The sequence below is a fragment of the Clostridium aestuarii genome, assembly GCF_026735135.1.
In the GTDB taxonomy this organism is placed as follows: domain Bacteria; phylum Bacillota; class Clostridia; order Clostridiales; family Clostridiaceae; genus Clostridium_H; species Clostridium_H aestuarii.
The window spans coordinates 57,672-115,342 of sequence record NZ_JAPQER010000006.1; the positions used below are offsets into that span (position 1 = coordinate 57,672).

Sequence of the window (57,671 nt, forward strand, 5' to 3'; positions counted from 1 at the left end):
GTTTTAAATTTTGGAGTAATAAAGGCCCTTCAGCCAAAGAAGCAATACTAGAAGAGTATGTTGATTGCCTTCATTTTATTTTAAGCTTAGGCTTAGAAAAAAACTATCAGGATATAGAAGTCTGTGTATCTAATGATTATACTGATTTGACAGAAAAATTTGTAAATATGTATATAGATATTAATGATTTTGTGGTCTGTACTTCTAAAGACAATTATAAAACTTTATTTGAAGATTTCTTATCATTAGGTGTAAACTTAAGATTTAGTTCAGAAGATATAGAAAATGCTTATTATAAAAAGAATACTATTAATCACAAAAGACAAGCTTCTGGATATTAAACACTTAATATGTAATATAAATACATTTTCCAAATGTAATATAACATTACATTATAGGTTATACTACTATGGGAAGGTGATTTTTATGCTAGGACTAATTTTTTCTATTATTGCTGGTATTTCTATGAGTCTTCAAGGTGTTTTTAATACTAGAATGAGTCAAAAAATTGGGCTTTGGGAAACAAACACCTTAGTTCAAGGAATTGGATTTATACTCACATTGTTAATAACGTTATTTTTGGGTAATGGAAATTGGAAAAACCTTGGTTCCTCAAATAAATTATACTTACTTGGAGGACCTTTAGGTGTTATAATTATTTTCACTGTAATGGTTGGTATATCAAACCTTAATCCTGCATATGCTACAGCTATTATATTGATTTCCCAACTTATTGCGTCTGGAATTATAGAAGCTTTGGGCTTATTTGAAACTAAAAAGCTTCAATTTGGAATAAGTCAATTTTTAGGAATTATAATCATGATAATAGGAATAGTAATTTTTAAATGGAAATCATAAATAACCAGTAAAATATACTGGTTATTTTCTCGTTTGTAAAATTTTATTTTCTATATCTAGTATTTTTAACGATTCTTTAGAAGAAATTTTTGAAAATACTAAATTTCTATATTTTTGACCCAATAAATTTCTTGCTTTAATTTCTCCTTGTTCAATATCTGTCCAACCTATTTTTCTTCTATTATAATATAAATCATAATCAACTATTCTTGTACCAGCTTCTGAATATTCTAATGCAAGTAATATCTTTTTTATATACTCTGGTTCAAGAAGTGTAAAAAGCCTAAGCCTATATATTTCTACTTTCATAAGAAATCTAGGACTATCTATACCCCAAGACTCTCCCATTACCACTCCTAATTCTAAGTTATCAATTACTCTTATTAACTTATCATATTGGAGTTTATATGCTTCAAATCTATCATATATTTTTATATCCAAATCATACCAGTCTCTCTCTCCAAGTCCTTGATTTAAATACCTCAACCCATGTTTTCTAAGACTTTTTAATAAATAATAGTACTCTTGTTCTACATATATAGCTTTTTCATAAATATCCAAAAGACTAATTTTATTACTAAGAGGCTTTTTAGAAAAAAGTATTATATTTCCTTTATTATTATGCTCATTTAAAATACTATGTAATTTACCATTATTTCCCATATAATCTTTTTGTATCTCATCTATAATTTTTTCAAAATCTCCAAAAGCTCTCATAACAATTATTCTAGGTGCTAATCTTGATCCACTTATAAGATTAATTTTATTATCATTCAGAACATCACAAAATAGTTTATCAGGCTGGTATTTTATTAAAAAGATATGTTTTATATGTTTTTCTTTAACTACCTCTTGCAGTTTATCTGTTAAACACAAAATAGTGTAGTCTTCTTCTGAATTTTCATAGGCAAAATTAAAATTACATTCTTTAGCATCAAATTTTTGTTTTACGTATAATACTAGTTCATCAATTTTTTTGCTTTCTATCAATAATATTTTAGGTCCCTCTCTTACTAATGAAAACATAACTAACCCTCCTTAATTAAAAGCCTGCTCTTCCTCTTCCTAATCTTTTATCATCTATCCAATACGGATATGGTAAATTAAATACCTTACCCGTTTTCAAAGTTATAATATTAATATTTATAATTCCATTCAAATACGTATTGTCATAATCCACCTTATTTCTTATACTTAAATCATGCCCAAACAAATTGTATTTTGAAGGCTCATTTAAAACTTTTTCCGAAAAATGACTTATTGTAAAATCTATATTCTGTATAATAATTTTTTCTACATTTCTTACTATAGAACTCTTTTTAATAAATTTTCTAACTATATTCTCATTATCGTGATTTCCCATACACAAGTATATATCTTTTGCATGAGAATTTTCTAAAATATCAATTAATATCTTAATTTTCTTTTCATACCTATTAATAGATTGAGGATAATTTTCTAATTTTATATCATCTACTAAATCTCCAGTATGAATTATATAATCAGGTTTTAAAATCTTTATTATTTTTTTTAAACATTGAAAAAAATCCTGTGGAGTATCTGAAATATGAAGAACTAAAGGTTCATTTATATTCCTTATATAATTAGGAATATAAATACTTCCTATTAACCTATAAAAAATACACTTAAATTTTTCATTCATATTATAAATTTTTTTCAAAACTCAACCCACCTAACATATAAAATTTAAAATCATAAGTATATATTAACATTTCTTTACCATTACTACTATATTATATAATAGAGCATTGTATTAGGAGGATATCAATGTTTTCTTTAAAATCCAAACTAGATATTAATTTAAAAAACTGTATAAAAAACAAATTATATAAAAATTATAGAGTAATAGTTCACTGTAAGTCTCTTCAAAATAAAATAGAAAAAAAATTAAACTCTTACGGATGCCAAATTATACGTTCAATACCATCTATAGGTTGTATATCATCTAATCTTTCACCAAATATAATAGAAAGAATAATAGAATATCCAGAAGTAGATTATATTACCTTTGATAACTATGCCTTATTATGTGGAAAGAGTATAGAAAAAGCTAATGGAATAACCTTTAGTAGTAAATATAAATTAACTGGTAAAGGTATATGTATTGGTATCGTAGATACAGGTGTATATCCTCATCCTGATTTAAAAAAACCTTTTAACAAAATTTCTAATTTTCTAGATATTGTAAATAACTTATCTTATTCCTATGACGATAATGGTCATGGTACATTTATAAGTGGACTTATCTGTTCAAGCGGATATTGTTCTGAAGGATTATATAAAGGTATAGCTGAGAATAGTAATATTTATATGATTAAAGCTTTCAACCACTTAGGTAGAGGATATATATCTGATATTTTATCAGCTATAGAAATTTTAATAAATGAAAGTAAAAAATATAATATTAAGATACTTTGTCTTCCCTTTGAAACCGTTGACTATGATGAACATACATTAACTTTATTCTCAAATTTATTTGAAAAAGCTATAGAAAAAAACATGATTATATTAGTACCTAGTGGACATAATAGTAATGTAGAAAATTCTATGCGTGGAATTTCATTATTGAAAAACTGTATAACAATAGGAGGAATAGATACAACATCTAATAAAAAGGCCTATACAGGTTCTTCTTTTGGACCTTGTGGAAAACTAAAAAAACCAAATTTATCGGCTGCTTGTGTAGATATTTGTTCTCTAAATTCTGATTTATCTTATATATCGGAAAGAAATGGTCATAAATTATATCCTCATCCTATTGAAACACCTTATACATGTTATAGTGGAACATCTTGCGCAACTGCTTATATAAGTGGTCTTTGCGCTTTGCTGTATGAAAACAATCCAGATTTAACATATAAAGATATACTTTCATTATTAAATATATCTTGTGATATTTTACAAATCCCTAGAGGAATTCAAGGTTCAGGAATGATAAATTTTAATAAATTACTTCCTTAAATTCTAAAATCAACCTATAACATCTTTTTAATAAAATAACATAAGTAACAGGAGGATAACAATGATAAGTCAAAAACTTTTTGAAGAATTAAATAAACAGATAAACTATGAATTATATTCTGCACATCTTTACCTTGCCATGGCAGCATACTGTGCTTCACAAGATTTAGATGGATTTACTAATTTTTTTAAAGTTCAAGCAGAAGAGGAAAAATTTCATGCAATGAAACTCTTTGATTACGTAAATGAAATGGATGGTACTGTAAAACTCGATGGTCTAGATATACCTCAAAATGAATACCCTACTATTTTAGATGTTTTTAAGTCAGCATATGAACATGAAAAATTTGTTACTAGCAGAATATATTTTTTATCAGATATAGCTATGGAAGAAAGAGAACATGCAACTATAAGTATGTTAAAATGGTATATTGATGAACAAGTTGAAGAAGAATCTACATTTAGTTCCATTATTAAAAAATTAGAAAGAATTAAGGATGATAGTAATGTCCTTTATATGTTAGATAAAGAATTTGCTCAAAGATCCTTCACTCCGCCTAATGAGGTATAAAAAATGATGCTGCAATTAATTTGCAGCATCATTTTTTAGTTCAAAATTTAAAATACTGTTATTGTAACTATATTTAATAATAAATTGTAACTGTTTTGTTACTTTATTAAAAGTTATAAACTGTAAAATATATTATAGAAATAGTTTCCTTTAAGGGGTGGTAATATGCTTATAAAAGATATTAACATTGGAAGAAAAAATTTATCATATGATATGCAAAGCTTAAAAAATAAATTAAATTTATTTGAAGCACTAACTATACTATTTTTATTAATTACTGTTTTAGTATAATACTTAGAAAACTTATTTAAGAGTTATTGTAACCTTAAACTCCTTATGTTTTTTACATAAGGTTTTTTTAAAACTAAAAACCATATATGATTGAATATAATCATATATGGTTTTATTCACATTATTAAAAAGTTGTTTTAGGAAATTCTTTTACTACCTGAGCTTCTTGAACAATTTTACGCTTCTTTGAAATTACATTCATTATTATTGCTATAGCTCCATCTCCTGTTACATTTGTCGCTGTTCCAAAACTATCTTGTGCTGCATGTAGTGCTATCATTAGTCCCTGCTGTGCTGGATTAAATAATAGCATATCTTGAAGAAGTCCGAGCGATGCCATTATGCCGCCACCCGGTATTCCCGGTGCAGCTACCATAGTTACTCCCAACATAAGTATAAATGGAAACATAGCTCCAAATGTAGGAGTTTGTCCACTTATCAACATAACTCCCATAGATGCTAGTACTATAGTAATTGTATCTCCAGCAAGATGTATTGTTGCACATAATGGAATAACAAAATCAACAATATCATCATCTACTTCATTTTTTCTAGCACATTGTAATGTTACTGGAATAGTTGCGGCTGACGATTGTGTCCCAAGTGCTGTGAAATATGCTGGAATCATATTTCTTATAGACTTAATTGGATTCTTACCACTCACAATCCATGATATTCCATATTGAACTACTAAATAACCGATATGAAGCACTAAAATAATAGCATATACAGATGAGAATGCCTTTAATGTTTTAAATATCTCTCCTGCAACTGTTAATTTTACAAATATACCTGTTATATGTATTGGCACACAAGGTATAATTACATTTTTTACTACAAGTGTTACAATTCTTTGAAAATCCTTCATTGCACCTAATAAAGTCTTTCCTTTAATATGAGCCATTCCAAGTCCTAACATAAATGCTGCAACAAGAGCTGTCATAACACCCATAATTGGCGGTATAGTAATTGTAAAATATGGTTCTAAATTAACCGCAGATTTTTCAGCTAATTCTCCAGCTTTTATTACTTTAGGAAGTATTGATGCTCCAAACATATATGCTAAAGTACCTGCTGCTACCGCAGATACATATGCAAATGCTGCTGTTATCCCCAATAATTTACCCGATCCTTTTCCTAAATCAGCTATTCCTGGTGCAACAAATCCTACTATTATACATGGAATAATAAAACTTAACAAATTTCCAAATATACTAGAAAAAGTAATAAATATTCTAGAAACAAAATATATTTCTGTAGATTTTGATACCATTCCAATTATAATACCTAAAACTATACCTATAATCAATCTAGGTAAAAGTCCAACCTTTTTCATTATTTTAAAGCCCCCTTTTTATTTGGTAAAAACAAAATAGTATAACTAAAAATTTTTACATAATTTCACTTCACATTATTCGCCCCATCTGTTTCTATGTGGTATACATTTGTTTTTATTGTAAACACAGTAATCATACTACCATCTTTTGTATACACTGTCAACAGCAAAATATATTCTTTTCTTTGATACAAATTTGATGATTGTTCAAAATAAAAAAGGTTTAGTAATAATCTTTAATTATTATTACTAAACCTTTTTAACATCCATTATAGTCTATACGCTAACTACATTACTCTTTCTTTACCAATGAAGCATAATGAAAGCATTCCTACTCCAGTATGAGATGCAATTACAGGTCCTACATGATTAATTATAATTTCTTTAACCTTAAATCTTTCCTGTACCATTTCTTTTAAATATAATGCATCTTTAATACAATCTCCATGACTTATTCCAATAACCTGATTTTCATCATCTATCATATTTTCTTCAAATTTATCTATAAGGGATTTAAGGGCTTTTTTTCTGCCTCTTATATTATTTACATTTTTAAGTCCACCCTCTTTATCAATATATATCACAGGTTTAATTTTAAGTAATGTCCCTATGTTAGCTTTTACAGCTGAAAGTCTTCCTCCTTTTTTTAAATGAATTAAATCTTCTACAATAAACCAATGATGTACATTAAACTTATTTTCTTCTACCCAATTAACTATTTCTTCTTTTGATGCTCCATTTTTTAACATATTATATACATTATAAACAATAAGACCTTCTCCTATACATGCACTTTTAGTATCTATTACCGTTATATCCGCATTCTGAAATTCTTCTTCAACTAACTGTTTCGCTATATTAGCACTGCTAAAGCATCCACTCATTTTTGAAGACATAGCTAAATAAATTATAGCTTTTTCTTGTTTTACATATTTCTCAAACAACTCCTGAAATCTGTATACATTTATTTGTGATGTAGTAGGCATAGAACCTTCTCTTATCTTTTTATAGAAATATTCATAAGTTAATGTTTTACCAAAATCATCTATGTATTCTTCTTCATCTAAATGACATATAAGCCCTAATGACGGTATATCGTTATTTTCAATAAATTCTAATGGTAAATCACAACTTGAATCTACAATAATTACAGTATTCATATTTTAAATCCCCTTTATTATTACTAATATATCTTATACAAATTTTGCCAACCATTCTATCTAAAATCAACTCTTTACGCTTATGAATATCCATAATAATTTTTAGATATATTATAAATTTCTGCACTTTTAGGCAGAGAAAGATTTGTTTTTTGAAGCATATTTTCCATAGCTTTATCAAAAATATATACTTACTTAGTATAAAATATTTTTTTATACTATTCCTTTAGAACTCCTTTTAGTATTTCTCTTCTAAGCCATTCTAATACTCTAATTACAGTGCTATTTCTTACTCTCTGTCTGTCTCCTACCAAGCGTAATTCTTTTGTTTTCATTTTTCCTTTTATATATAATCCTACATATACAAGCCCAATTGGTTTTTCACTACTTCCACCACCTGGTCCTGCAATCCCTGTTGTTGAAATTCCAATATCAGTATTTGCTGTTTTTGCAATTCCTTCTGCCATTTCCGCAGCTGTTTGACTGCTTACAGCTCCATATTTATCAAGAGTCTCTTTTTTTACATTTAATCTTTTCATTTTTGCTTCATTTGAATATGTAATAATACCTTCTTTAAAAACCTCTGAAATTCCTGGATAATTTATTATTTTTCCTGCTAAAAGACCACCTGTGCATGATTCAGCCGTAGCTATAGTTAATTTATTGTTTACAAGAATATTTCCAATTACTTCTTCAATAGAGGTTTCTCCTTCCCCATATACTGCAATACCAATTTTTTCCCTTATTTGATTTTCAACAGGTACAATTAAATCTTCTGCTTCTTTTTGTGTTTTTGCTTTTGCTGTAATTCTAAATATAACTTCGTTTTCCTTTGCATAAGGTGCTACTGTTGGATTATATGAATTATCTATAATATCTCCTATTTGCTCTGAAGCAGCACTTTCTCCTATTCCAATAACTCTAAGTATCTTAGAAAATAATATACCATCTTGATATTTACTTAAATATGGGATAACGCTTTTTTCAAACATAGGTTTCATTTCCTTTGGTGGCCCTGGCAACACTATTAAAATCTTGTTATCCTTTTCTATTATGCACCCTGGCGCGGTTCCTTTATCGTTAGGTAATATATGTGCTTCTTTGGGAAAATAGGCTTGCTTTTTATTACTTTGAACCATTTTTCTATTCATCTTATTAAAATATTCTTCAATTTTTTCTAGTATATCTTCATATAAAACAGATTCCATCTGAAAATACTCAAAAGCTATTTCTTTTGTTAAATCATCTTTTGTAGGTCCAAGCCCTCCAGTTGTAATTACCAAATCTGCTCTATTAAAAGCAAGCTTATAAGCTTCCTTTAATCTTTCAGGATTATCACCAATCACTGATTGATGATATACATCTATTCCTAAATCAGCTAGCCGTTTTGCTATATACTGTGCATTTGTATTAACTATATTTCCTAATAATATTTCTGTGCCCACTGCTAATATTTCCGCTTTCATATTTACCCCTCTTTCAATACTTACTTACATACATTATTATAACAAAAAATAGCAGCACAAACTAAGAATATTGTTTTACAATATTCTTAGTTTGTATAATTTGAATTTTTTCATCTAAAATAATAAGCTCATATTTATACGATCTGTTTTTGACAAATATATTATTCTCAGCAATTAAATTTGCTTCTTTTAAATCCTTTGCTTTAAAAATGAAAGATCCTCCATTTTTATTAAAGTATCCTCCACCTATTAAATACTTAGCTTTTCCCTTGTTATCCGTCTTTCTTATGTAAGCTTTATTAGTTGATTTTTCTTTTAGATTATTTCTATCAATAAAATAATTAACCCTTATAAATAAATTACTATTATTATTCATCAAATATACCTCCACTTAGAAAAACTATATTTCTAATTTATGTTTTAATTATATCGAACAAATGTTCGCTCGTCAATATATATCATTTTTGTATATTATTCATAATTTATTAGAAAATATTTCTTAAAAGTAATACACCAAGCATATAAAATGTTATATACTTAATATTAAGTAATTATTTTGTCATTAAATGTAGAGGAGTATATAATATGAGAATTGTACCAATTGAATGTGCTAAAGAAGGTTGTTTCCTGGCTAAAACAATTTTTGATAGCGATGGAAGAATTTTATTAAGAGAAGGTGTACAACTTAATAAAACTATTTTAAATAGAATTAAGAGTATTGGCATTTTTAGTATATATATACACGATGAATATAGTACTATTGAACTTGAAGATATAATTAAACCTGAAATACGTCAAAAATCTATTAAAGTTTTAAAAGAAAGCTTCTCTAATACCGATAAATATATGTTTAACCTTAATACAACTAGCTATAGCAATAAGATGTTAAAGGAAAGACAAGACTATTTTAATTCTATAAATAAAATAGCAGAAGAAATACTTGAACAAATACTTTTTCAAGAAAATATAATGATAAATTTAGTTGACATAAAAAGTATGGATAATTATACATATCAGCACTGCGTAAATGTTGCTGTACTCTCTCTTATACTTGGAATTCAGCTTCAGTTAAAAAAATCAGAATTACTCAATTTATCTATAGGCGCTTTACTACATGATATTGGTAAAGTTATGGTACCTAAAGAGATTTTAAATAAAGAAGGTCCTTTAAATTCTGAAGAATTTGAACTAATAAAACAACATACTTCAAAAGGTTACAAGTACTTAACCGGAAATATAAATATACCTGCTCCAGCCAGAGTTATAGTGCTTCAGCATCACGAAAAGGTAGATGGAAGTGGTTATCCTGAAGGTAGAAAAGGTAATCGTATAAGTAAACTCTCCAAGGTAGTTGCTGTAGCCGATGTATATGATGCTCTAACTTCAGATAGATGCTATAGAAGAGCTCTAAGTCCTAATGAAGCTGTTGAATATATCTTAGGTAGCGCTCAAACTCAGTTTGATTACGAAATAGTTAAGGCTTTTGCTTCTGCGGTAATTCCTTATCCTAAAGGAAGTTTAGTAGAATTAAGTACTGGAGATATTGCTTTAGTTGAAGATATATATCCTAATTTTCCATTACGTCCTAAACTTAAAATAATAAAGAGTACGGATAAAAATAAAATAAATACTATTTTGGAACTGACAGAAGAATTAGATGTGGTAATTAAAGATATAGCGTATGAAGTTTAAAAAGTTTAAAGTATAGCGCAGAACATCGCTCTATACTCTAAACTTTTCCCAAAAATTATTTATACTCTGTCGTATATGCTTTGTATTAATAATCTTTATAACTGAATTCCATTCCTTTGGAAACAACTTTTTATAAGAAAAATATGTGAACCTCTCATCTATAAGTAACACCACTCCTTTATCCTCCTCTGTACGAATAACTCTACCTGCTGATTGCATTACTTTATTCATACCTGGATACGTATAGGCATATTCAAATCCTTTATTATTTTTTTCTTTAAAATAATTCATTATAATATTTCTTTCTAAACATATTTGTGGTAACCCTACCCCTACAATTATAGTTCCTATTAATCTATCTCCTGTTAAATCAATACCTTCTGAAAAAATTCCTCCCATAACAGCAAACCCTACTAAAATTTCAGTATTACATTCCGAAAACTTATGTAAAAAATTCTCTCTTTCTTCTTCTTTCATAGCAACTTCCTGACACATTGTATTTATTTCTGGGTTTTTATCACAAAATCTCATATAAACTTCATTCATATATTTATAAGATGGGAAAAACACAATATAGTTTCCTGTTTTCTCTTTAACCACAATCTCTATATCTTCTACTACTTTATCATAAGTAAATTCTCTCATCTTATATTTTGTAGAAATTTTATCATCTACCATCAAACATAAATTTTTTCTGTCAAAAGGTGAATTTAATCTAACTCTATAAGAATTTTCATCTCCTCCTAAAATATCAACAAAATAATTCATAGGCATTAGAGTGGCAGAAAACAAGATTGCTGCTTTACCTCTCTTCATAGCTTCTTTCAAAAGATAAGAAGGATCTAAACAAAATAACTTCAATCTTACATCATCATAAGTTTTTTCTGCATAAGTTATGTACCTTTCATCATACCCCTCTGATGTTCTTATAAAATCTAAAGCTTTAAAATAAAACTCCATAAGCTGGTCTTTAAAACTGAATTCATTATTTTTATTTTCTAACATCCATTTTTCTGCATAGTATATAAATTCTATAATAACAGGAAATATTTCATGTGGTGGTTCTTTATCTAAATATTGATTATTACCTATTTCACATTTTTTACGGGTTTTAATCATATATGAATTAATTTTATTTAATTTACTTGAGAGTTCTTTTGCTTGGTTTTTTGTCTCCTTTTTCAATTTTAACACTTCTGTTTTATTAATTTCTGCTGAAAACATCTCCCTGGCTCTATCCACAAGATTATGTGCCTCATCAACTAATAAAACAGAATTTGTATTGTTCTCTGCAAAAAATCTTTTCAAATGCACTCTAGGATCAAAAGCATAGTTATAATCACAAATTATACAATCGGCATAATTTGCAAGTTCCAATGAAAACTCAAAAGGGCATATTTTATGTTTTTGTGCATACTTTTCTATAATTCCTCTAGAAAATTCTTCTTCTTTAAAAATATCCTTAATAGCTTCATTTATTCTATCAAAATATCCTTTTGCAAATTTGCACTCTTCTGCATTACACCCTTTTTCTGAGTTAAAACATATTTTATCTTTAGCTGTAATTGTAACATTTTTTAATTTTAATCCCTTTAAACGCATATTTTTCAAAGTTTTTTCAGCAGCAGTCCTCGTTATAGTTTTAGCTGTTAAATAAAATATTTTTGATACATGACCTTCTCTCATTGCTTTTATGCTTGGAAAAAGTACAGCAGCAGTTTTTCCAATCCCTGTTGGTGCCTGTGCAAATATTTTTTTACTCTCTTCTATTGTTTTATATACTGCAACAGCTAATTTTCTCTGTCCTTCTCTATAACTTGAAAAAGGAAATGATAGCTCTTTAATAGATTCATCTCTCAGTTTATATATATTATTTAACATTCTTGCCCACTCTAAGTATTTTTCTGCTACATTATCAAAAAAAATCTCCAATTCGTTTAAATTAAAGGTTTTAACAAATCTTTTTATACCTTTTGTATCCATTTGATAATAAGTAAGTTGAACATCTATATTTTCAATTTTATTCTGTATAGAATAAATATAAGCATAACATTTAGCCTGCGCCCAATGGAGCTCATTATAGTCTTCTTCAAGCAATTCTAAAGGAATTGTAGTAGTTTTTATTTCGTCTATTGTAATTTTATCTTCATTTTCTATTATTCCATCTGCACGACCACTTATTTCTAATTTTATCCCTTTCTTTTCTACAGAATGCGAAAGCGTCACTTCACTCTTATATTCCTTAGGCGAAGATTTTTGTATTTTCTGATGAGCTTTTATTGCATCTACATTTCTAGTACTTCCCATAAACTCAGATACTAAATCCCCTGAGCGTAGTACAAACTCTACTAAACCTCTAACAGAAATTTTAATAGTTTCTATATCCTTCATAATAATCCCCTTATGCACTTTATTAATTTAGTTATACTATCCGCTAAATATAATCTTAACATTGTTCTTAGATTATATTTTAACATTTAAAAGTATAAAATTTAAATTATATATTATAAACTGATGCAGTTGAGTATTATCAATTTTATGTGTTAATATATTTAATATAATCTATTATTTTCCTAAAAGGAGGTAAACAAGTTGCATTTATTACGAAATAAGTTAACCAAAACATTTATTACAACTTTTATGTTTGTATTCATATTTTTTTTAATTCAATGTTTTAATACTATTCTTACCAAAGCTGTTACTAAAGAATCAAATAATACTATAAGTACTGCAAATATTATTAATATAAACAAACAATATACTGACAGCCTAAAAGATAAAAATGATATTAACTATTATAAATTCACTTTATCTTTTGACGGAGAAATAGGCTTCAAATTCACTCATAAAGAATTAAATAATACTTCTACATGTTGGAAAGTAGACATTATTAATGAAGATGGAAAAGAATATTCAAATTTAAGTTCTGAGGGCATAGACATTAAAAATTATATGTCTATAGGTCTTCCTAAAGGCTCTTATTATATACGGATAAAACCTGTTAATTTTATTAGTATTCCTTATAATTTTATACTAAAATTCACACAAAGTGACTTTTTCGAAAAAGAATTTAATAACACCTTAAGCACATCAAACCTTATTAACATAAACAAACAAATTACTGGAACTTTACAAAATATAAGTGACATAGATTACTATAAATTTAATTTACCCTTTGATGGTAATATAAATCTAGAATTTTCTCATGAAGAATTAGAAAATAGTTATAATGGTATATATTGGCGAGTAAGTATCGTTGATGAAAACAAAAAAACATACACTTCTTTAGTCTCTAAAGGAACTGATATAAAAAACTCCTTATCTGTAGGTCTTCCTAAAGGTACTTATTACATTAGTATAAAACCTTTTAAATTCATTAACATACCTTATAACTTCACATTACACTTTAAGAAAACTAATTTTTGTGAACAGGAATTTAATAACAGTATAAGCACTTCAAATACTATAGTAGCAAACAAAGAATATACAGGTACTTTACAATCAGTTAATGATTTAGATTATTATAAGTTTATACTAACTGATAATAGACAACTAACAGTTTGTTTTACTCATGAAGAATTAAGTATAAATTCTTCCTCTACTTATTGGACAATAAGTATTATTAGTAAAGAAGGAACCGAGCGTAAATCTATGGTATCTTTTAGTGACGATATTAGTGATTCTTTATCTATAGGTCTAGCTAGAGGAACTTATTATATACGTATAAAGAGTTCTAACTCTAGATTAACTAATATTCCTTACAAAGTGATACTCTATGGAGATTTTTCTAAAGATACTTTTACTATAAAAGATAAGCAAACAGGTATTCCTTCTAATAAGATATGGGATATTACTGCATCAAAAGCAATCAATATAAATACAATAATACAAAAGAATATTTATGTTACTGATAAATATGGTGAAATAGTTCCAATGCTTTATTATACTGACCCTAAAACACCTAATACAATATCTCTTCTTCCTATAGATAATTATGATAAAGGAAAAACCTATACACTTTGGATTAAAGATTTGATTTTAGAAGGTGGTTCATTTCTAAAAAAACGTACTAAAATGGATTTTCAAATTTCAAAATGAAGTTTAAGATATGTTACTAAATTATAGCTTAGTTATAATCTGGATTATTCAAAAACCTCATGCATTTGCATGAGGTTTTATATCTTTTATTTATAATTAAATTCTAATTAATCATCTTTTATTTTATAAATATATATATAGGTTGTATCTTTATTGTTAAATTTGCTTAAATACCCATATAATGATACATATAAGCTATTTGAAGTATGCTGAGCCATAAATATATCGTATCTATATATCATCCAATTAAATCCTTTATCATGTATAATCTGTGTATGATATGGTAAATTATTATTCGGATCTCCATATTGAATTATATCTCCTTCTTTTAGGAATACATATAATCTATTAAAATTATTTAAAGCTTGCTGTACTGTGATTTTAACTGTTATAGCAGCTCTATTTACACCTATACCGTTTTCATTTGCCCAATGCTTTCTAAAATACCTAGCAACTCTCCATGTTATTGAAATTTGAGTTAAATCATCACAATTTTTAGTATTACAAAACCATTCTTCAAACGCATCCCATTTTTTCCCTAATTCTTGCATGCCACCTGCTTTTAATACCTGAGACACAAAATTAGTACAATCATCCTGTTCAAAATAAGGATATTCTTTTGTATTTGGAATTAATGCATATTTCTCTGCATATCTTTTAGCTGCTTGTCTATTATAGTGTAAATTCAAATCTCTTGTAAAATTTTCAGTATCAAAACTTACCATACTATCCTCTAAAATAATTGATGTTACTATATAATATAAAATTTATACATATTTTATGTCAGAGGACAAACCTTTTAAGTATATAAATTTTTTAAATAAAGCTATTATATAAATTAAAGTATAGATTATAAAAATCTATACTTTATAAAAACATTATTATCTTTTAACTTTAAATGTTTGATTTATAAATAAAACATACTCTTTTGAGCTATATTATAAAATTTTCCCTAAAAAATCTTTAGTTCTTTCATTTTTAGGAGAGCCAAATACCTCTTCTGGAATTCCTTCTTCTAAAATAACTCCTTCATCCATAAAGAAAACTCTATCCGCAACTTCTTTTGCAAATCCCATTTCATGCGTTACAATAACCATAGTCATTCCTTCTTTTGCAAGCTCCTTCATAACCTCTAAAACTTCTCCAACCATTTCTGGATCTAATGCAGAAGTAGGTTCATCAAAAAGCATAACATCTGGTGACATAGCAAGAGCTCTTGCTATTGCTATTCTCTGTTTTTGTCCACCTGAAAGCTGTTTTGGATATGAATTAGCTTTATCCTTTAAACCTACTCTATCTAATAAATTCAATGCAATCTTATCTGCTTCTTCTTTTGAAATTTTCTTTAATCTCATAGGTGCTAAAGTTATATTTTGCATTACACTTAGATGTGGAAAAAGATTAAATTGCTGGAAAACCATACCCATCTTTTCTCTTAATTTATTTATATCATTTGCTTTAGACATTATTGATTGTTCTTCAAATATTATTTCTCCATCGGTTGGTTCTTCTAAACGATTAAGACATCTTAAAAATGTACTTTTGCCTGAGCCTGAAGGCCCTATAACAACCACAACTTCACCTTTTTTAATATGAGCATTTACTCCTTTTAACACATGTATATCTCCAAATTTTTTATGTAAATTTGTTACTTTAATCACTAGCTTTCATCCTCCTCTCAGCAACACCTAATAATTTTGAAAGTCCAAATGTCAATACGAAATACATTGCTGCTGCAACAAGATATGGTGTAAATATTTTGTATGTAGCTCCTGCTGATACTCTAGCATTAAACATAAGCTCTTGTATTCCAACAACAGAAACAATTGCTGATTCCTTAATTACTGTAATGAATTCATTCCCTAATGCTGGTAATATATTTTTCAATGCTTGCGGAATAACTATCTCTTTCATAGATACACCATGAGGCAATCCAAGAGATCTAGCTGCTTCCATTTGACCTTTATCTATTGATTCAATACCACCTCTTATAATTTCTGCTACATAAGCTGTACTATTGATGCTTAACGATAATATAACCGATACAAATGCTATAAAATCTATCCCAAGTATACTTATATTTGGTAATTCCATTCCATAATTTAATAAAACAGTCGGCAATCCATAAAAAATTATGTATACCTGAACTAATAAAGGTGTTCCTCTTATTAATTCTATATATGCTGTAGCTAATCCTTTTAATATTTTGTTTTTAGACAATTTCATTAACGCTAAAAGTATCCCAAATACTACACCTAAAATAACTGTAAAAAATGATATAAGAACAGTTATACCTGCTCCCTTTAAAAAGAAATTAAAATATGTAGATAAGAAATCTGAAAAACCCATCTAATTTTCCTCCTATTAATATATATCCCTTCAAATAACCTAACAAAAGATAATGGCAAAATGCTCATTATCTTTTATACTAAACTAATTATATTATTCTGCTAATTCATTTGCTTTTGCTACAAATTCATTTATTTTATTTTCTGATACTAATCTATCTATAGTCTTATTTACTACTTCAACTAAATCTTCATTTCCCTTTTGAATAGCTATTGCTGAACCATCAGCTGGATTTCCAACAGGCATATCTGATACCATTATATCATCATTTTTTTCTGCATAAGCTTGTGCAACTGGTCCTTCAACAACTATAGCATCAACTTTTTTAGTTTTTAAAGAAAGTACTAATTCTGTAACTTTTCCTAATGAAGTAACGTTAGAATCTTTTATTTGTTCTTTAGCAATTTTTTCTTGAATTGAAGATGTTTGTGCTCCTAATTTCTTACCAGTTAAATCTTCTAAACTCTTATATGCCTCTTTATCTTCATTCCTAATCATTACATTTTGAACAGCCTTATAATATATTTTTGAAAAATCAACTTCTTTTGCTCTTTCTGGAGTAGGCGTCATTCCTGATATTATTATGTCCACTTTTGCTGTTTTTAATGATGGTATAAGTCCATCAAAGTCCATATCTTTAATTTCAAGTTCAACACCAAGATCCTTTGCCATTTCTTTCGCTATTTCAATATCAAACCCTATTATTTCATCTTTTCCATCATTCATTTTATGAAATTCATATGGCGGATAATCAGCACAAGTTCCTAATACTAATTTACCATCCTTTTTTATTTTATCAATTTTTGATAAATTTTCTTTTGCATTATCAGATTTTTGACCACATCCTACAAATGCAACACTCATACATAAAACCACTGCACATATAACCGCTTTTATTTTTTTACTTTTAAACATGTATATTCCCCCTTAATTACGCTCATGTATTATTATACATTCAACTTTATATTTATACATTTCTTTTATAATTATTATACAGCTTAATTTATATTTATGCAATACTTTTTTATAACTATTTATTTCAAATTTTTTATATAATTGTTTTCAAATTTCTAATATGGTATAATATGTTATTAACGTTGTGTTATAAATCATATTATGCTTTTTTAATATCATACATTTAAGGGGGAACTTTCATCATGTCTTCAGCTCATTTTTTATTGGATTTAGCAATAATTTTACTAAGCACAAAATTATTAGGATTATTCGCTAGTAAACTTAAAATGCCTCAAGTTGTTGGAGCACTTCTTGCTGGCATTATAATTGGACCATCTGTTCTTAATATAGTTCATGGAACAGCTTTTATTAAACAAATGGCTGAACTTGGAGTAATTATTCTAATGTTTGGTGCCGGTCTAGAAACTGACTTAAAAGAATTAAAAAAATGTGGAAAAGCCTCTTTTGTTATTGCACTTATTGGAGTTATCTTACCTTTAATAGGCGGATTCATAATAGCAAGCTTTTTCAATAAAGGTAATACGTCTTTAAATATTACTAATAAAAGCTTTCTTGAAAATATATTTATTGGAGTAATTTTAACAGCTACTTCTGTAAGTATTACTGTAGAAACTCTTCAAGAGCTTGGTAAATTAAAAACTAATTCAGGAACTGCTATATTAGGTGCAGCAATTCTTGATGATATCCTAGGAATTATAATTTTGACAATTATAACTAGTTCAACTGATCCATCTGTACATATAAGTACAGTACTATTAAAAATAGCAGTTTTCTTTTTATTGGCTATAATCATGGGTATTGGATTTAAATATTTATTTAATATTATTAGTAAAGAATATGGTGAAAAAAAAAGACTTGCAATATTCGCATTTAGTTTTTGCTTAATTTTAGCTTTTATAGCAGAAGAGTATTTTGGTGTAGCTGATATAACAGGTGCTTATATAGCAGGAGTTTTTGTTTCAAATACAACTCATTCACATTACATTGAAGAAAAATTCCACAATATATCTTTTCTATTATTATCTCCAATATTTTTTGCAAGTATCGGACTAGAAATGACTTTACAAAATAGTGGTTTGAGTATGCTTATATTTACTTTATTATTGATATTTGTATCTATATTAACTAAAATAATAGGTTGTGGTCTAGGGGCTAGAATATGCGGCTATACTAAAGAAGAGTCTCTTCAGATTGGTGTGGGTATGGTTTCAAGAGGTGAAGTTGCACTTATTGTTGCAAATAAAGGTGCTTCTATAGGTCTTTTATCCCCTAACTTATTTCCTCCAATAATACTTGTAGTTATTGTTACTACTCTTATAACACCCATACTACTAAAATTAGTCTACAGCGAAAGATATGTTCATACACACGCTGCTGCATAAAAATCTTATGACTTTCTAATACAATAAAAAAAGTGCAATAAAATGGTACCTATAGAATGGACACTTTGAAAAAAGTGTTTAGACTATAGGTACTTTTTTATTCTATAAATTCTCCAATGTTTCTAAACTTTTGATATCTGTTTTCAATAGTTTGATCTATATTATCTAATAATTTATTAAAATCTATTTTTAATAATTCCGTTTTTATATTGCTTGCCATCTGTTCTATATCTTTATGTGCTCCACCTTCAGGTTCTTTTACAATTTTATCTATTATTTTATAACCTTTTAAATCCTGAGCTGTAATTTTCATAGCATCAGCTGCTTTTTTAACTTGAGAGGCATCTTTCCATAAAATACTTGCACAACCTTCTGGTGAAACAACTGAGTATACAGAATTCTCAAGCATCCATATTTCATCACTTACAGATAGTGCAAGAGCACCTCCACTTCCGCCTTCACCTATAACAATAGATATCACAGGCGTTCTTAAATTAGACATTTCCATAAGATTTTTTGCAATAGCTTCTCCTTGACCTCTTTCTTCTCCACCTATTCCTGGAAAAGCTCCTGGAGTATCTACAAAACAAATTACAGGTCTCTTAAATTTTTCTGCCTGTTTCATTAACCTTAATGCCTTTCTATATCCTTCTGGACTAGGCATTCCAAAGTTTCTTTTTATGTTTTCTTTTATATTTCTTCCTTTTTGTTGTCCTATAACAGTAACAGGCATTCCATTAAACTTAGCAATTCCCCCTATAATAGAAGGATCATCTTTAAAATATCTATCTCCATGGAGTTCTATAAATGAATCAAAAATTCTTTCAATATAATCAAAAGACGTTGGACGTTCTAACATTCTTGCTATTGTAAGTTTATCTACAGATGACAAGTTTGCATAAGCCTTTTTCTTAAATTCTTTAAGTTTTTTTTCTAGTCTATTTATTTCAAATGATAAATCAACTTCTTTTTCTTTAGAAAAGGTCTTTAAGTCTTCTATTTTTTTTGTAAGTTCACTAATCTTTTTTTCAAACTCTAGCATTTAAACACCTCTCTTATTCAGTTTAAAATTAACGTAAGAAATAATTCTCAATTTATTCTAAACTCCATACTCTAAACTATTATTAGTGCATTTCTAAAATTTTATATAATGTTTTTTTTAGTTTTTTTCTATTCACTATCTTATCTAAAAATCCATGTTCTAGTAAGAATTCTGCTCTTTGGAATCCTTCTGGAAGTTTTTGCTTTATAGTTTGTTCTATAACTCTTTGTCCTGCAAATCCTATAAGTGCTTGTGGTTCAGATAATATTAAATCTCCAAGCATTGCAAAGCTTGCAGTAACTCCTCCAGTCGTTGGATCTGTAAGTATTGGTATATATAAAAGCCCAGCTTCATTATGTCTTGCAATCGCAGCACTAGTTTTTGCCATTTGCATAAGTGAAATAACACCTTCTTGCATTCTCGCTCCACCAGATGCAGTAAACAAGATTACAGGAAGATTTTTTTTAGTAGCTTTTTCTATAGCACGAGTTATCTTTTCACCTACTACTGATCCCATACTTCCCATCATAAAATTGCCATCCATAACACCTATAACAATATCTTTTCCATACAATTTACCAATTCCTGTAACCACAGCTTCTTCAAGTTTTGATACACTCTTAGCTTTATTTACTTTTTCCTCATATCCTTCAAAAACTAAAGGATTTATTGTTTTAATCTCCGTATCAATTTCTCTAAATGTTCCTGTATCTATAATTAAATCTATTCTCTCTTTTGCACTCATTCTATAGTGTTTTCCACAATGATTACATATTTTAAAATTTGCGTCTAAATCTTTTTTATATAAAATCTTGCCACATTTATCACATTTAATCCACATACCATCTGGAATATTAGGCTTTTTCTCTTCTTCCTTCGGTAAATTTTCTATAGTATTTTTAACTGTTATATATTTTGTTTTCTTAAAAACTGGCTTAAATTTAAACATAAAATTCACCTACCTTAAAACAACGTATTTTCGTTGCTTTGAATAAATGCAGTATCATAGCTTCCTTCTTGAAAAGTCCCATTTTGTAATACCTTAAGCTGAAAGTCTATATTAGTATCTATACCTTCTATAACAAATTCCTCGAGCGCTCTCTTCATCTTCTCCACAGCCTCTGCTCTATTTTTTCCATGAACTATAAGCTTTGCTACCATAGAATCATATGTAGGAGGCAATTTATATTCTTGATAAATAGCACTATCAATTCTTATTCCATTTCCACCTGGTAAATGAACCATAGTAATTTTTCCAGGTGATGGCATAAATCCTTTTGCAGGATTTTCAGCATTTACTCTACACTCTATTGAATGACCTTCTATTTTAATATCTTCTTGAGATAATTCTAGTTTTTCATCTGCTGCTATTTTTATTTGTTCTTTTACTAAATCTACACCTGTTATCATCTCTGTAATTGGATGTTCTACTTGAATTCTTGTATTCATTTCCATGAAATAAAAATTAAACTTATTATCCACCAAAAATTCTATAGTTCCTGCTCCTTTATAATTAACAGCTTTAGCCGCTTTAACCGCTGTTTCTCCCATTTTTATTCTTAATTCTTCATTCATAATAGGACAAGGTGCTTCTTCTAATACTTTTTGGTTTCTTCTTTGAATAGAACAGTCCCTTTCATTAAGATGAATTATATTTCCGTAATTATCTCCTAAAATTTGAAATTCTATATGACGAGGCTTTTCAATAAATTTTTCTATATACATAGTATCGTCTCCAAAAGCACCTTTAGCCTCTGCCTTTGCTGTTTCAAATGCAGTTTTCAATTCATCTTTTGCTCTTACAATTCTTATTCCTCTTCCACCACCACCAGCAGAAGCCTTAACCATCACTGGATAACCAATTTCATCTGCTTCTTGTAAGGCTTCTTGTACAGTATCTACACTACCTTCTGTTCCTGGTATTACAGGTACTTTTGATTCCATCATTATTTCTCTTGCTTTTGATTTATTCCCCATCTTTTCGATGGTCTCAAAATCTGGTCCAATAAAAGTAATGTTGCATTCCTTACACATTTGTGCAAACTTACTATTTTCAGATAAAAATCCAAAACCAGGATGTATTGCTTCTGCACCAGTCAAAACCGTTGCACTAATTATATTTTCCATATTTAAATAACTACCACTAGCCTTAGCAGGTCCTATACAAACAGCCTCATCTGCAAGTTGTACATGCAATGCATTTTTATCTATATCTGAATATACAGCTACTGTCTGTATTCCCATTTCTCTACAAGCTCTAATTACTCTAACTGCAATCTCCCCACGATTAGCAATTAGTATCTTATTAAACATTCCTTCACCCTCTTTCTAGCAATTCACTAATATAATATCATCGCCACACATATAAAATTGCTATTATACCTATTTATTCTGCATCTCCTACCATAAACATTAACTCTGCTTCAGCTGCTTTTTTTCCGTCCACTGTAGCAATTGCTTTTGCAAATCCTGCTGGACCTCTCATTTTTGTCATTTCTACTTCTAATCTAATCACATCTCCTGGAACAACCTTACGTCTAAACTTAGCTTTATTTATTCCCCCAAAGTAAGCGATTTTCCCTTTATATTCTTCCATGCTTAAAAGAGCTACTGCCCCAACCTGCGCAAGTGCTTCTATTATTAAAACACCTGGCATAACAGGCTCTTGTGGAAAATGGCCCTGAAAAAAGTATTCATTTATAGTTACATTTTTATATCCAACCGCTCTTTTTCCTTCTTCAATTTCCTCTATTCTATCTACAAGCAAAAAGGGATATCTATGAGGTATAATTTCTTGTATTTCCTTTATTCCTAATGCCATTATCCGTTCCTCCTTAATTAATTCTTCTGAATTAACTTATTGTTTTAACCTTTACCCCTGACGGTCTAAAGCCATCCAAGCAGTAAAATACTGCATATGGATGGATATTTTATTATTTAATACATCAATTATATCTTTCTTGCTTTAAATAATGGTTGACCATACTCTACCATTTCTTCATTTTCAACTAACATTTCTACTATTTCATAATTTTCTTCAGCTTCTATTTCATTCATTAATTTCATTGCTTCTACTATACAAAGCACCTCTCCTTTTTTTACTTTGCTTCCTATCTTTACAAAAGGTTCTGCATCAGGTGCAGACGCATAGTAAAAAGTTCCTACTATAGGTGAACTTATAGTTTCTAAGTTTTCATGTGTTTCTTCACTTTCTAAGCTTACTTCCTCTTGAATCTTTTTTATAATTTGAGGTTCTTCTATTTTTTCTTCTTTTATCTCTTTTTGTTCCACAACTACTTTAGAAGAAACTTCTTCTCCTTTTTTCATTACTATACGTATACCTTCAGTTTCAATTTCTAAAGAAGAAAGTTTAGAATTACTCACAGTTTTTATTAATTCTTGAATACTTGTGTAATCCATATTTTTTTACCTCGCATCCCATTTTTTCAATACTATTGTTGCATTATGTCCACCAAAACCTAAAGAGTTAGACATTGCATATTGCAATTTTTGTTCTCTTCCTTCATTTGGAACATAGTCCAAATTACATTCTTCATCTGATACTTTATATCCTATAGTTGCTGGTATATAACTTTCTTGTAATGATTTAGCACAAATTATAGCTTCAATTGCACCAGCTGCTCCAAGTAAATGTCCTGTCATTGATTTTGTTGAGCTTACTGGAATATCATATGCTTTATCTCCAAATACACTCTTAATTGCTGCAGTTTCAAATTTATCATTATACGGTGTACTAGTTCCGTGAGCATTTATATATGAAATTTCTTCTGGTTTTATATCTGCATCTTGCATTGCAATCTTTATAGCTCTTGCTGCACCTTCTCCACCTGGAGCTGGTGAAGTCATATGATAAGCATCTCCTGTAGCACCATATCCTACTATCTCTGCATATATCTTTGCATTTCTTTCTTGTGCGTGTTCAAGAGATTCAAGAATTAGTATTCCTGCACCCTCACCCATAACAAATCCATCTCTCTCCTTATCAAAAGGGATAGATGCTCTGTTAGGATCACTATTTGTACTTAATGCTGTAAGTGATGTAAATCCAGCTACCGCTAATGGTGTAATTGATGCTTCAGTTCCCCCTGCTATTATTACATCTGATAAACCATTTCTAATATTATGAAAAGCTTCTCCAACAGCATGCGTTCCTGTAGCACAAGCTGTAACTACTGTACTACAAATTCCTTTTGCTCCATGCTTAATAGCAATATTTCCTGCTGCCATGTTGCTTATAATCATTGGAATAAAAAATGGTGATATTCTGCCCGGTCCTTTTTCCATTAATTTCTTGTGTTGTTCTTCTATAGTTGTTATTCCACCAATTCCAGAACCTACAATAACTCCAAATCGTTCTGTATCTATATCTGCTTCATCAATCTTTGAATCTTTAACAGCTTCATTAGCAGCTATCATAGCAAATTGACAAAACTTATCCATTCTTCTTGATTCTTTTCTATCTAGGTAATCTAAAGCATTAAAATTCTTAACCTCAGCAGCTAACTTAACTTTAAAATCTGATGTATCAAAGTTCTTTATTTCATCTATTCCACATTTTCCTTCTTTAATACTATTCCAAAAATCATTTGCATTATTTCCAACTGGAGTAATAGCTCCTATCCCAGTAACTACAACTCTTCTATTTGCCATATTGTCACTCCCTTTTTTTGTTAGGTTCTATGTAGTAAAAACCTATAAAACATATTATAGTTGTTTTTTTATAGAAAATTTCATTTTCTAGTACTATTTTTACATATGCATTCCACCATCAACACTAATAACTTGACCTGTAATATAGTTTGCCATATCTGATACTAAAAATGCTGCAGTATCCGCAATATCTTCTGGTGTTCCTAATTTTCTTAACGGAATATTACTTTTTATACTTTCTTTAATTTTATCTGATAAAGCTTCTGTCATATCAGTTGCAATAAATCCTGGTGCTATAGCATTTACAGTTATTCCTCTTGCTGCTAATTCTTTTGCTACTGATTTTGTAATTCCTAATATTCCTGCCTTAGCAGCTGCGTAATTCACCTGACCTGCATTTCCTGCAAGACCCACAACTGATGATATATTTATAATTTTTCCACTTCTTTGCTTCATCATTACACGTGCTGCATGTTTTGTGCAATTAAATACTCCTTTAAGATTAACTTCTATAACATTATCGAATTCTTCTTCTTTCATTCTTATAAGTAGTGTATCCTTAGTTATTCCTGCATTATTAACTAGTATATCTACTGAACCAAATGCTTCTTGAGCTGCATTTATTATCTTTTCACCATCTTCAAACTTACTTACATCCGCTTGAACTAATAATGCTTTTACTCCTTTTGCCTCTATTGCTTTTGCCACTTCTTCTGCTGCATTTATACTACTTCTATAATTCAAAACTACATTAGCTCCAAGTTCAGCAAATTTCAAAGCAATAGCTTTTCCTATCCCTCTACTAGCTCCTGTAACTATCGCTGTCTTCCCTTTTAGCATTAACTTTTCCATACTACTCCTCCCAATTTTTTGAGTTTAGTAATTTATTTTAGTTTAGACTTTTTTACCCTAAATTCTTTAAATTTCTTTAAGCTTTTCTATTGTTTTATTAAGTGATTTTAAGTCTTCTATATTTAATATAGTAGCTTTTCTGTTTATTTTCTTTACAAATCCACTTAATGCTTTTCCTGGACCTATTTCAATAAAAACATCTATTCCTTCATTCATCATATTCCTTATTATATCTTCCCACATTACTGAACTCATAACCTGTTTTCTTAACAATTCTTTTATCTGTGATTTATCTTTAACATAGTCTCCTGTAACATTAGTCATAACTTTAACCTGCATGTCATCAATATTTACGTTTTTAAGTTCTTCATAAAGCTTTTCTGCTGCTGGCTCTAACATAGAAGTATGAAAAGGTGCACTAACGGTAAGTGGTATTACTCTTTTTGCTCCTAATTCTTTAGCCTTTTCACTAGCAACTTCAACAGCTTTAATTTCCCCAGCAATAACTATTTGACCAGGACAGTTGAAATTAGCAACTTCAACTATACCTATCTCCTTGCAAGCTTCACATGCTTCTTTTACTTTATCATTATCCAGCCCTAAAACGGCTGCCATAGTACCAACACCTTGTGGTACCGCTTCTTGCATATATTTACCTCTCTTTTTAACAAGTCTAACCGCATCCTCAAAATTCAAAGCGCCACTATATACTAAAGCTGAATATTCTCCAAGACTTAAGCCTGCTGCTGCATCAGCTTTTATATTATTCTGCTCTAATGCTTTAAGTAATGCTATACTTGTAGTAACAATAGCTGGTTGAGTGTTTTCTGTTCTATCCAGCTCCTCTTTACTTCCTTCAAAACATAGCTTACTTATTGAGAATCCTAAAGCTTCATCTGCTTTTTCATAGATTTCTTTACATTTAGGTATGCTATCATAAACTTCTTTACCCATACCTACATATTGAGCACCTTGACCTGAAAATAAAAATGCAATCTTACTCATGGTAACCTCCTAATTTTGTTGCTTCTTGAAACATTTCTTCAATTATTTCCTTACAGCTTTGTTCTTTCTTTATTAATCCAGCTATCTGTCCAGCCATAACCGATCCCATTTCAATATCGCCGTCTCTTGCTGCTCTTGGAAGAGCCCCTTTGCCTAGTTCTTCATATTCTTTTAAAAGCTCTGAATTTTTATCTAACTCCTTAAATTTTCTAGCTAATTTGTTTCGTATAACTCTCACTGGATGCCCAGTTATTCTTCCAGTAACAACAGAATCAATATCCTTTGCTTTTATTACTTTATCCTTATAATTCTGATGTACAGTACATTCTTTAGCAACTAAAAATCGTGTGCCAATTTGAATACCAGACGCTCCAAGCATAAATGCTGCTGCTACTCCTCTACCATCACCAATACCACCAGCTGCAATTACAGGAATATTTATAGCATCAACTACCTGTGGAACAAGCGCCATAGTTGTAAGTTCACCAATATGACCTCCTGCTTCAGTTCCTTCTGCAATAACTGCATCTGCTCCACTTCTTTCCATCCTTCTTGCTAATGCTACTGAAGCAACTACAGGTATTACTGTAATATTATGTTTCTTCCACATCTCCATATATTTACCCGGATTTCCTGCACCAGTTGTTACTACTTTTACTCCTTCTTCACAAACAAGTTCTGCTAATTCCTTAGAGTTATCACTTAGAAGCATTATATTTACTCCAAATGGTTTATCTGTAAGTTCCTTTGTCTTTCTTATTTCCTGTCTAATATAATCTACAGGCGCATTAGCTCCTGCTATAATCCCAATTCCACCTGCATTTGATACAGCTGCAGCTAATGAACTATCTGCTATCCATGCCATTCCACCTTGAATTATGGGATGTTTTATTCCTAATTTTTTAAACAAATCAATCTTAGCCATATATATACTCTCCTATAAAATAAGACTGCTGACATTATAAGCAGTCTATTATTAATTCTTTTGAATTATTATTTAGCTTTTGAATTTATATATGTAACAAAATCTTTAACTTTTTCCATTTCCTCAAGATCTTCACTAGGAATTTCCATTTTGAATTCATCTTCTAATTCCATAACAATTTCAAAAATATCTAGTGAATCAATTCCTAAATCATCTTCAAATGTAGATTCTAATTTTATTTCCTCTTCATTCATATCTAAGTGTTCTGCTATAACTTTTCTAATTCTTTCAAATGTCATAATAAACTCCTCCTAATATATATATAATTTTTTATAATTTATTTTCTATTTTTATAAACTCTAAGCTTATTGAACCTACCATTGAATTAGCTGTGCTCCATATGTTAGACCGCCACCAAATCCAACAAGAATTATCTTATCTCCTTTGTTAAACAAACCTTGTTGAGCGGCCTCATCTAAAGCAATTGCTATACTCGCTCCAGACGTGTTCCCATATCTATCTAAATTGATAAAGAATTTTTCTTTATCTATTTTTAATTTTTTACAAACATACTCAATAATCCTCATATTTGCTTGGTGAGGGATTATATATTTTATATCATCCAAACTACACTCAGCGTCTTGTAAAACTTTGTTTATACATTCTACCATTACATGTGTAGCAAATTTGAATATCTCTCTTCCATTCATAGATACAAAATTGCTGGTTACTTCTTCCTCTTCAACCAAAAAGCTTCTAAGTGGAATAGCATCACATTCTAAATGCTCTCCTTTACTTCCATCTGAACCTGTATATTCTGATATAATTCCCTTTTCATTACTTCTTTGAAGAATAGCAGCTCCTGCTCCATCTCCAAAAAGAACACAAGTATTTCTATCTTTCCAATCAACTACTTTTGATAATACTTCTGCTCCAATAACTAAAGCTGTTTTATGTTGTCCTGTTTTTATAAATTGAGAAGCAATATTAAGTGCATAAATAAATCCAGTACAAGCTGCTGATATATCGAAACATGTAGCATTAACCGCTTTAATTTCTTTTTGTACCAAACAAGCTGTTGATGGAATAAAACAATCTGGTGTTAGAGTTGCAAGTACTATTAAATCCACATCTTCTGGCTTTAAATTTGCACTGTCTAAAGCTCTTTTTGCAGCTTCAATTGAAAGTTGAGATGTGTTCTCTTCTTTAGATATTCTTCTTTCTCTTATACCTGTTCTACTTTTTATCCATTCATCATTGGTATCTACAACCTTAGACATATCTTCATTACTTATAATATTTGATGGAGCATAACTCCCTGTACCTACTATCTTAACTTCATACATATTAATGTACCTTTCCTTCTCATCTTTTTTTTATATTATATTTAATTTTGAAAAATTCATTTAACTTACCTAAAGCTCCTGCTAATACTTTTTCTTCTTCTTCTGATAACCCTTTAATGGTTTCTTTTATCATATCTGAATGAAATTTTTCATGAACTCTATAAGCTAACTTGCCCTTTTTAGTAAGCGTAATCTTTACTACTCTTCTATCTTTTTCATCTCTTTTTCTTTCAACATAACCTTTTTTTACCAAATTATTTATAGCAGTTGATAAGGTTCCTACTGTAATTCCTAAATCATTTGCTACTTCCGACATAGCTCTTGGTATATACATTCCTATTGCTTCAATTGTATGAATTTCTGTTGCCGATAAATCATTTAATCTTCCAGACTTAAGTGCCATTTGCTCAATTGTTAGTATTTCATTAAATGTATCTACTAATAACTCATTTAAAACATTTTTTATAGATTTATTCATTAGATCACCATTTCAAAATTGTTTCGACTTTCAAATATTTTGATAATCAAAGTATATATTAAAAATAAATCCGTGTCAACTAGCCTCTAATTTCTTAACAGAATTGTAATATTTTCATCAATTTGTTTTACAATTATTGGTTTTTTTATTTAATTCTAAGTTCCCTAAATCTATTTAAAGCTGATGCTATTTCGTGTTTTCTTGGTAATGCAAGCCTTCCTGGATGACCCTTTTTAGATGAAATGTAATCAAGTCCTTTTTCATTAATGACTTTATAAACTTTATCTACAATTTCAGTTAATGTCATTTCTTCATCTTTTACATTATTTTTTATATATTTAAATATTTCTCCAATAGCATTAGTCTGACTAATATCAACAATTTGCTCTACACTTTTCAAATCGACAGTAATTTTATTATATAAAATTGTATGCATCCCATTTATTTTTACTTTTACACCCTTATAATTTTCAGGGAAACTTCTATTTAAAACAACTCTATTACAATACATATTAATTTCACCGCTATCTAAATCTACTTCTGGCAACACTTTATTATCTGCTATTTGTTTTGCTACTTTTGTTACATCAATAGGTTTATATTCATCCATCATTATAACAGTATCAGCTACATTAAAGTAATCACCTGAACTTCCTACCACTAAAATTGTAGAAACATCTTTATTTATATATAGACTTCTAACCCTATTAATAAAAGGAGTTATAGGTTCTTTATCTACACTCACTAGTTTTTGCATTTTCTTATCTCTAATCATAAAATTAGTAGCACTTGTATCCTCATCAATTAAAAGTAATTTTGTTTTTCCTTCTAAAGCCTCTACTATATTTGCAGCTTCAGACGTACTTCCACTGGCATTTTCACTTGAAAACTTCTTTGTCGATTTACCATTAGGAAGATTATTTATAAATAACGAAATATCAACCTTTTCAATTTTCCTCCCATCTTCCGCTCTAACTTTTACAGCGCTATCATTCGTTATAACAAATTCTCTTCCGTCACCTTTAATATGGTTATACACTCCTAATTCTAATGCTTTTAAAATAGTAGATTTACCATGATATCCTCCTCCAACAATTAAAGTTATTCCATTTGGTATTGCCATACCTTTTATAATTCCTTCATTTGGTAAATTTAATTCTATTTCTAAGCTTTTAGGACTTTTAAATGGAACTGCTTGTTTTTTTAATGGTTTTGTTGAAATACCACTTTCTCTTGGTAAAATAGAACCATTTGCAATAAATGAACATATATTTTTTCTCTTTAATTGTTTTCTTATGTAATTTTGGTCTTCTACAAGCTTTATGTGGTTTATTAAAGCTTTCTTATCTGTATTTTTAAAAAATAAGCTTTGTTCAACAATTATGGGCATAACATCAAAGAATATAGTTTTTGTCTGTTTTGCAAGTATACGTCTACCAGCAGCTGGAAGCCCTACTTCAAGTCTTGCTTCTACTCTATCATTATTAATATATATAGAGGTTCTGTCCAGTATCTCTTGATCACAATTATCAATTGCTAAGACACCACTTTTTCCCGAGCCATTAACTTTATCATAGTATTTATTTATATTTTTATAAACAAGTCTAGTTAAAAAATCTACTACTGCTATTCTTTTATGGTTTTCATTAAAATATTGTAGCGGAAATTTAGCATATTTTTGTTCTATAATTATTCTTATTCTAGATGGAGCAGCAAAAGGATCTCCTTGAACATGCTCTATAGAAAGTATATACTTATCAAATTTATACTTACCTTCTATATCTTTATATGCTTTATATCCTTTACCATCTATTTGTTCTAACTCCCTTAATAATAGTTTAGAATCTTTCACACCTTCTCACCCCTAAAAATATAATATATTATAAACTTATTATATTATATCGTTATTTAATTGTTTAAAAATAGAATAGTTAAGTTATATAAAAAATTCAGCCTACTTAGGCTGAATTTTTTATATAACTTACAGGATTTTGAGCTATTCCATTGATTCTAACCTCAAAATGTACATGAGGACCTGTACTGTGACCAGTACTTCCTACATTACCTATAAGTTCTCCTTTCTTTACATTTTGTCCTTTCTTTACTTTAATGGCACTACAATGTGCATAAAGAGTTTCTAATCCATTTCCATGATTTATTTTTACTACTTTCCCATAACCTTCTATCCATCCTGCATAAGAAATAGTTCCATCATATGCAGCTTTAATTGGAGTTCCCTTATTCGCTGCAATATCAATTCCTTTATGTATCCTTCCCCATCGTCTTCCAAAAGGTGAACTTATACTGCCTCTACAGGGACGTAAAAGTGCTAAAGAATATGTGCTTACACTTTTACTATTCTTACTTTTATTTACTCCTATTTTATTACCTTTTAACACTACCCTCTGTATAGAAGTCTCAAGTACTTTTTCAGAAATTGGTTTTTTGCTTACGATTATATCATTTTCTAATGTAATCTCCTCATCAACAACCTTAACTCCTTCTTTTCCATCACTTAAAACTTTGACAGATCCATCCGATAAATCTTTAGACCATTTAATGATCGTTGTTGGAATTATCTTCACTTCTTCTTTTTTATAACCCTTTATTTCAAAACTAACCAAAGGCTTTTTATCTTTAAATATATTATTAGTAATAATATATTCTCCTATTTCATCTGGAGTCTTAACTCTAGATATATACGAATTAACTTTAATAAAATCTATAGAATTTTTTACTTTACTATCTATTATATTGTTTAAATTGTTTTTATTTGCATAATAATTTCTTATTACAGTTAAAGTCTGTATACCTTCATCTTTATTAGCTACTATTCCCAATTCTTTACCATCCGACTTAATCATTACAGCCTCAACTTTTATACTGCTATTTTGACAAATAGCTTTTTTTATCTCGTCTTCATTCTCATTCTCCAAAATTTCTTTCTTTACTTTTATTTTTTTTAAACTAAAATCATCTTTTAATTTAAAACTTTCAAATTTTTGGTTCATATCTTTCTTTATTTTGGTTAAAATATTTTCAAAGTCACTTTTATCCTTTACATACGCTATATGTTCATCTCCTAGCTTAACTTCATATACATTAGGTTTACATTGATAATACAACATAAAACATATAATGAAAGTTAGTATTATAACTATAACACTAAACTCTCGGGTATATTTATCTATCGTACTCAAATTAAACGCTCCTTTCACATTTTTCTAATATACCCATATTCACTTAAATTATGTATATTTTTTATAAGATTATTATTTGATTAATCTATATTATCTTATATAATAGTATCTATACTATATTTGTTTATATTATGTTAATTGTGTAAAACTCTATATTTTGTTATAATTAATTGTTGTATACACTATATATTGTATAAGAATAGTTGTATTTTAAATATTAATTTGTACTATTAAACACAACCATAAATTAAAGAAAGGTAGCGATTACATGAGTACATTCATGTTTAAACATAAAGCTCTTGAATATACCCCTATAAGCAACATATTTATAGATGAATTTATGCCAAAATCAAGTGGTAAATATATTAAGATATATCTGCTTAGTCTAAGATATTCTCTATCCGGAGAACTAGGAGTAAATTCTGAAAGTATATCAAATACACTTAGTTTATCTGAAGAAGATATTATGGATGCTTGGAAATATTGGAATGATGAAGGCGTAATAAGCTTAACCGAAATAGACTCTATGGGCAATTTTTCCATAGAATTTTTAGATTTAAGTAATTCTCACATAAAAAATGATAATAACTCAAATCTATTAAAAGAATTAGATAATAACTCTTTTAGAGATATGATGACAGATATTGAAAAACTTCTTGGTAGACCTCTTTCTAATAAAGAAATGACCATGTATTTAAGCTGGCAAAAAGATTTTAACTATTCGCCAGAAATAATATTACTTTTAATACAATATAGCATATCTAAAGGTAAAACAGACTATAGGTACATGGAAAAAATAGCCATATCTTGGCATGATGCAAAAATTAGAACTATAGATGATGCTCAACTTTTCATAAAAAAACACGAAGATAAATGGCTAAGCATAAAAAAAATATTGAAATATATGGGTATAAACACTAATGAAGTTATGAAGCCTCAGGAACAAATATTGGATAAATGGATTAATGTATATAAGTTTCCTCTAGACGTAATATATAAAGCTTCCGATATTTGTTTTGAAAGAATAAATAAAGCTGATTTTAAATATATTGATGCGATTCTAAATAATTGGTTTAAAAGCAATATAAAAACTCTTGAAGATATTGAAAAAAAAGATACCCATAAAACAACTTTTAAAAAGAATAATTATTATAACAAAAATTATAATATGCCTTCACCAAAAGATACTTTTAGTAATCGTAAACAGCGTTCTTATGATCTTGATGAAATAGAGAAAAAATTATTAGGATGGGATAATAATGATTAAAGGCTATCAAAGTCAAATATTAAAAATTTATGAAACAATTAGAGAACAAGAACAAAACGCTCTAAAAGAAAGGAAGAATGAAATCAAAGGAAAACTCCCTAATGTACTGAATATAGAGAAAGAAATAAGTAAATTTTCTATTGAGCTAGCTATATCTTCCTTTAAATCTATAAAAAATAGAGATGAATATTTAAAAAAGCTTAGAGAAAAAATCACCGATCTTAGAGTAACTAAATCTGAGCTTTTAGTATCTAATGGATATGCTATGGATTATTTATCTTTACACTATAGATGTCAAAAATGTAAAGATACAGGATTTATTGGAAATAACCGTTGTACTTGCTACAAAAAAAAGCTGGTTTATCTATACTATAAAAATTCTGAGCTAAACACAATTTTAGAAGAAGATAACTTTAATAATTTTAGTTATGAATGTTTTTCTACAAAAACATCAGAAAGATATCCAAAAAGTCCAAGAAAAAACATTGAATCTATAGTAAAACATTGTTTATACTTTATTGAAACTTTTTCTTCTAATAATGATAATATATTATTTTACGGTGATCCAGGCAGTGGAAAAACTTTTCTAACTCACTGCATAGCTAAAGAACTTCTAGATAGAGGATATCTAGTTATATATAGAACCGCTGAAGATTTAATTAAAGATTTAAGAAAAATACGTTTGGAACATGACTATGAACTAGAAAATTTACTCTTTGATTGTGACTTATTAATTATAGATGATTTAGGAACTGAACAAATAAATAATTTTTCTAAAACCGAATTATTCAATTTAATTAATAAGAAATTATTAAACAAAAACAAAATGCTGGTTTCTACTAATTATTCTTTAGATGAACTTTTAAAAACTTATACCGATAGAATTACATCTAGATTGCTTGGAAACTTTAATTTATATCATTTTTATGGTGAAGATATACGAATTAAAATGAATCTAAATAAAATGAAATCTCTCTAATAAAATAGCTGCTGATAATTAATTATCAGCAGCTATTTTAATTTCGCATTTAAAATTTTTAATTATATCATCATTAAAACTAATATTTTATAAACAAAAAACCTTAAGCTTACGCTTAAGGTTTTTGGTGCTGGCACCAGGACTTGAACCCGGAACCTACTGATTACAAGTCAGTTGCTCTACCAGTTGAGCCATGCCAGCATGTGGCGACCTAGAAGGGACTCGAACCCTCGACCCCCGGCGTGACAGGCCGGTACTCTAACCAACTGAGCCACTAGGCCACATTTGCTTTTTGTTTTATGGTGGGCACAACAGGGCTCGAACCTGTGACCCCCTGCTTGTAAGGCAGGTGCTCTCCCAGCTGAGCTATGCGCCCATAAAACTTTAATGGTGACTCCTAGGGGAATTGAACCCCTGTTACCACCGTGAAAGGGTGGTGTCTTGACCGCTTGACCAAGGAGCCATATCATATTTTTCATCTTACACTTTTAATGGTGCTGGCACCAGGACTTGAACCCGGAACCTACTGATTACAAGTCAGTTGCTCTACCAGTTGAGCCATGCCAGCTTAAGTGGCGACCTAGAAGGGACTCGAACCCTCGACCCCCGGCGTGACAGGCCGGTACTCTAACCAACTGAGCCACTAGGCCACATTTGCTTTTTGTTTTATGGTGGGCACAACAGGGCTCGAACCTGTGACCCCCTGCTTGTAAGGCAGGTGCTCTCCCAGCTGAGCTATGCGCCCATAAAACTTTAATGGTGACTCCTAGGGGAATTGAACCCCTGTTACCACCGTGAAAGGGTGGTGTCTTGACCGCTTGACCAAGGAGCCATATCATATTTTTCTTCAGATTTAACTTGTTCTGCCTGCGTTACCCGACGAAGAATATGATACATGAATTTTATAAAAGTGTCAACACTTTTTTTGCATTTTTTTTTATTGCTAATAAATTCTTGATAAAAATTGCTATTTTTTGTCTGAATTATACCCTATACTATCCATAATAATTAAAGCTGTATCTTCTATAGCTCTTTTGGTTACATCTATCTTTTTGCAACCCAATCTTCTCATAACTCTATCAGCATGTTCTAGCTCATCCAATATTCTTTCACCATTTGCATACTCAATTTCTCTATAATTTGCTTTCATTTTACTTAATCTATGCTTTCTTATTTCCATAAGATGTATCGGATCTATAGTAAGGCCTATTATTTTTTTTCTGTCCAATTCATATAATTCTTCTGGTATAGGTGTTTCAGGCATTAATGGAACATTTAATGCTTTTATTCCTTTATTAGCTAAATACAAGCATAAAGGAGTTTTAGATGTTCTTGAAAGTCCTACTAAAATAACATCAGCATGTTTTATTCCGCTGTGGTTTTTACTATCATCATACTGTACCGCAAATTCCATAGCCTCAATTTTTTTATAATAATCATCATCTATTTTCCAAACAGCACCTGGTCTATAATCTGGTTCTTTTCCTATCATTCGTGATAATGTACTTATACAAGGTCCTAAAACATTTATTATGTTTATTCCTTTTTCTACACATCTTTGCACTAAAAATTCTCTAACATCAACTAAAACTATTGTCGAAATTATTGCTGAATTTTCAGGTTCTTCTATGCTACTAATAAATTTATTAGCCTCTTCTATACTATTAATATAAGGTGTCCTATTCACTTGTATATTTGCTCCAAATTGATTAGCTGAAGCTTTAGCTACTAGCACCGCTGTTTCTCCTATTGAGTCTGATACTGCATATATAGTAAGCATATAAGCTACTCCCTTCTTCTGAAAATACTAGATAATATATCAAGCTATATCTTATTCTATAAGAATATTTCTATTTCTATTATATTTTAACATAATCAACTGTTATATTCTAAATTTTATTAATATTTAATATATTTCAATTCTAAAAATCACTAAATAATTTACGCTTATATAGAACTTATTTTTGTAGTTTAAATGCTAACACTAAGCTTAAATAAATTAGAAGTTGATATGCTAGCCAGCAAGCTAGCTAAGTATATCAACTCTGAATTTAAAAAAACAAACTATTATCTATAGACTTATATTTATCAATATATGCTTGTTTATTTCTTACAATTTTATTAAGCGCATAAACTAAAATATCAATTTCTCTCTGATTATTATACAAGCCCAAACTTACTCTAACCATTCCTGGCGGGTCTACTTTTTCATTTATTATATCAGACATTTGTTCTGGAGTTATTCCTACTAATTTTTGAACATAAGGTTCTGCACAAAAACATCCAGTTCTAACAGCAATACCAAATTCATATGAAAGAATTTTAGCTACTATTTCATGATGCACACCTTCTATATTAAAAGAAATAACACTTATATGTCCTGCTTCATTGTCTTTATCACAATATAACTTTAAATCTGGGATGTTTCTTAAACTATAAAGAGCATATTTCACTAAACTATTTTCATGTTTCTCAATATTCTTCATGCCTAGCATTTGTAACGTTTTTATTGCTGTTCCTAATGCTATTGCTCCTATGGCATTTGGAGTACCTGGTTCATCCTTTAATGGATCATCTGCCCACATAACAAAATCATGAGTTACAAAATCAACTGTACCTCCACCCTTATAATCTGGCTCTAGTTTCTCAAGTTCTTCTTTAGGTCCTATTAAAGCTCCCCCACCAAATGGAGCATACATTTTATGCGCTGAAAACACTAGATAATCTATATAATTATTTTCTCCTTTTCGCATATTAACTTCAGCATGAGGAACAAGTTGTGCTCCATCAACTATTATCTTAGCACCATATTTGTGAACTATTTCTGCAGCTTTATATATATCATTCCTATATCCTGTAACATTAGATGCTCCCGAAATCGTTACTATCTTTACCTTTCCCTTATATTCTTTTAACTTTTTCTCTAAATTTTCCAAGGTTATTCTACCATATTTATCCACTGGAACATAATCCAGCTCATATTTTCTCCATGGTAAATCATTTGAATGATGTTCCATATCTGTAGATAAAACAACATATTTTTTATATTTTTCATAAAAAATATTAGAAAGTCTATTTAGCCCTTCTGTTGTATTTGATACAAAAATAACCGTACTTTTATCTAAATCTGCATTTACAAATTTAGCAACTACCTTTCTAGTTTTTTCATACATACTTGTACAAAATTGGCATTTGTACCCAGCCCCTCTATGAACTGATGCATAAAAAGGAATAAATTTTATAATTTGTTGTATTACTGAATGAAAAGGAGGAGTTGTAGCCGCATTATCAAAATTTATAGCTGTACAATAACTTCCGTCCATAAGAGGAACTTTAACATTAATACCAGATATTAAATTTCTATAATATATTTGATTCATTATAATCTCTCCCAAAATATTAATATCTATATAACATTTTATTATAGTAGTATTAAAAATGTGTGGTACAATAAGAAATAAATATTTTGTAATTAAAGGGGTGTTTACTTTGAAACACGAACTTATAATAATTGGCGGTGGCGCTGCAGGAATTACAGCAGCAATTACTGCAAAGGATATGGGAATAGATACAGCAATAATAGAAAGTAATAGCAGAATAGGTAAGAAAATATTATCTACTGGTAACGGAAGATGTAATATTACTAATGAGAATATAACATTAGAAAAATATCATAGCAAAAATACTAATTTTTTTGAACCTGTTTTAACTTATTTTACAAATTTGGATACTATAAATCTTTTTAAAATGCTAGGGTTACCCTTAATAACTTTAGATGATGGTAAAATGTATCCTATGTCTCTTCAAGCCTCTTCTGTATTAGACATCTTAAGAAGTGCTCTAGAAGAAAGACAAATCCCTGTTTATTTAGATACTAACGTTAGTAATATAAATTATTCTAAAAATAATTTTAAACTAGTAACTAATAGTGATACAACTTATGAATGTACTAAACTAATTCTCTGCTGTGGTGGTAAATCAGCTTCAAAAACCGGTTCAGATGGTTCAGGATTTAATCTAGCAAAAAAATTAGGGCATAGTATTATAGAACCTCTTCCTGCCCTTGTACAGCTAAAATTAAATCATTCTAAGCTAAAAGCTTTATCTGGCGTAAAATTTGAAGGTACTGCTGAAATTTTCGTAGATAATAAAAGTATAAAAAAAGAAGATGGCGAAATATTATTTACCAACTACGGCATTTCTGGACCACCTATACTTCAGCTAAGCAGAAATGCAGCTTATGCTATTTATCAAAGTAAAAAAGTAACCTTAAAATTAGATATGATTAATAATTTATCCTTAAATGAGCTAGAAAATTTTTTGGAAAATCACTGGGGTATATTTGGATATAGAAGTGTACATGATTCTTTGGTAGGAATAATAAACAAAAAGATAATACCAATTCTTTTAAAAGAAAGTGGAATAGACAACATGCATAAATCTTGTTGGGAACTAACATACCTTGAAAAGAAAAACATTTATAACTTATTAAAGAATTGGAGCTTTGAAGTTATTGGCACAAACGGATTTAATAACTCTCAGGTAACTGCTGGCGGGATAAATACTAAAGAGATAAACCCTAATACTCTAGAATCTAAAATAATACCTAATCTATATTTTGCTGGTGAAATACTAGATGTAGATGGAGACTGCGGGGGCTTTAATTTACAGTGGGCATGGGCTTGTGGATCAATTGCAGCTAGAAACGCTGCAATTAAATAAGAAAAGTGTATTACACTTTTCTTATTTAGATATCCAGCGTTTTAATTGATATCCTATTCCAGTATCAACTAACCAATATTCTCGATCATCTTTTTCTTTTAGCTTTTTAACTAATGTTGCATCTATATATCCGAGAACGTTACCATCATATACACTAACGCTTCTTCCTTGATTTTTTTCTTTGTCTTTTTCAGTTATATCAGCTAAATAACCACTTACTTCTCCATTGAAATATTTATGAGCTTGTCTTTTCCAATATGAATAAATATTATCCGATACATTTATTGTTACTTTTGTACTCATAAATCCTTCCTCCTTAATAATTCTATATTCTATGTAAACAGTATATCATACCTTACAGTTATTATCATATTAGTTAAAAATAATACAACATTAACTTTAACCTATATTATTGTTTTCTTGTATATTTATACCATAAGAATGCACAATACTATATCTTTTAAAAATATTATGCACCCCATATTTACTGGTATTAATGCTATATATACTTAAATCTAGATCTATTATTTTTTAGTTATTATAAATTAATTTAATATAAAAATATACCTTAAACCCCTTAATTTCGTTCAAATAACAATAATATTGTTAAAAAATCAACAACTGGTCATACCTGTGTATTTTTTAACTTTTTCTCCATATTGTTTCACCTAAAGTAAGTTCTTTATCTACATTTACAATTTTATGTATGCAAACTATTTTATCATCTTCATGATTAATCTTTGTAAGTACTTTTATTGTTTCTCCATACTTGGTTTCTTTTCTATAAGTAATTTTAATATTTTCAAGAGTATGATTTAAAACTATATCCAAAGGTACACTTTCTATTAACCATGCTGCATATTTTTCATTATTTACATGTCCATTAGTATCAATATCACTGTATCTGATTCTAAAATCAACTTCATTATCAATCTTGTCTATTTTATTTAGCTTGTGTATTTTTAAAATTTTATTATCATCATCAGTTAATCCAAAAGTATTTTTTAAAAATCCATTAATTTTTATTGGTTTTCGCTTTACTGTATCAATTAACATCCAAACTGAATCTGCTGTAACAATTTTTTCTCCATCCTCAGATAATATATAAAAATTTCTATAAGCATAAAACTTTTTAATGCCGTATGGCTGGGTTCCAATTTTTATTTTTTCTCTGAATTTAGGATATCTTTTAACCTTTATATCCCACTTATATAATATCCATGCAATATTATTTTCTTTTAAATAATCCATACCAATATTCAGTGTTTCACTTTGATGTATTGCAATATCTCCAAAGTAATCAATTAGGCTTGTAATTAATGCTCTGTTTTTATAATCCACTTCATAATAATGTATCTCATATTCTTTTTCTGTTAATATACCGGCCATCCCGTCTCTCTCCCCACCACTTTAAAATTAGACATCTGAAAAAACAACAAGTCAATGATACAAAACAAACTAGCTTTACTCCATACCTTTTATGCAAATTATATCATACAAATCCTTAAATTTACTTTTTATCCATATATATTAACATATTGTTTAAAATCTTTGACTTAACCTTACTTCAATGCAATATTATTTTCTTTTATTTTCCTGTAGAGTGTTACTCTTGGAATATTAAGTTTTCTTGCTGTTTTACTTTTATTATAATTACATTCTTTTAACACATTGATTATAATTTCTTTTTCTATAGATTGCATTAAGGAATTTAGTCCCTCATTTTCTAAATTATATTTATTCTTTATAGAATTATTAATAATGAATTTAGGTACATTACTTATGCTTATATTTACGTCTTCTGAATTTACACATATTTTCTTTATTACATTTTTAAGCTCTCTTATATTACCTCTCCAATCATAATTTTTTAATATTTCTATAACATTTTTAGGCACTTTTCTATAGATACCAGTTTCTTTATAAAACTCACATAAAAACGCATCTATTAAAAGCGTTATATCTTCTTTTCTTTCTCTTAAGGGAGGTATTTCTAATGTAATTACATTTAACCTATAATATAAATCTTCCCTAAATTTATTTTCTACTATCATATTTTCAAGTTTCTTATGAGTTGCTGAGACTATTCTAATATCAAGAGGAATAGTTTTTTCTGATCCAATTCGTACAATTTCTTTTTCTTGAATTGCTCTTAGAATTTTTGCCTGCATATAATATGGCATATCTCCAATTTCATCTAAGAATAGTGTTCCACCATTAGCTAATTCAAATTTACCAATGCGACCACCTTTCTTAGCTCCTGTAAAAGCACCTTCTTCATATCCAAAGAATTCAGATTCTAGAAGATTTTCTGGTATTGCAGAACAATTTACACTTACAAAAGGTCCATTTTTTCTATCGCTTTCATTATGTATTGATTGCGCAAAAAGTTCTTTTCCTACTCCACTTTCTCCTGTTATAAGAACACTTAAATTAATTTTTGATACTTTTTCAACTTCTTTTTTACATTTTAATATAGCTGAAGATTCTCCTATTATAGTATTTAAATTATATTTAACTCTATTGTGTCTTGCTACTTCATTTTTATAAAGTTTTAACTGTTTATCTAACGTATCACATTTATCTATTAACTCTTTCATATCCTGTACTTGCTCAAACAATAACATTCCAAGTCCACCTATTAGCTCACCTGTATTGTCTAATATAGGTACCCTATGACATATAGCATCTCTTCCATTAGGGAATGTATGTCGTACAGCTATATCAGCTTTCTTATTTTGAAGTGTTTGTAAAAATTTCGAGGTTGGATTAATATCAGTAACTAACACATCAATCATTTCATCAATAGGTTTTTGAAGAAAATCAGCAAATGCCTTGTTTATATACGCCATTCTTCCTTCTTCAGTTAAAAAATCAATAGGAATAGGAATATTATCAAAAGCTCTATGACAAAACTCTATAAACTCTACTGTATCTATAAAATTAGACATATCAACCCCCTAAAGTATTTATTTTTGAATTTTACAAAAATAACAAGTTTTTCCTAAAATCATTATATAATTTTACCATTATATTTTCAAATTTCTTTAAAATACAAATATATATAATTGAATACAATAAAAATTCGTATCTTTATATAAAGATACGAATTTTTATTGACCTTATTGATTTTTAATATATTCAATATATAATTATGCTTCCATAGCAGCTTCTACACCTTTATCAATCACTTGTTGAGAAGTAGCATATGAAACTATTATAAACACTATTGTTGATATTACCATCATAAATGTACCATTGTATATACCTAATTTCCCTAAACTATTAGCATACCAAGCCATATGAAGTTTATTTCCAATTTCAAGAGTAACATTTCCTACAAGTCCCACAACTATAGACCAATAAGCTGCTTTTTCAGTAGCTCTCTTCCAGTTAAGTCCAATTCCAAGTGCTGGTGCTAATGCAGCTGCAAAAGTTCCCCAACCAAAAGCTCCAAGTACTGCAACTCCACTTTGTCCAACTGTAAAAGAAATTATAATAGTTAATATTGCAAGTATAACGACTGATATTCTTCCATAAAAAAGTTCTTGCTTTGGAGTAAGTTGTTTTCCTTGTGCAGCTGGTATATCTTTAACAATACACGCTGATACTATGTTTATAAATGAATCTGCTGTAGACATAACAGCTGATACTATGCCTGCATAAACCATACCTGCAATAACTTTAGGGGCATAATTATTCAAGAACACAACTACTGCATTATCTTTATTTGATGCTAAAAGTGCTGCTGATTCTGGCGATAATTTACCACTTACAGATAGATATTTAATACACATACCAATAGTTATCCAAAACAAACCTCCAAGCATTGCTGGAATAGCTCCTATAAATGGTCCCCATTTTAATTTATTTATATCTTTAATCATATAAAATTTATGAACTATATGAGGTTGACCTACAATTCCAATTGATAGGCAGAAAAACCAACCAATAGCTAATGCTGCTGGTATAACTCCCCATGGATTTGAAATTTTAGCTCCGCCTTTAACAGCTCCTGCAATTACAGTAGACATGTTAGGCATACCATTACCTGCTTTTACTGCAAAAATTAATATAAATATAGATGCTACTGCCATCATACCTCCTTGAAAAACATCTGTATATACGCCTGCAAGCATTCCACCTGCTGCCGAGTAAATAATAACTATAATCATTCCAACTATTACTGATGTTTTAAAACTTATACCGAAAATCGGCGATATAATAAATCCCAAAGCACTAATTTGAGTTGCTAGATACAACAATAACCCAACCATAGTAGCAATCGCTGAAATTAATCTTGTTCTATTAGACTTATATCTTGCATATATAGCATCTGGCGTTGTTATACAATTATGTGTTTCTGCTAAAAGCCTCATTCTTTTACTCATAATAATCCAGCACATAGCAAAAGAAATAGACGTTGGAAATGTCATCCATAATGTTCCCATTCCTAAATTATAAAAAAGTCCTGGTCCTCCAACAAAAACATAGCCTGATATAGCTGCTGAAAATGAAGCCATTGCTACAGACAAAATACCTAAGCTCTTGCCCGCTGCATAAAAATCTGAAGAATCTTTTGTTCTTTTCATAGCGTAAAAACCTATTAAAAGAACAATTATCATGTATAATGCAATTACTATTCTAATAGTTCCCATTAATCTTTCCCCCTATCTATCTTTTTATTGTTTTAAACTTGTATTTGAACCTTTAGATACTAAATTTTCAGTTTCTGTTTTTACATAACATCCTGTTTTTTTATTAAATTCTTCTATATCCTTATCACTTAGATAATCTTGCTTAAATCTTTTTCCAAATAACCAGGTTCCTGTAAATAAAGGCAATAACCATACAACATAAATCATAATTGCAGTTGCTTTAGGAAAACCTAACACAAATCCATTTAATTTTGACATATCAAAAGCTGTCATTGCAAAAAAGCCGCCCCACCAAATAATAAGTAATGAAATTAACCCATATTTCAATACACCTCTGACTCTGCCTTGTTTTAATGCACCAAGCCACATCCAACTAAAACATACAATTGGAAAACCTATTATTAATAATTTAGTACTTTTAACAATCATTGCAATTAACATGATAATACATCCTACAAGTATTGCTTTTACCCATGAATCATTTGAATTCATTATTATTCCCCCTTCTATGTTGTTAAATATTGTTATTTGAATTACTTACTACACTTACCAAATCATATGTTTTTTAGCCTCATATCTTAAGCTTTCTCTGAAATCAGGATGTGCTATTTTTATAAGTTCTTCTACTCTATCTTTTACTGATAGTCCTCTAAGCCATGCTACACCATTCTCAGTTACAACATAATCAACATCATTTCTTGAGAGACTTACTACTGAACCTAATTTTAAGAATGGAACTATCTTTGAAACTCTTTCTTTTTTACCTTCTTTATTTGTAATTGTTGTAGTAGAATGCATAGCTATTATAGATTTTCCTCCATTAGACTTTTGAGAACCTATAACTGTATCAGCTTGACCACCTGTACCTGTATATTGCATACTTCCTATTGATTCTGATGCACATTGTCCTGTTAAATCAATTTCTAAAGTAGCATTTATGGATACAAATTTATTGTTTTTTCCAATAACATATGGATCATTTACCCATGATCCTTTTTTAAATAATACAGTTGGATTATCATCTAAAAACTCATAAAGTTTCTTATTTCCAAAAGCAAAAGCACATATTGATCTTTCATTATAAAATCCCTTATTTGAATTATCTACAGCCCCACATTTTATTAAATCCACCATAGATTCCGTAAACATTTCTGTATGAATTCCTAAATGATGTTTTTCTCTTAATTCTTTTGCCACTGCATTCGGTATATTTCCTACTCCTAATTGAATAGTAGAACCATCTTCAACTAAACCTGCTATTGTTTTTCCTATTTTTTCATCTATCTCTGTATATGGTACTAGTTGAATTTCTGGTATTGATCTATCAGTTTCTACTACTGCTTCAACCTCACTAATATGAATAATATTATCTCCAAAGGTTCTTGGATAATTAGGATTAACCTCACAGATTATAGCTGCATCATTATCTATAAGTTCTTTCTCATATATATTACTTATTGAAAGTGATAAATATCCATGTTTATCCATAGGAGAACATGTACATAGCAATATTTTTTTTCTGTTTTTTATAGCAGACAATTTTTTCCAAACCGCTATATGTGCATGTTGTGGAGTAAATGTAGCATTTCCTCTTCTCTGAGCTGTTCTCAATATTGGTGTAAAATACCATCCGTGAGTCAATATAATATCTTTATATTGAGGATCATTTATAAATTCATACTTTCCTACAGGTAAACAATTTTGAAGTTCAACTCCTTTCACTCCATTTTCTTTAATTGTATGTAACTGTTGTAATATAGATACTGGTTCTGCGGCTGCTTGTGCTGCAAATAAAATATCATTTGATTTGATTAATTTTAAAGCGTCTGGAATACTCATTACTTTTCTTTTATAAATTTCTTCAACATTTTTCATTAGAATGACCTCCTGAATTTTTTCGTATAATTCTTATACTATTTTAAATCGCAAAATTCATGCCATATTTTAATCATTAATGCTTTCAACTATTTTCTAGCATTTAATAACTTCTAAAATAATAAAAGTGTTACTTATTGTTATATTTGTAACAATAAGTAACACTTTTATTATTTTAAAACCATATTACAACTCTTTTATAAAAAATTATGATATTTAAATTCTTTAATGTTCTGATTTTTTTATACTTATTTTATAATTCAAATCATCATTTTTATTACCATTTAAATCTTCTAAAACATCTGCATCAATAAATACATAAGCTACCCCTTCTGGTAATTCATTAGCACTCTTAAAATAAATTGTTAATTCATTACCATTTATTTTTATATCTTTAGCATTATTTTTAGAATTTGTATGGAATACCTTTTTTAAATCATTGGCAGTAGGTTTCTTAACATTGTCATGTAATCTTATGTTTTTATCAAATATTAATTTAACTTCATAATCATTGATAACTTTACACGCCTTAATAACTGGAAAATCAACATTCTTATTTTCTACTTTCTTTTTTTCTTTTATTAATTTCTTATCTACCTCTTCTTTATCTGGATTAATACATTCAACTTTAATTGAAGATTTTATTTTATCTTCATCCATTGAATATATTATTCCTTTAAATACATGTTTTTTCTTGTCATATTTTAATTTATTTCCCACTGCTGTTACTTTATAGTTATCTGGATGTTTAGTATTCAATTCAACTTTTACATATCTATCAAAAATAGTTAACCCCGAATTAACTGAAATTTTTTTTATAATATCACTAATATTTATCTTTTTTATATTTAGATTTTTAATTTCTATTCCTTTATTTGACTTTATAAATTCATTATAATTAAAACTTGTTTCATCCTTTAATTTTTCCTCTTGTAAGCATTTATAATCTATATATTTTCCTGAAGTATCATGAACAGCATAGATACCAAATTTGCTAACTTTAGAATTAAAATCATTATGAAGGACCTTATTCTTTTGTAACTTTTGTTCATTATACTCATATAAGGTATTTGTAGCGGTATCTTTTACTAAATACCCATCTACCTTAGCATTAGCAACTCCTACTTTAAATGATAATAAAAATGCTGTACATAATAACCCTGATAAAAATTTAGATTTCATAACAACCCCTTCTTTCTGTAATATTTAACTAAATTCATTTTAACCCTTTTCATCCAATAAGTTAATACTTTTACCAAATTTGTAACTATTTTGTAATAACTTTGAATTTGTAAAAGTAAAAAAATATATATACTAAGAAAATTACATATTACATGGTTTTGATTAAATTAAAAAAACGTACTGAATCACTTCAGTACGTTTTTTTACAATAAAAATCTTAAATTATTTATTTAAAGCTTCTATTAACTTTTCTATATCCATTCCATGAACCATAGCTGCTTCTTCAAGGCTTTCTCCTTGTGCAGATGGGCATCCAACGCATCCCATACCAAAACTCATTAAAACTTCAATGCTTTCAGGATATTGTCTTACTATATCTCCTATTAACATGTCCTTAGTTATTTTCATGTACATACACTCCTTCATTTTGTATTTTAGTATAGTAGATAATATTTATTACCTACAAATTTCTTTTCTCATATGATTATATCAAATTTTAATTTATCATAAAAGATTATTATAAAATAATTTATATTATATGTTAATATATTTTTGCCTATTTAAATAAAATTAATCCCATATGCTTTACTGAATTATTATTTTATCACCTTAAACTTAGCTTCAGGTGAAATTTGTATTTCGTCTAAAAATCATTTAAAGTTATCCATTCGCTTAACAACAGTTAGGTATTGATCAATGCTTTAATATGTGTTACTAGCGGATCTGCTACAGTACCAACAATTATCTGATAATTTTTTTCATTAAGTTTCATAACTCCAGCTACTCCAATTTCTTTCAATCTTACTTCATCAATTTTTGAATTATCTTTAACAGTTAATCTAATTCTTGTTATACATGCATCTATATTTTCAATATTATTTTTGCCTCCAATTGCCTCAAGAATTTCAAAAGCTTTAATTTGAAGTTCATTATTGTTCAATCCGGTTAATCTTGCTGATTCTTCTTCCTCAGCTCTACCTGGAGTCGGAAGGTTGAATTTTTTTATAAAAAATAAGAATACAACATAGTAAATGCCTGCAAAAACTAATCCTACTAAAATTAACCCAACAGGATTTGATGAAATAGTAAAATTAAGAAGATAATCTATTAATCCTGCTGAAAAACCAAATCCACACTTCATTCCTAATGATGCAGTTAACGCAAGAGAAATTCCTGTTAATAAAGCATGAATTAAATATAATACTGGTGCTAAAAACATAAATGCAAATTCTATAGGTTCAGTTACACCTGTTAAGAAAGAAGTAAAAGCCATACCTAAAAGCATACCAGTTACTGCTTTTTTATTTTCTTTTTTAGCAGCAGTAATCATAGCAAAACATGCTGCTGGAAGAGCAAACATCATTATTGGGAAGAACCCTGTCATAAATGTTCCTGCAGTAGGATCTCCAGCAAAGAATCTATTAAGATCACCGTTAATTACTTTTCCTGCTGGGTTTGTAAATGTACCAAACTGAAACCAGAATAAAGAATTTACAACATGATGTAATCCAAATGGAAGCAACAATCTATTAAGAAATCCAAAGAAGAAAGCACCAATTGAACCTGAGCCTGAAACAGCATTACCAAAAGTATTAATTACTCCTTGAATATATGGCCATATATATCCACATATTACACCAATTATTAAACTATAGAATGATGTAATTATTGGAACAAAACGCTTACCTCCAAAAAAACCTAAGAAATCTGGAACCTTAATTGCTTTATATTTATTATACAAATACGCTGCTAAAATACCAACTATGATACCTGCAAGCACACCCATATATATAGTTTCATCAAAAGTTAAAGCAACTCTAGTTAAAACAAAATATCCAACTGCTGCTGCTAATGCAGAAACTCCATTATTTTCTTCTGATAAACCTATTGCTATACCTATCGCAAATATAAGTGGTAAATTTTCAAATACAGCATTACCCGCTTGTGCCATCCAAGGTATTCCTTTAGGTAATGCATTTGGAGCAATTCTATGCCATATATCTGGCTGACCAAGTCTTAATAATAATGCTGCTGCTGGTAAAACTGCAACTGGAGTCATAAGTGCTTTTCCAAGCCTCTGAAGCTTAGCTAAAAACGTATTATTGGATTTAGACATAAAAGAAACCTCCTATACATAAATTTAATAATTATAGTAAAAATTAAAAACAGCTTATATATTAAACTTTAAATAAAACCTTATTTAAGCTTTTTCACATTCAGCCTCTTCTATTGCTTTTTGAATATATCCCTTGTTTTTCTCCAATAATCTTCTTGATTTTTCTTTATCCAGTCCAGTTTTAAGTATCATTATGGCTAATTTAACATCATAATTTGTATATTCAAGTATTTTTATAGCCTTTTCCTCTTCAACTTCTACTGCAAGCATAACAATTCTTTTAGCTCTTGCTGTGAGTTTTTCATTTGTAGCTTGAACATCTACCATTAAGTTTCCATATACTTTTCCATATTTAATCATAGCCCCTGTTGTAAGCATATTTAATATTAATTTTTGTGCTGTTCCTGCTTTCATTCTAGTAGAGCCCATTATTACTTCTGGACCAACTTTAACAGACATAGGAATATCCGCAATTTTATTCATAATACCTTCTGGATTCATAGTTATACACAAAACAACAGCACCAATACTTTTTGCATATTCCATTGCTCCTATAACATAAGGAGTTCTTCCAGAAGCTGCAATACCGCAAATCACATCTTCTTTTGTTATATTTTTTTCTTTTAAATCCTTTTCACCATTTTCTTTGATATCCTCCGCACCTTCAACAGCTTTAAACATAGCACCATTTCCACCAGCTATTATTCCCTGAACCATTTCAAAATTCACTCCAAAAGTTGGTGGACACTCTGATGCATCAATAATACCAAGTCTACCGCTGGTTCCAGCCCCTACATATATCAATCTTCCACCTTTTAAAAAACTATTTTCAATAATATCAATAGCTTTTGCTATACTTTCCTTTATTTTTTCCACAGCAATGGCTACTTTTTTATCCTCATTGTTGATAACTTCAACTATTTTAATTGTACTCATACTATCTATATTTAATGTATTTGAATTTCTCTGTTCAGTAGATATTTTAGATAAGCTATCTAAATCCACCACCATCACTCCTATACCTTAAGTTTTAAATCCAAACTTAGTTTCTTCATCTATATAGTTTATTAAAAACCGTTCTTCTTCAAATATCTTTCCAACTACATTAACCCTACTATCTTTCGGTAAATCCTTTTTACAAATTTGTAATTCTCCACAATATCTTAAATAATCCTTATTATCAATAGTTATATATCCCAACTTTCTCTCAGTATTATTATTAGGATTTATAATACTATCTTTATTTAACAACATCCTTGAATTCATAGATCTTACTACATCTTGAGCACTATCTAGTCTATTTATATGAAACTCATTAAAAATAATTTTCTTTTCAGTTTCACAATCTGATAAAAGTTCTATATTAAACTCTAATATTTTCTCATTTAATATGCCTACAGTTTTTAATTCTTCTATAGATGCAATACTATCTCCTAAAAACACATTATCAATACCAAGAATATATAAATGCTTTGCTGCAACATCTGGTTTCATAAATCTATGCATTTCAAGAGTTGGAAGCCCTTCATAAATAGGCCCTCTTTTACTTACTAGTGATGGTATAAAAGCTGAAACTTCAATATTATATTTCTTTAACATATTATTTTTCTTTATCATTGTTTCAACTGATATTCCTGTATTAAGTCTTGGATAATAATTATGACTGGCTTGAAGCATTTTATAGTTTGGCTTATATTTTTCAAATTCTTTTAGAAAATTTTCAGTAACAGTACTAGCATTTATTTCAATTTTCAATCCATAAGAATTCCTAGTAAAAACTGCGATATCTTGTGGTGTAAACCCAAAATCTACCCTTATTCCATCAATCTTCAACTCTGATAATACCTTTAAATTATTCATATCCGCATTTATATAACTAAAAGCTCTAGGTGAAATATCTGCGGTTACTTTCATTCCTAAACTATCTGCAAACATTGTAATTTCTTTAAATTCTTCTAATGCAAACTGATAGTCTGCTTCTGGAATATGAAGAGAGGTAAATATTTTTTCAAAACCATTTTGTTTAGCTAATTTCATATATTTTAAATTATCTCTTAAAGAATAATCCATTCCTACAAATATAGATATACCCTTAGCCATTTTTATTCTGGGTCCTCAAAGCCCAAAATCTTAGTAGCTATAAATCCTGCTATATATGCTACTATAACTCCTATTAAATAAGATAATGGTTTGTTTGTAATTACTGTTAGTGGAAGTCCTGATAAGCCCATACTGGTTGACGCTACTTTTAAAACTGCCTGAGCCGCTCCACCAAAAGCTCCACCTATACATGCTCCTAGAAATGGTTTTCCAAGTGGTAATGTTACACCATATATTAAAGGTTCTCCTATACCCATTATGCCTACTGGAAGAGCTGAAGCTATTGTTTTTTTCAATCTCTTATTTTTAGTTTTAACAAGAACAGCAATTGAAGCTCCTATCTGTCCCGCACCAGCCATAGCTAATATAGGAAGCAATAAATTTTCTCCTGTTGTTTTTAATAAATCTGCATGAATTGGTGTTAATCCTTGATGAAGTCCTGTCATAACAAGTGGCAAGAATGTTCCTCCAAGAATAAACCCTGTTACTGCACCTCCACCTGCAATAGCAGTTTTAACAGCTGAACCTATAGATGTTGAAATAATACCTCCTAATGGTTGAAGTATAAAAATAGCTGCAAACCCTGAAACTAATACTACTATTAATGGAGTTAAAAATAATTCCAAAATTTCTGGCACAACTTTTCTTACCTTCTTTTCAAACCAGCTCGAGAATGCTACAACTAATAAAACAGCTATAATTCCACCTCTACCTGGCAATAATGGTTTCCCACCTATCATTACCTTCGCAAGAGCTGGTGATGTAATAACAGCTGCCATTGTACCACCAAGCATTGGTGAACCACCAAACTCTTTAGCTGCATTTACACCAACAAATAAATTAAGTCCATAGAATACTGCTCCACCTAAAACAACTAAAATTCCACCAACAGTAGTTTGAGCAAAAGCTCCATTTGTTGCTTTAATAGCAATATTATTTATTCCCATTACAAGACCACATCCAATAAAGGCTGGTATCAATGGTATGAATATACTTGCTATTTTTCTAAGCATTAACTTAAATGGTGTAGCATTTTTTACTTTAATCTCATCATGGAGTATTTTTGCTTCATCTAACTCTCCAACTTTCATACCTGTTATAGTTCCAAACTCATTTGCAACCTTAGTTACTTTACCTGGTCCAAGCACTATTTGAAACTGTCCTGCTTGTTCAACTACCCCCATAACACCTTCAACGTTTTTTAACACATCCTTATCCACTTTACTAACATCCACAATAGCTAATCTTAAACGAGTCATGCAGTAAGCAACTTGTGTTACATTCTCTTTACCTCCAACAACACTTAAAATATTTTCTGCAATTTCCCTAGGATTCAACGAATTAGGCATAAATAATCCCCCCTTTTAATGGAATAAAAAAGAGCTCAGAAAATAAGAATAACCTCATTTCTAAGCTCATGCCTGCATAAGCAGCAACACGCCACTGAAATATTTTACTTTTGTATAAAAGCATTCATGATTCCAGATAATATATTATATGATGTATAATATATAATAATTACATATTTAATTTTGTTTTCATACAACATTTAAGAATTTTTTAAATGGTAAACAATAAAACTTACAGTTATTTTATTTTGTAATTAAACACAATATTCTTACCTGATTTAACCTGTGTATCTAAGTTATAGTCTATTTTATCTATAACATCCATATTAGCAATTAAAACTAATGTGACTAAAGAATATCCTCTCTTTTTAATTAATTGTCTATTTATTTTTATAATTGGTTCACCTGAATTAACTCTACTACCAGTTTCCACTAACCTTTCAAAACCTTCTCCTTTAAGTTCTACAGTATCAATTCCAATATGAACTAAAATTTCTACTCCATTATCTAAAGTCATAGCAAAAGCATGATTTGTATTAAATATCAGAGTTAGTTTTCCATCTGCCGGAGCTGTTATTATATCACTTATTGAATCTATTCCAACTCCATCTCCTGCAAGCTTTTGTGCAAAAACCTCATCTGGAACCTTTGATAACTCTATAACTTTTCCATCTACTGGCGCTACAATATTAAACTTTTTCTTAAAAAAACCAAACATATTTTATTCCCCCCTATGTAAGTATATGATTAAATCCACTAAATTTTGCAAACAAAAAAAGCATGAGTTTTAAATAAACTCATGCCTGATTTAACAGTAACACATCTACATATTATAACAATTTAACCAATTATAGTTCTGCTATATTAATTGTTTGACTTCTTTTTGGACCTACTCCTACACTTGATACTCTTGTATCTGTAAACTCTTCTATTCTCTTTAAGTATTTTTTAGCATTTTCTGGCAATTCTTCGTAACTTGTAGCAGCTGCTACGCTTTCATCCCATCCATCAAATTCTTCATATATAGGTTCACATTTTGCTAAGTCTTCTAGACTTGCTGGGAAATAATCTATAACTTTACCTTCAAACTTATATCCAATACAAACCTTTATTTTTTCTAATCCAGCCAAAGTATCTATCTTAGTTACAGCAAAGCTAGTAAGTCCTGAAATTCTTGCTGTACTCTTTAATATTACAAGGTCAAGCCATCCACATCTTCTTGATCTACCTGTAGTTACTCCATATTCATGACCTTTTTCTCTTATCCAATCCCCTGTTTCATCATTTAACTCTGTTGGGAAAGGACCTTTACCTACTCTTGTTGTATATGCTTTTGCAATACCTACAGCATTTGTTATCATTGTAGGACCTACTCCTGCACCAGTACATACTCCACCAGCTATAGTATTTGAAGAGGTTACATATGGATATGTTCCGTAATCTATGTCAAGTAATGAACCTTGAGCACCTTCAAATAATACTTTTTTATTATTTTTTATATCATCATAAATTCTTACAGATATATCTGTAACATGTTCTCTCATTCTTTCTGCATAATCTAAGTATTCCTTATATATAGTATCAAAATCTAAAGTTTCTCCACCATAAAGTTCAATTATTGCATTTTTATCTTCTATATTTCTTCTAAGTTTTTTTTCAAAAACTTCCTTATTCATTAAATCACAAACTCTGATTCCGCTTCTTTCTGCTTTATCTGTATAGCAAGGTCCTATTCCTTTTCCTGTAGTTCCTATATCTGCTTTCCCTCTTGCTTTTTCTTTTAATCCATCAAGAACTCTATGATAAGGCATTATAAGCTGAGCTCTATCACTTATTAAAAGTTTCTCTGGAGTAAATTTAACTCCTAATCCTTTTAAATAATTTGCTTCTTCAAATAAAGCTTTAGGATCAAGAACAACTCCATTACCAATTATATTTAATTTATCATCATATAATATACCTGAAGGTATTAAATGCAATTTGTATTGTTTATCTCCAACTTCTACAGTATGACCTGCATTATTTCCTCCTTGAAATCTAACAACTACATCTGCTGTTTCAGCAAGATAATCAGTCATCTTACCTTTTCCTTCATCTCCCCATTGAGCTCCTAATACAACAAGTGCTGACATAAAACGTTCCTCTCTTTCATATATAAATTCATACATTAAATTATAATCAAATATATTTTAACATTTTAAACTCTATTTTACTACTAACTAAAATTTTTGTTTTCAATTTATAAATAACTCTACAAAATATCACAAAACAGTAATTTTCACTTCCTAGACTCAACGCAAACGTCTAATCCATAGTAACTAAACTTGTTTTTTGATAATATCCCTTGCTACAACAACACCAGTGGCAGAAGCCTGCATGAGTCCTCTTGTTATTCCAGCGCCATCTCCTATTGTATAAAGGTTTTCTATTTCTGTTTCAAATTTATTATTAGTTTCAAATTTACTTGAATAAAACTTTACTTCTACTCCATATAAAAGAGTATTTTTACTGTAAAGTCCTGGCGCTACTTTATCAAAAGCTTTAAGCGCTTCTACAATAGATGTTAAGTGTCTTTGAGGAAGAACAAAGCTCAAATCTCCTGGTACTGCTGATTTAAGTGTAGGTATTGTAGTAGATTTTTTAATTCTTGACCAATTTGTTCTTCTACCTTTAAGTAAATCTCCAAGTCTTTGAACCATTATAGGTCCACCTGTTAACATATTACCAAGCTTAGCAATATATTTACCATAGTCTATAGGTTGATCAAATGGTTCTGTAAATGTTGTAGAAACAAGCATTGCAAAGTTAGTATTTCCTGTTCTAAGTTTCTTTTGAGAATAACTGTGACCATTAACAACAGCAATTTGATCATCATAATGTTCTTCTGAAACCACGCCTCCTGGATTCATACAAAAAGTTCTTACTTTATTATCAAATGTATCAGAATAATAAACAAGTTTAGCTTCATATAAATACTCTGTTAAATGATCCATTATGGAATTAGGCACTTCTACTCTAACTCCTATATCTACTGCATTATTGACAGTTTTCATATTATGCTTTTTAGCTTCTTTTGAAAGCCATTCTGCCCCACCACGACCTGGTGCAACAACAACATATTTGCCTCTTACTTCTTTTTCTCCATCTTTAGTCTTTATAATAACTCCAGTAATCTTGTTATTTTCAATTATCAATTCTTCTGCTTCACTTAACTCACTAAATTCTGTTTTTGTATTTTCTATTAAATGATGATACATTCCTTTTAAAACATCATACGCAAGTTCAGTTCCTAAATGTCTTACAGGACATTCAATTAAACGGATATTATGCTTACTTGCTTCATATTTTATTTCATCTACTTTCTCATCATTTAAACCATGAACAGTTTCATTAGCTCCAAATTTTAAATATATATTATCACAATAGTTTATTAACTTCTTAGATTCATCTTCTGAAAAATATTCAAGCAACCTTCCTCCAACTTCAGGGCTTAATGAAAGCTTACCATCTGAAAAAGCCCCTGCTCCTGACCATCCGAACGTTATTCCACATGGATTGCAGTTTACACACTTTCCAGTATTTCTTGCTGGACATTTTCTTTTTTCTATATTTCTACCTTTATCTATTATTAATACTTCAACATTTTCATTTAACTTGGTAACTTCTAAAGCTGTAAAAATACCTGCTGGTCCTGCACCAATAATAATAACATCATAATTATTTTTCACAACTTATCACCCCTTATTTATAGTAACAGAGCTATATTCTTTAGTCAATACGAAATGCGAATATTTTGCATAAAATCAACAATAAAATTCGTATTGCCTTTTTTTATAATATTCTTCTCTACTTCTATTGTTTCCCTATCTTTTAAATATTATATTTTTCTCTATAAGAGGGAATACTTTTTATATTAAGATATTTAAAAGGCGGTAGATTTTATTGAATATACCTAATATATTAACTTTATTTAGATTATTTTTAATACCAGTTTTTATATTATCCTTTTTTTCTCAAAGTCCTCAAAGTTTATTAAATTCTACATTCATTTTTTTACTAGCAGGAATTACCGATGTTTTAGATGGTTTTATCGCTAGAAAGTATAATCTTATAACTAAATGGGGAATAGTATTAGATCCTTTAGCTGATAAACTTATGTTAGTTACAGTATTATCTTGCTTAGTTGTTAAAAATTATATACCTATTTGGATATTGGTTGTAATTTCAATAAAAGAATTTTTGATGATAAGTGCAGGTATCTCTTTATATAAAAAAAATATAGTAATACCTGCTAATGGATATGGTAAAATTGCAACTTTAGTTTTTTATATAGCAATTCTATACTTACCTTTTAATTCAACTATAAGCAATTATTTTATATATGGAGCTGTTGCAATTTCTATAGGTGCATTTATAAATTACTTTAGAGGATATAAGAAAAAATTTGGTTAACATAAGCCTATACCTTTTAAATTAAGGTATAGGCTTATGTTACTTTTCTTTGTTATTTTCACTATTTGGTAATTCCATTTTAAATAAATGATATTCAAAATCAAAACCATACGATTGCTTTCCCTGTTCTGTTTCATATAGAGGAAGAGTCTTTGTAAATTCCACTAATCCCTTACCTTCTTTATATGTTAAAATTTCCTTATACGTACTTTCAGGATAATTATCTATTCCTTTTATAATTGTTTCAGTTTTAATTGTATCCTTATTCTCCTTATCTTTTGATACATCTACA

General features: G+C 29.1%; 55 protein-coding genes and 8 tRNA genes (2 of these 63 cut by a window edge). 12 read left to right on the plus strand and 51 right to left on the minus strand.

Translation table 11 applies throughout. From position 1 onward, the window contains the following. Window positions 1-341: the 3' portion of a dUTP diphosphatase gene (locus OW763_RS12995; RefSeq protein ID WP_268041578.1), read on the plus strand. The gene continues 145 nt to the left of window position 1, outside the view; only the last 341 of its 486 coding nucleotides appear in the window; the start codon falls outside the window, past its left edge; its stop codon occupies window positions 339-341. A gap of 85 nt (window positions 342-426) precedes the next feature. Further along, complete coding sequence (locus OW763_RS13000; protein ID WP_268041579.1) at window positions 427-858, plus strand: DMT family transporter; 432 nt, start codon at window positions 427-429, stop codon at window positions 856-858. Window positions 859-879: 21 nt separating this feature from the next. Here OW763_RS13000 and OW763_RS13005 read toward each other — a convergent pair whose 3' ends face one another. Then, window positions 880-1,884, minus strand: coding sequence for a hypothetical protein (locus tag OW763_RS13005; protein WP_268041580.1), 1,005 nt, complete (start codon window positions 1,882-1,884; stop codon window positions 880-882). 16 nt (window positions 1,885-1,900) lie between these two features. Next, window positions 1,901-2,539, minus strand: coding sequence for a metallophosphoesterase (locus OW763_RS13010; RefSeq protein ID WP_268041581.1), 639 nt, complete (start codon window positions 2,537-2,539; stop codon window positions 1,901-1,903). Between the two features lie 107 nt (window positions 2,540-2,646). On the opposite strand from OW763_RS13010, the gene OW763_RS13015 reads away from it, so the two are divergent. The 3 genes from OW763_RS13015 (at window position 2,647) to OW763_RS13025 (ending at window position 4,702) form a co-directional block, all read left to right on the plus strand. Next, entirely contained in the window at window positions 2,647-3,840 is a 1,194-nt protein-coding gene (locus OW763_RS13015) for a S8 family serine peptidase (protein ID WP_268041582.1), read from the plus strand. Window positions 3,841-3,901: 61 nt separating this feature from the next. Beyond that, window positions 3,902-4,411 (plus strand): ferritin, encoded by a 510-nt coding sequence (locus tag OW763_RS13020; protein ID WP_268041583.1) that lies wholly within the window; start codon window positions 3,902-3,904, stop codon window positions 4,409-4,411. A 165-nt stretch (window positions 4,412-4,576) separates the two neighbouring features. Continuing rightward, a complete protein-coding gene (locus OW763_RS13025; RefSeq protein ID WP_268041584.1) occupies window positions 4,577-4,702 on the plus strand; it encodes a hypothetical protein in 126 nt (41 codons plus the stop codon). 124 nt (window positions 4,703-4,826) lie between these two features. On the opposite strand, the gene OW763_RS13030 is transcribed toward OW763_RS13025, so the two are convergent. The 4 genes from OW763_RS13030 to OW763_RS13045 all read right to left on the minus strand — a co-directional run bounded on the left by OW763_RS13030 (window position 4,827) and on the right by OW763_RS13045 (window position 9,040). Next, window positions 4,827-6,038, minus strand: coding sequence for a dicarboxylate/amino acid:cation symporter (locus OW763_RS13030; RefSeq protein WP_268041585.1), 1,212 nt, complete (start codon window positions 6,036-6,038; stop codon window positions 4,827-4,829). Window positions 6,039-6,325: 287 nt separating this feature from the next. Further along, the gene (locus OW763_RS13035; protein ID WP_268041586.1) at window positions 6,326-7,198 is read right to left on the minus strand and encodes a DegV family protein; all 873 of its coding nucleotides are present in this window, start codon (window positions 7,196-7,198) and stop codon (window positions 6,326-6,328) included. Window positions 7,199-7,416: 218 nt separating this feature from the next. Further along, entirely contained in the window at window positions 7,417-8,664 is a 1,248-nt protein-coding gene (locus tag OW763_RS13040; protein WP_268041587.1) for a competence/damage-inducible protein A, read from the minus strand. A 61-nt stretch (window positions 8,665-8,725) separates the two neighbouring features. Further along, window positions 8,726-9,040: a hypothetical protein gene (locus OW763_RS13045; RefSeq protein WP_268041588.1), complete on the minus strand. Its 315-nt coding sequence runs from the start codon at window positions 9,038-9,040 to the stop codon at window positions 8,726-8,728. 209 nt (window positions 9,041-9,249) lie between these two features. Between OW763_RS13045 and OW763_RS13050 the strand changes: the two genes are divergently transcribed. After that, window positions 9,250-10,356: an HD-GYP domain-containing protein gene (locus OW763_RS13050; protein ID WP_268041589.1), complete on the plus strand. Its 1,107-nt coding sequence runs from the start codon at window positions 9,250-9,252 to the stop codon at window positions 10,354-10,356. 30 nt (window positions 10,357-10,386) lie between these two features. On the opposite strand, the gene OW763_RS13055 is transcribed toward OW763_RS13050, so the two are convergent. Then, complete coding sequence (locus OW763_RS13055; protein ID WP_268041590.1) at window positions 10,387-12,747, minus strand: ATP-dependent DNA helicase; 2,361 nt, start codon at window positions 12,745-12,747, stop codon at window positions 10,387-10,389. 201 nt (window positions 12,748-12,948) lie between these two features. On the opposite strand from OW763_RS13055, the gene OW763_RS13060 reads away from it, so the two are divergent. Beyond that, a complete protein-coding gene (locus OW763_RS13060; RefSeq protein ID WP_268041591.1) occupies window positions 12,949-14,454 on the plus strand; it encodes a hypothetical protein in 1,506 nt (501 codons plus the stop codon). A 107-nt stretch (window positions 14,455-14,561) separates the two neighbouring features. Here the strand turns inward: OW763_RS13060 and OW763_RS13065 are convergent, their stop codons facing one another. The 4 genes from OW763_RS13065 to OW763_RS13080 form a co-directional block, all read right to left on the minus strand. Next, window positions 14,562-15,179, minus strand: a complete 618-nt coding sequence (locus tag OW763_RS13065; protein ID WP_268041592.1) for an amidase domain-containing protein — start codon at window positions 15,177-15,179, stop codon at window positions 14,562-14,564. Between the two features lie 213 nt (window positions 15,180-15,392). Then, the gene (locus OW763_RS13070) at window positions 15,393-16,115 is read right to left on the minus strand and encodes an amino acid ABC transporter ATP-binding protein (RefSeq protein ID WP_268041593.1); all 723 of its coding nucleotides are present in this window, start codon (window positions 16,113-16,115) and stop codon (window positions 15,393-15,395) included. Next, window positions 16,108-16,803 carry an amino acid ABC transporter permease gene (locus OW763_RS13075; protein WP_268041594.1) on the minus strand — a complete coding sequence of 232 codons (696 nt, stop codon included), beginning with the start codon at window positions 16,801-16,803 and terminating at the stop codon, window positions 16,108-16,110. The genes OW763_RS13070 and OW763_RS13075 overlap by 8 nt, the downstream gene beginning before the upstream one ends. A 93-nt stretch (window positions 16,804-16,896) precedes the next feature. Then, window positions 16,897-17,718 carry a transporter substrate-binding domain-containing protein gene (locus tag OW763_RS13080; RefSeq protein WP_268041595.1) on the minus strand — a complete coding sequence of 274 codons (822 nt, stop codon included), beginning with the start codon at window positions 17,716-17,718 and terminating at the stop codon, window positions 16,897-16,899. A gap of 242 nt (window positions 17,719-17,960) precedes the next feature. On the opposite strand from OW763_RS13080, the gene OW763_RS13085 reads away from it, so the two are divergent. Then, window positions 17,961-19,160 carry a cation:proton antiporter gene (locus OW763_RS13085; protein WP_268041596.1) on the plus strand — a complete coding sequence of 400 codons (1,200 nt, stop codon included), beginning with the start codon at window positions 17,961-17,963 and terminating at the stop codon, window positions 19,158-19,160. Between the two features lie 97 nt (window positions 19,161-19,257). Here OW763_RS13085 and OW763_RS13090 read toward each other — a convergent pair whose 3' ends face one another. From OW763_RS13090 to OW763_RS13155, 14 genes are all read right to left on the minus strand, one after another. Then, window positions 19,258-20,202: an acetyl-CoA carboxylase carboxyltransferase subunit alpha gene (locus tag OW763_RS13090; protein ID WP_268041597.1), complete on the minus strand. Its 945-nt coding sequence runs from the start codon at window positions 20,200-20,202 to the stop codon at window positions 19,258-19,260. 82 nt (window positions 20,203-20,284) lie between these two features. Continuing rightward, window positions 20,285-21,151, minus strand: a complete 867-nt coding sequence (accD, locus tag OW763_RS13095; protein ID WP_268041598.1) for an acetyl-CoA carboxylase, carboxyltransferase subunit beta — start codon at window positions 21,149-21,151, stop codon at window positions 20,285-20,287. Window positions 21,152-21,165: 14 nt separating this feature from the next. Continuing rightward, window positions 21,166-22,515, minus strand: coding sequence for an acetyl-CoA carboxylase biotin carboxylase subunit (locus OW763_RS13100; protein ID WP_268041599.1), 1,350 nt, complete (start codon window positions 22,513-22,515; stop codon window positions 21,166-21,168). A gap of 73 nt (window positions 22,516-22,588) precedes the next feature. Next, window positions 22,589-23,023, minus strand: coding sequence for a 3-hydroxyacyl-ACP dehydratase FabZ (gene fabZ / locus OW763_RS13105; RefSeq protein WP_268041600.1), 435 nt, complete (start codon window positions 23,021-23,023; stop codon window positions 22,589-22,591). A 128-nt stretch (window positions 23,024-23,151) separates the two neighbouring features. Beyond that, window positions 23,152-23,622 (minus strand): acetyl-CoA carboxylase biotin carboxyl carrier protein, encoded by a 471-nt coding sequence (accB, locus tag OW763_RS13110; protein ID WP_268041601.1) that lies wholly within the window; start codon window positions 23,620-23,622, stop codon window positions 23,152-23,154. A gap of 6 nt (window positions 23,623-23,628) precedes the next feature. Further along, window positions 23,629-24,873, minus strand: a complete 1,245-nt coding sequence (gene fabF, locus OW763_RS13115) for a beta-ketoacyl-ACP synthase II (RefSeq protein WP_268041602.1) — start codon at window positions 24,871-24,873, stop codon at window positions 23,629-23,631. 99 nt (window positions 24,874-24,972) lie between these two features. Further along, window positions 24,973-25,713 (minus strand): 3-oxoacyl-[acyl-carrier-protein] reductase, encoded by a 741-nt coding sequence (gene fabG, locus OW763_RS13120; protein ID WP_268041699.1) that lies wholly within the window; start codon window positions 25,711-25,713, stop codon window positions 24,973-24,975. Window positions 25,714-25,791: 78 nt separating this feature from the next. Further along, window positions 25,792-26,730 (minus strand): ACP S-malonyltransferase, encoded by a 939-nt coding sequence (gene fabD / locus OW763_RS13125; RefSeq protein ID WP_268041603.1) that lies wholly within the window; start codon window positions 26,728-26,730, stop codon window positions 25,792-25,794. Then, complete coding sequence (gene fabK, locus OW763_RS13130) at window positions 26,723-27,655, minus strand: enoyl-[acyl-carrier-protein] reductase FabK (RefSeq protein WP_268041604.1); 933 nt, start codon at window positions 27,653-27,655, stop codon at window positions 26,723-26,725. The genes fabD and fabK overlap by 8 nt, the downstream gene beginning before the upstream one ends. A gap of 68 nt (window positions 27,656-27,723) precedes the next feature. After that, window positions 27,724-27,954 carry an acyl carrier protein gene (gene acpP, locus OW763_RS13135; protein ID WP_268041605.1) on the minus strand — a complete coding sequence of 77 codons (231 nt, stop codon included), beginning with the start codon at window positions 27,952-27,954 and terminating at the stop codon, window positions 27,724-27,726. 75 nt (window positions 27,955-28,029) lie between these two features. Continuing rightward, window positions 28,030-29,001: a beta-ketoacyl-ACP synthase III gene (locus OW763_RS13140; protein ID WP_268041606.1), complete on the minus strand. Its 972-nt coding sequence runs from the start codon at window positions 28,999-29,001 to the stop codon at window positions 28,030-28,032. 19 nt (window positions 29,002-29,020) lie between these two features. Further along, window positions 29,021-29,479 carry a MarR family winged helix-turn-helix transcriptional regulator gene (locus OW763_RS13145; RefSeq protein WP_268041607.1) on the minus strand — a complete coding sequence of 153 codons (459 nt, stop codon included), beginning with the start codon at window positions 29,477-29,479 and terminating at the stop codon, window positions 29,021-29,023. A gap of 145 nt (window positions 29,480-29,624) precedes the next feature. Beyond that, entirely contained in the window at window positions 29,625-31,331 is a 1,707-nt protein-coding gene (locus OW763_RS13150; protein WP_268041608.1) for an ABC-ATPase domain-containing protein, read from the minus strand. 106 nt (window positions 31,332-31,437) lie between these two features. Further along, window positions 31,438-32,679 (minus strand): peptidoglycan DD-metalloendopeptidase family protein, encoded by a 1,242-nt coding sequence (locus tag OW763_RS13155; RefSeq protein WP_268041609.1) that lies wholly within the window; start codon window positions 32,677-32,679, stop codon window positions 31,438-31,440. 268 nt (window positions 32,680-32,947) lie between these two features. On the opposite strand from OW763_RS13155, the gene OW763_RS13160 reads away from it, so the two are divergent. Both OW763_RS13160 and OW763_RS13165 read left to right on the plus strand, forming a co-directional pair. Beyond that, window positions 32,948-33,946: a DnaD domain protein gene (locus tag OW763_RS13160; protein ID WP_268041610.1), complete on the plus strand. Its 999-nt coding sequence runs from the start codon at window positions 32,948-32,950 to the stop codon at window positions 33,944-33,946. Next, window positions 33,939-34,925, plus strand: a complete 987-nt coding sequence (locus OW763_RS13165) for an ATP-binding protein (protein ID WP_268041611.1) — start codon at window positions 33,939-33,941, stop codon at window positions 34,923-34,925. Before OW763_RS13160 ends, OW763_RS13165 begins: the two co-directional genes overlap by 8 nt. 125 nt (window positions 34,926-35,050) lie before the next feature. Here the strand turns inward: OW763_RS13165 and OW763_RS13170 are convergent. From OW763_RS13170 to OW763_RS13215, 10 genes are all read right to left on the minus strand, one after another. Then, window positions 35,051-35,126: transfer RNA gene (locus OW763_RS13170), tRNA-Thr, on the minus strand. A 3-nt stretch (window positions 35,127-35,129) separates the two neighbouring features. Continuing rightward, a tRNA-Asp gene (locus OW763_RS13175) sits at window positions 35,130-35,206 on the minus strand. Window positions 35,207-35,225: 19 nt separating this feature from the next. Beyond that, a tRNA-Val gene (locus tag OW763_RS13180) sits at window positions 35,226-35,301 on the minus strand. 12 nt (window positions 35,302-35,313) lie between these two features. Then, window positions 35,314-35,388, minus strand: a tRNA-Glu gene (locus OW763_RS13185). Between the two features lie 29 nt (window positions 35,389-35,417). Next, window positions 35,418-35,493 (minus strand) — tRNA-Thr (locus OW763_RS13190). 5 nt (window positions 35,494-35,498) lie between these two features. Further along, window positions 35,499-35,575, minus strand: a tRNA-Asp gene (locus OW763_RS13195). 19 nt (window positions 35,576-35,594) lie between these two features. Then, a tRNA-Val gene (locus OW763_RS13200) sits at window positions 35,595-35,670 on the minus strand. A 12-nt stretch (window positions 35,671-35,682) separates the two neighbouring features. Beyond that, window positions 35,683-35,757: transfer RNA gene (locus tag OW763_RS13205), tRNA-Glu, on the minus strand. A gap of 135 nt (window positions 35,758-35,892) precedes the next feature. Next, the gene (locus OW763_RS13210; protein WP_268041612.1) at window positions 35,893-36,705 is read right to left on the minus strand and encodes a pyruvate, water dikinase regulatory protein; all 813 of its coding nucleotides are present in this window, start codon (window positions 36,703-36,705) and stop codon (window positions 35,893-35,895) included. Between the two features lie 271 nt (window positions 36,706-36,976). Beyond that, window positions 36,977-38,305 carry an aminotransferase class V-fold PLP-dependent enzyme gene (locus OW763_RS13215; RefSeq protein ID WP_268041613.1) on the minus strand — a complete coding sequence of 443 codons (1,329 nt, stop codon included), beginning with the start codon at window positions 38,303-38,305 and terminating at the stop codon, window positions 36,977-36,979. Window positions 38,306-38,414: 109 nt separating this feature from the next. Here OW763_RS13215 and OW763_RS13220 point away from each other — a divergent pair, with 109 nt between their 5' ends. Beyond that, window positions 38,415-39,647, plus strand: coding sequence for a BaiN/RdsA family NAD(P)/FAD-dependent oxidoreductase (locus tag OW763_RS13220; RefSeq protein WP_268041614.1), 1,233 nt, complete (start codon window positions 38,415-38,417; stop codon window positions 39,645-39,647). Between the two features lie 21 nt (window positions 39,648-39,668). On the opposite strand, the gene OW763_RS13225 is transcribed toward OW763_RS13220, so the two are convergent. The 15 genes from OW763_RS13225 to OW763_RS13295 all read right to left on the minus strand — a co-directional run bounded on the left by OW763_RS13225 (window position 39,669) and on the right by OW763_RS13295 (window position 56,655). Next, complete coding sequence (locus OW763_RS13225; protein ID WP_268041615.1) at window positions 39,669-39,950, minus strand: hypothetical protein; 282 nt, start codon at window positions 39,948-39,950, stop codon at window positions 39,669-39,671. A 339-nt stretch (window positions 39,951-40,289) separates the two neighbouring features. Further along, a complete protein-coding gene (locus OW763_RS13230; protein ID WP_268041616.1) occupies window positions 40,290-41,036 on the minus strand; it encodes an acyl-[acyl-carrier-protein] thioesterase in 747 nt (248 codons plus the stop codon). A 173-nt stretch (window positions 41,037-41,209) separates the two neighbouring features. Beyond that, window positions 41,210-42,598: a sigma-54 interaction domain-containing protein gene (locus OW763_RS13235; RefSeq protein WP_268041617.1), complete on the minus strand. Its 1,389-nt coding sequence runs from the start codon at window positions 42,596-42,598 to the stop codon at window positions 41,210-41,212. Window positions 42,599-42,799: 201 nt separating this feature from the next. After that, the gene (locus OW763_RS13240; protein WP_268041618.1) at window positions 42,800-44,305 is read right to left on the minus strand and encodes a sodium:solute symporter family transporter; all 1,506 of its coding nucleotides are present in this window, start codon (window positions 44,303-44,305) and stop codon (window positions 42,800-42,802) included. Between the two features lie 24 nt (window positions 44,306-44,329). Next, on the minus strand, window positions 44,330-44,797 hold the full coding sequence (locus OW763_RS13245) for a hypothetical protein (RefSeq protein WP_268041619.1): 468 nt from the start codon (window positions 44,795-44,797) through the stop codon (window positions 44,330-44,332). 54 nt (window positions 44,798-44,851) lie between these two features. After that, window positions 44,852-46,180 carry an acetyl-CoA hydrolase/transferase family protein gene (locus OW763_RS13250; protein ID WP_268041620.1) on the minus strand — a complete coding sequence of 443 codons (1,329 nt, stop codon included), beginning with the start codon at window positions 46,178-46,180 and terminating at the stop codon, window positions 44,852-44,854. Between the two features lie 225 nt (window positions 46,181-46,405). Then, entirely contained in the window at window positions 46,406-47,362 is a 957-nt protein-coding gene (locus OW763_RS13255; protein WP_268041621.1) for a hypothetical protein, read from the minus strand. A gap of 222 nt (window positions 47,363-47,584) precedes the next feature. Continuing rightward, complete coding sequence (locus tag OW763_RS13260) at window positions 47,585-47,770, minus strand: DUF1858 domain-containing protein (protein ID WP_268041622.1); 186 nt, start codon at window positions 47,768-47,770, stop codon at window positions 47,585-47,587. Between the two features lie 274 nt (window positions 47,771-48,044). Continuing rightward, window positions 48,045-49,478 carry an N-acetylglucosamine-specific PTS transporter subunit IIBC gene (gene nagE, locus OW763_RS13265; RefSeq protein WP_268041623.1) on the minus strand — a complete coding sequence of 478 codons (1,434 nt, stop codon included), beginning with the start codon at window positions 49,476-49,478 and terminating at the stop codon, window positions 48,045-48,047. 84 nt (window positions 49,479-49,562) lie between these two features. After that, a complete protein-coding gene (gene murQ, locus OW763_RS13270) occupies window positions 49,563-50,483 on the minus strand; it encodes an N-acetylmuramic acid 6-phosphate etherase (protein ID WP_268041624.1) in 921 nt (306 codons plus the stop codon). An 18-nt stretch (window positions 50,484-50,501) separates the two neighbouring features. Beyond that, a complete protein-coding gene (locus OW763_RS13275; protein WP_268041625.1) occupies window positions 50,502-51,578 on the minus strand; it encodes a DUF871 domain-containing protein in 1,077 nt (358 codons plus the stop codon). A 2-nt stretch (window positions 51,579-51,580) separates the two neighbouring features. After that, window positions 51,581-52,927 (minus strand): PTS transporter subunit EIIC, encoded by a 1,347-nt coding sequence (locus OW763_RS13280; RefSeq protein ID WP_268041626.1) that lies wholly within the window; start codon window positions 52,925-52,927, stop codon window positions 51,581-51,583. 238 nt (window positions 52,928-53,165) lie between these two features. Further along, window positions 53,166-53,645, minus strand: a complete 480-nt coding sequence (locus OW763_RS13285) for a PTS sugar transporter subunit IIA (RefSeq protein WP_268041627.1) — start codon at window positions 53,643-53,645, stop codon at window positions 53,166-53,168. A gap of 130 nt (window positions 53,646-53,775) precedes the next feature. Then, window positions 53,776-55,059 (minus strand): adenylosuccinate synthase, encoded by a 1,284-nt coding sequence (locus tag OW763_RS13290; protein WP_268041628.1) that lies wholly within the window; start codon window positions 55,057-55,059, stop codon window positions 53,776-53,778. Between the two features lie 186 nt (window positions 55,060-55,245). Next, window positions 55,246-56,655 (minus strand): NAD(P)/FAD-dependent oxidoreductase, encoded by a 1,410-nt coding sequence (locus tag OW763_RS13295; RefSeq protein ID WP_268041629.1) that lies wholly within the window; start codon window positions 56,653-56,655, stop codon window positions 55,246-55,248. A gap of 214 nt (window positions 56,656-56,869) precedes the next feature. Here OW763_RS13295 and pgsA point away from each other — a divergent pair, with 214 nt between their 5' ends. Continuing rightward, window positions 56,870-57,379, plus strand: coding sequence for a CDP-diacylglycerol--glycerol-3-phosphate 3-phosphatidyltransferase (pgsA, locus tag OW763_RS13300; RefSeq protein WP_268041630.1), 510 nt, complete (start codon window positions 56,870-56,872; stop codon window positions 57,377-57,379). A gap of 39 nt (window positions 57,380-57,418) precedes the next feature. Here pgsA and OW763_RS13305 read toward each other — a convergent pair whose 3' ends face one another. Then, window positions 57,419-57,671: the final stretch of a PIN domain-containing protein gene (locus tag OW763_RS13305; protein ID WP_268041631.1), read on the minus strand. It continues 488 nt past the right edge of the window; the window shows 253 of its 741 coding nt (coding positions 489-741); the start codon falls outside the window, past its right edge — the gene reads right to left on this strand; its stop codon occupies window positions 57,419-57,421.

What these genes read in the sequence shown, in the direction of transcription:
- OW763_RS13140 (WP_268041606.1), bottom strand. Translation starts at nt 29,001, where the DNA reads ATGTATGAAGTTAAGATAGTAGGTACAGGGAGTTATGCTCCATCAAAT.
- OW763_RS13020 (WP_268041583.1), top strand. Translation starts at nt 3,902, where the DNA reads ATGATAAGTCAAAAACTTTTTGAAGAATTAAATAAACAGATAAACTAT.
- fabG (WP_268041699.1), bottom strand. Translation starts at nt 25,713, where the DNA reads ATGCTAAAAGGGAAGACAGCGATAGTTACAGGAGCTAGTAGAGGGATA.
- OW763_RS13040 (WP_268041587.1), bottom strand. Translation starts at nt 8,664, where the DNA reads ATGAAAGCGGAAATATTAGCAGTGGGCACAGAAATATTATTAGGAAAT.
- acpP (WP_268041605.1), bottom strand. Translation starts at nt 27,954, where the DNA reads ATGACATTTGAAAGAATTAGAAAAGTTATAGCAGAACACTTAGATATG.
- OW763_RS13285 (WP_268041627.1), bottom strand. Translation starts at nt 53,645, where the DNA reads ATGTTTGGTTTTTTTAAGAAAAAGTTTAATATTGTAGCGCCAGTAGAT.
- fabF (WP_268041602.1), bottom strand. Translation starts at nt 24,873, where the DNA reads ATGGCAAATAGAAGAGTTGTAGTTACTGGGATAGGAGCTATTACTCCA.
- OW763_RS13145 (WP_268041607.1), bottom strand. Translation starts at nt 29,479, where the DNA reads ATGAATAAATCTATAAAAAATGTTTTAAATGAGTTATTAGTAGATACA.
- OW763_RS13030 (WP_268041585.1), bottom strand. Translation starts at nt 6,038, where the DNA reads ATGAAAAAGGTTGGACTTTTACCTAGATTGATTATAGGTATAGTTTTA.
- OW763_RS13165 (WP_268041611.1), top strand. Translation starts at nt 33,939, where the DNA reads ATGATTAAAGGCTATCAAAGTCAAATATTAAAAATTTATGAAACAATT.
- OW763_RS13290 (WP_268041628.1), bottom strand. Translation starts at nt 55,059, where the DNA reads ATGTCAGCACTTGTTGTATTAGGAGCTCAATGGGGAGATGAAGGAAAA.
- OW763_RS13230 (WP_268041616.1), bottom strand. Translation starts at nt 41,036, where the DNA reads ATGGCCGGTATATTAACAGAAAAAGAATATGAGATACATTATTATGAA.
- accD (WP_268041598.1), bottom strand. Translation starts at nt 21,151, where the DNA reads ATGTTTAAATTTAAGCCAGTTTTTAAGAAAACAAAATATATAACAGTT.
- fabZ (WP_268041600.1), bottom strand. Translation starts at nt 23,023, where the DNA reads ATGGCATTAGGAATAAAGGAAATACAAGAAATTATACCTCATAGATAT.
- accB (WP_268041601.1), bottom strand. Translation starts at nt 23,622, where the DNA reads ATGGATTACACAAGTATTCAAGAATTAATAAAAACTGTGAGTAATTCT.
- OW763_RS13215 (WP_268041613.1), bottom strand. Translation starts at nt 38,305, where the DNA reads ATGAATCAAATATATTATAGAAATTTAATATCTGGTATTAATGTTAAA.
- OW763_RS13255 (WP_268041621.1), bottom strand. Translation starts at nt 47,362, where the DNA reads ATGAAATCTAAATTTTTATCAGGGTTATTATGTACAGCATTTTTATTA.
- OW763_RS13055 (WP_268041590.1), bottom strand. Translation starts at nt 12,747, where the DNA reads ATGAAGGATATAGAAACTATTAAAATTTCTGTTAGAGGTTTAGTAGAG.
- OW763_RS13275 (WP_268041625.1), bottom strand. Translation starts at nt 51,578, where the DNA reads ATGGCTAAGGGTATATCTATATTTGTAGGAATGGATTATTCTTTAAGA.
- OW763_RS13260 (WP_268041622.1), bottom strand. Translation starts at nt 47,770, where the DNA reads ATGAAAATAACTAAGGACATGTTAATAGGAGATATAGTAAGACAATAT.
- OW763_RS13280 (WP_268041626.1), bottom strand. Translation starts at nt 52,927, where the DNA reads ATGCCTAATTCGTTGAATCCTAGGGAAATTGCAGAAAATATTTTAAGT.
- fabK (WP_268041604.1), bottom strand. Translation starts at nt 27,655, where the DNA reads ATGGCTAAGATTGATTTGTTTAAAAAATTAGGAATAAAACATCCCATA.
- OW763_RS13065 (WP_268041592.1), bottom strand. Translation starts at nt 15,179, where the DNA reads ATGGTAAGTTTTGATACTGAAAATTTTACAAGAGATTTGAATTTACAC.
- OW763_RS13045 (WP_268041588.1), bottom strand. Translation starts at nt 9,040, where the DNA reads ATGAATAATAATAGTAATTTATTTATAAGGGTTAATTATTTTATTGAT.
- OW763_RS13075 (WP_268041594.1), bottom strand. Translation starts at nt 16,803, where the DNA reads ATGGGTTTTTCAGATTTCTTATCTACATATTTTAATTTCTTTTTAAAG.
- OW763_RS13225 (WP_268041615.1), bottom strand. Translation starts at nt 39,950, where the DNA reads ATGAGTACAAAAGTAACAATAAATGTATCGGATAATATTTATTCATAT.
- OW763_RS13005 (WP_268041580.1), bottom strand. Translation starts at nt 1,884, where the DNA reads ATGTTTTCATTAGTAAGAGAGGGACCTAAAATATTATTGATAGAAAGC.
- OW763_RS13085 (WP_268041596.1), top strand. Translation starts at nt 17,961, where the DNA reads ATGTCTTCAGCTCATTTTTTATTGGATTTAGCAATAATTTTACTAAGC.
- OW763_RS13080 (WP_268041595.1), bottom strand. Translation starts at nt 17,718, where the DNA reads ATGTTTAAAAGTAAAAAAATAAAAGCGGTTATATGTGCAGTGGTTTTA.
- OW763_RS13025 (WP_268041584.1), top strand. Translation starts at nt 4,577, where the DNA reads ATGCTTATAAAAGATATTAACATTGGAAGAAAAAATTTATCATATGAT.
- OW763_RS13245 (WP_268041619.1), bottom strand. Translation starts at nt 44,797, where the DNA reads ATGAATTCAAATGATTCATGGGTAAAAGCAATACTTGTAGGATGTATT.
- OW763_RS13235 (WP_268041617.1), bottom strand. Translation starts at nt 42,598, where the DNA reads ATGTCTAATTTTATAGATACAGTAGAGTTTATAGAGTTTTGTCATAGA.
- OW763_RS13240 (WP_268041618.1), bottom strand. Translation starts at nt 44,305, where the DNA reads ATGGGAACTATTAGAATAGTAATTGCATTATACATGATAATTGTTCTT.
- OW763_RS13160 (WP_268041610.1), top strand. Translation starts at nt 32,948, where the DNA reads ATGAGTACATTCATGTTTAAACATAAAGCTCTTGAATATACCCCTATA.
- fabD (WP_268041603.1), bottom strand. Translation starts at nt 26,730, where the DNA reads ATGAGTAAGATTGCATTTTTATTTTCAGGTCAAGGTGCTCAATATGTA.
- OW763_RS13050 (WP_268041589.1), top strand. Translation starts at nt 9,250, where the DNA reads ATGAGAATTGTACCAATTGAATGTGCTAAAGAAGGTTGTTTCCTGGCT.
- OW763_RS13210 (WP_268041612.1), bottom strand. Translation starts at nt 36,705, where the DNA reads ATGCTTACTATATATGCAGTATCAGACTCAATAGGAGAAACAGCGGTG.
- nagE (WP_268041623.1), bottom strand. Translation starts at nt 49,478, where the DNA reads ATGTCTAAATCCAATAATACGTTTTTAGCTAAGCTTCAGAGGCTTGGA.
- OW763_RS13015 (WP_268041582.1), top strand. Translation starts at nt 2,647, where the DNA reads ATGTTTTCTTTAAAATCCAAACTAGATATTAATTTAAAAAACTGTATA.
- OW763_RS13035 (WP_268041586.1), bottom strand. Translation starts at nt 7,198, where the DNA reads ATGAATACTGTAATTATTGTAGATTCAAGTTGTGATTTACCATTAGAA.
- OW763_RS13000 (WP_268041579.1), top strand. Translation starts at nt 427, where the DNA reads ATGCTAGGACTAATTTTTTCTATTATTGCTGGTATTTCTATGAGTCTT.
- OW763_RS13090 (WP_268041597.1), bottom strand. Translation starts at nt 20,202, where the DNA reads ATGCTAGAGTTTGAAAAAAAGATTAGTGAACTTACAAAAAAAATAGAA.
- OW763_RS13100 (WP_268041599.1), bottom strand. Translation starts at nt 22,515, where the DNA reads ATGTTTAATAAGATACTAATTGCTAATCGTGGGGAGATTGCAGTTAGA.
- OW763_RS13250 (WP_268041620.1), bottom strand. Translation starts at nt 46,180, where the DNA reads ATGAAAAATGTTGAAGAAATTTATAAAAGAAAAGTAATGAGTATTCCA.